49 protein-coding genes and 2 pseudogenes (2 of these 51 only partly in view) are annotated in these 57,257 nt (G+C 71.2%); 21 read left to right on the top strand and 30 right to left on the bottom strand.

What is annotated here, in order from left to right; translation table 11 throughout:
• On the bottom strand, positions 1 to 168 hold the 5' portion of the coding sequence (locus QM779_RS13615; RefSeq protein ID WP_428536103.1) for a SigE family RNA polymerase sigma factor. Its footprint begins 378 nt before the window's first position; only the first 168 of its 546 coding nucleotides appear in the window; the start codon lies at positions 166 to 168; its stop codon lies beyond the left edge, outside the window.
• Positions 169 to 208: 40 nt separating this feature from the next.
• Positions 209 to 1,249 (bottom strand): Gfo/Idh/MocA family protein, encoded by a 1,041-nt coding sequence (locus QM779_RS13610; protein ID WP_428536101.1) that lies wholly within the window; start codon positions 1,247 to 1,249, stop codon positions 209 to 211.
• Positions 1,250 to 1,466: 217 nt separating this feature from the next.
• On the opposite strand from QM779_RS13610, the gene QM779_RS13605 reads away from it, so the two are divergent.
• Entirely contained in the window at positions 1,467 to 2,381 is a 915-nt protein-coding gene (locus QM779_RS13605) for a hypothetical protein (RefSeq protein ID WP_428536099.1), read from the top strand.
• Between the two features lie 184 nt (positions 2,382 to 2,565).
• On the opposite strand, the gene argF is transcribed toward QM779_RS13605, so the two are convergent.
• Positions 2,566 to 3,561, bottom strand: coding sequence for an ornithine carbamoyltransferase (gene argF, locus QM779_RS13600; protein WP_428536097.1), 996 nt, complete (start codon positions 3,559 to 3,561; stop codon positions 2,566 to 2,568).
• A gap of 66 nt (positions 3,562 to 3,627) precedes the next feature.
• On the opposite strand from argF, the gene QM779_RS13595 reads away from it, so the two are divergent.
• The 4 genes and pseudogenes from QM779_RS13595 to QM779_RS13580 all read left to right on the top strand — a co-directional run bounded on the left by QM779_RS13595 (position 3,628) and on the right by QM779_RS13580 (position 6,693).
• A complete protein-coding gene (locus QM779_RS13595; protein ID WP_428536095.1) occupies positions 3,628 to 4,005 on the top strand; it encodes a phage holin family protein in 378 nt (125 codons plus the stop codon).
• Positions 4,002 to 4,478: a low molecular weight protein-tyrosine-phosphatase gene (locus QM779_RS13590; protein WP_428536093.1), complete on the top strand. Its 477-nt coding sequence runs from the start codon at positions 4,002 to 4,004 to the stop codon at positions 4,476 to 4,478. Before QM779_RS13595 ends, QM779_RS13590 begins: the two co-directional genes overlap by 4 nt.
• Positions 4,479 to 4,551: 73 nt before the next feature.
• Positions 4,552 to 5,242: pseudogene (locus tag QM779_RS13585) on the top strand (response regulator transcription factor).
• Entirely contained in the window at positions 5,239 to 6,693 is a 1,455-nt protein-coding gene (locus tag QM779_RS13580) for a sensor histidine kinase (RefSeq protein ID WP_428536091.1), read from the top strand. Before QM779_RS13585 ends, QM779_RS13580 begins: the two are co-directional and overlap by 4 nt.
• A gap of 385 nt (positions 6,694 to 7,078) precedes the next feature.
• Here the strand turns inward: QM779_RS13580 and QM779_RS13575 are convergent, their stop codons facing one another.
• The 3 genes from QM779_RS13575 to QM779_RS13565 all read right to left on the bottom strand — a co-directional run bounded on the left by QM779_RS13575 (position 7,079) and on the right by QM779_RS13565 (position 12,438).
• The gene (locus tag QM779_RS13575; protein ID WP_428536089.1) at positions 7,079 to 7,714 is read right to left on the bottom strand and encodes a cysteine hydrolase; all 636 of its coding nucleotides are present in this window, start codon (positions 7,712 to 7,714) and stop codon (positions 7,079 to 7,081) included.
• Between the two features lie 117 nt (positions 7,715 to 7,831).
• Entirely contained in the window at positions 7,832 to 10,669 is a 2,838-nt protein-coding gene (locus tag QM779_RS13570; protein WP_428536087.1) for an FAD-binding and (Fe-S)-binding domain-containing protein, read from the bottom strand.
• Between the two features lie 5 nt (positions 10,670 to 10,674).
• Positions 10,675 to 12,438: an L-lactate permease gene (locus QM779_RS13565; RefSeq protein WP_428536085.1), complete on the bottom strand. Its 1,764-nt coding sequence runs from the start codon at positions 12,436 to 12,438 to the stop codon at positions 10,675 to 10,677.
• A gap of 126 nt (positions 12,439 to 12,564) precedes the next feature.
• Here QM779_RS13565 and QM779_RS13560 point away from each other — a divergent pair, with 126 nt between their 5' ends.
• Positions 12,565 to 13,263 (top strand): GntR family transcriptional regulator, encoded by a 699-nt coding sequence (locus tag QM779_RS13560; RefSeq protein WP_428536083.1) that lies wholly within the window; start codon positions 12,565 to 12,567, stop codon positions 13,261 to 13,263.
• Between the two features lie 580 nt (positions 13,264 to 13,843).
• On the opposite strand, the gene QM779_RS13555 is transcribed toward QM779_RS13560, so the two are convergent.
• The 5 genes from QM779_RS13555 to rpsF all read right to left on the bottom strand — a co-directional run bounded on the left by QM779_RS13555 (position 13,844) and on the right by rpsF (position 16,546).
• Positions 13,844 to 14,680: a DUF3152 domain-containing protein gene (locus QM779_RS13555; protein ID WP_428536081.1), complete on the bottom strand. Its 837-nt coding sequence runs from the start codon at positions 14,678 to 14,680 to the stop codon at positions 13,844 to 13,846.
• 181 nt (positions 14,681 to 14,861) lie between these two features.
• Positions 14,862 to 15,308 carry a 50S ribosomal protein L9 gene (gene rplI / locus QM779_RS13550; protein WP_428536079.1) on the bottom strand — a complete coding sequence of 149 codons (447 nt, stop codon included), beginning with the start codon at positions 15,306 to 15,308 and terminating at the stop codon, positions 14,862 to 14,864.
• Positions 15,309 to 15,322: 14 nt separating this feature from the next.
• On the bottom strand, positions 15,323 to 15,559 hold the full coding sequence (gene rpsR, locus QM779_RS13545) for a 30S ribosomal protein S18 (protein WP_415153983.1): 237 nt from the start codon (positions 15,557 to 15,559) through the stop codon (positions 15,323 to 15,325).
• Positions 15,560 to 15,668: 109 nt separating this feature from the next.
• Positions 15,669 to 16,172, bottom strand: coding sequence for a single-stranded DNA-binding protein (locus QM779_RS13540; protein WP_428536077.1), 504 nt, complete (start codon positions 16,170 to 16,172; stop codon positions 15,669 to 15,671).
• 83 nt (positions 16,173 to 16,255) lie between these two features.
• Positions 16,256 to 16,546, bottom strand: coding sequence for a 30S ribosomal protein S6 (gene rpsF, locus QM779_RS13535; protein ID WP_428536075.1), 291 nt, complete (start codon positions 16,544 to 16,546; stop codon positions 16,256 to 16,258).
• Positions 16,547 to 16,844: 298 nt separating this feature from the next.
• Between rpsF and QM779_RS13530 the strand changes: the two genes are divergently transcribed.
• Positions 16,845 to 18,338 carry a hypothetical protein gene (locus tag QM779_RS13530; protein WP_428536073.1) on the top strand — a complete coding sequence of 498 codons (1,494 nt, stop codon included), beginning with the start codon at positions 16,845 to 16,847 and terminating at the stop codon, positions 18,336 to 18,338.
• 464 nt (positions 18,339 to 18,802) lie between these two features.
• Here the strand turns inward: QM779_RS13530 and QM779_RS13525 are convergent, their stop codons facing one another.
• The 4 genes and pseudogenes from QM779_RS13525 to QM779_RS13510 form a co-directional block, all read right to left on the bottom strand.
• Complete coding sequence (locus QM779_RS13525) at positions 18,803 to 20,395, bottom strand: hypothetical protein (protein ID WP_428536071.1); 1,593 nt, start codon at positions 20,393 to 20,395, stop codon at positions 18,803 to 18,805.
• Between the two features lie 36 nt (positions 20,396 to 20,431).
• Positions 20,432 to 20,692, bottom strand: coding sequence for a helix-turn-helix domain-containing protein (locus QM779_RS13520; protein WP_428536069.1), 261 nt, complete (start codon positions 20,690 to 20,692; stop codon positions 20,432 to 20,434).
• A gap of 292 nt (positions 20,693 to 20,984) precedes the next feature.
• On the bottom strand, positions 20,985 to 22,607 hold the full coding sequence (locus QM779_RS13515; protein ID WP_428536067.1) for an FAD-dependent oxidoreductase: 1,623 nt from the start codon (positions 22,605 to 22,607) through the stop codon (positions 20,985 to 20,987).
• A gap of 33 nt (positions 22,608 to 22,640) precedes the next feature.
• A pseudogene (locus QM779_RS13510) lies at positions 22,641 to 24,420 on the bottom strand (AMP-dependent synthetase/ligase).
• Positions 24,421 to 24,513: 93 nt separating this feature from the next.
• Between QM779_RS13510 and QM779_RS13505 the strand changes: the two are divergent.
• From QM779_RS13505 to QM779_RS13495, 3 genes are all read left to right on the top strand, one after another.
• On the top strand, positions 24,514 to 25,308 hold the full coding sequence (locus QM779_RS13505; protein WP_428536065.1) for a deoxyribonuclease IV: 795 nt from the start codon (positions 24,514 to 24,516) through the stop codon (positions 25,306 to 25,308).
• Between the two features lie 102 nt (positions 25,309 to 25,410).
• The gene (gene pta / locus QM779_RS13500; protein WP_428536063.1) at positions 25,411 to 27,498 is read left to right on the top strand and encodes a phosphate acetyltransferase; all 2,088 of its coding nucleotides are present in this window, start codon (positions 25,411 to 25,413) and stop codon (positions 27,496 to 27,498) included.
• A gap of 52 nt (positions 27,499 to 27,550) precedes the next feature.
• Positions 27,551 to 28,735 carry an acetate/propionate family kinase gene (locus QM779_RS13495; RefSeq protein WP_428536061.1) on the top strand — a complete coding sequence of 395 codons (1,185 nt, stop codon included), beginning with the start codon at positions 27,551 to 27,553 and terminating at the stop codon, positions 28,733 to 28,735.
• Positions 28,736 to 28,888: 153 nt separating this feature from the next.
• On the opposite strand, the gene QM779_RS13490 is transcribed toward QM779_RS13495, so the two are convergent.
• Entirely contained in the window at positions 28,889 to 30,262 is a 1,374-nt protein-coding gene (locus QM779_RS13490; protein WP_428536059.1) for an NAD(P)/FAD-dependent oxidoreductase, read from the bottom strand.
• Positions 30,263 to 30,461: 199 nt separating this feature from the next.
• Entirely contained in the window at positions 30,462 to 31,517 is a 1,056-nt protein-coding gene (locus QM779_RS13485; protein ID WP_428536057.1) for a LacI family DNA-binding transcriptional regulator, read from the bottom strand.
• A gap of 141 nt (positions 31,518 to 31,658) precedes the next feature.
• Here QM779_RS13485 and QM779_RS13480 point away from each other — a divergent pair, with 141 nt between their 5' ends.
• The gene (locus tag QM779_RS13480; RefSeq protein WP_428536055.1) at positions 31,659 to 32,147 is read left to right on the top strand and encodes a glutathione peroxidase; all 489 of its coding nucleotides are present in this window, start codon (positions 31,659 to 31,661) and stop codon (positions 32,145 to 32,147) included.
• Positions 32,148 to 32,426: a DUF2316 family protein gene (locus tag QM779_RS13475; RefSeq protein ID WP_428536053.1), complete on the top strand. Its 279-nt coding sequence runs from the start codon at positions 32,148 to 32,150 to the stop codon at positions 32,424 to 32,426. It begins immediately after the preceding gene.
• Between the two features lie 14 nt (positions 32,427 to 32,440).
• On the opposite strand, the gene QM779_RS13470 is transcribed toward QM779_RS13475, so the two are convergent.
• Complete coding sequence (locus QM779_RS13470) at positions 32,441 to 34,507, bottom strand: glucose PTS transporter subunit IIA (protein ID WP_428536051.1); 2,067 nt, start codon at positions 34,505 to 34,507, stop codon at positions 32,441 to 32,443.
• A 212-nt stretch (positions 34,508 to 34,719) separates the two neighbouring features.
• Positions 34,720 to 35,310, bottom strand: coding sequence for an STM3941 family protein (locus QM779_RS13465; protein ID WP_428536049.1), 591 nt, complete (start codon positions 35,308 to 35,310; stop codon positions 34,720 to 34,722).
• A 714-nt stretch (positions 35,311 to 36,024) separates the two neighbouring features.
• Here QM779_RS13465 and QM779_RS13460 point away from each other — a divergent pair.
• The 7 genes from QM779_RS13460 to QM779_RS13430 all read left to right on the top strand — a co-directional run bounded on the left by QM779_RS13460 (position 36,025) and on the right by QM779_RS13430 (position 45,091).
• Complete coding sequence (locus tag QM779_RS13460; protein WP_428536047.1) at positions 36,025 to 37,641, top strand: ABC-F family ATP-binding cassette domain-containing protein; 1,617 nt, start codon at positions 36,025 to 36,027, stop codon at positions 37,639 to 37,641.
• An 888-nt stretch (positions 37,642 to 38,529) separates the two neighbouring features.
• The gene (locus tag QM779_RS13455) at positions 38,530 to 40,122 is read left to right on the top strand and encodes a S8/S53 family peptidase (RefSeq protein WP_428536045.1); all 1,593 of its coding nucleotides are present in this window, start codon (positions 38,530 to 38,532) and stop codon (positions 40,120 to 40,122) included.
• The gene (locus tag QM779_RS13450; RefSeq protein WP_428536043.1) at positions 40,119 to 40,688 is read left to right on the top strand and encodes an RNA polymerase sigma factor; all 570 of its coding nucleotides are present in this window, start codon (positions 40,119 to 40,121) and stop codon (positions 40,686 to 40,688) included. Before QM779_RS13455 ends, QM779_RS13450 begins: the two co-directional genes overlap by 4 nt.
• Before the next feature lies 1 nt (position 40,689).
• The gene (locus tag QM779_RS13445; RefSeq protein WP_428536041.1) at positions 40,690 to 41,157 is read left to right on the top strand and encodes a carboxypeptidase-like regulatory domain-containing protein; all 468 of its coding nucleotides are present in this window, start codon (positions 40,690 to 40,692) and stop codon (positions 41,155 to 41,157) included.
• Positions 41,158 to 41,171: 14 nt separating this feature from the next.
• On the top strand, positions 41,172 to 43,658 hold the full coding sequence (locus tag QM779_RS13440) for a CHAT domain-containing protein (protein ID WP_428536039.1): 2,487 nt from the start codon (positions 41,172 to 41,174) through the stop codon (positions 43,656 to 43,658).
• A 169-nt stretch (positions 43,659 to 43,827) separates the two neighbouring features.
• Complete coding sequence (locus tag QM779_RS13435; RefSeq protein ID WP_428536037.1) at positions 43,828 to 43,989, top strand: DUF6290 family protein; 162 nt, start codon at positions 43,828 to 43,830, stop codon at positions 43,987 to 43,989.
• Positions 43,990 to 44,068: 79 nt separating this feature from the next.
• Positions 44,069 to 45,091, top strand: coding sequence for a ketopantoate reductase family protein (locus QM779_RS13430; protein WP_428536035.1), 1,023 nt, complete (start codon positions 44,069 to 44,071; stop codon positions 45,089 to 45,091).
• Between the two features lie 592 nt (positions 45,092 to 45,683).
• Here QM779_RS13430 and QM779_RS13425 read toward each other — a convergent pair.
• The 5 genes from QM779_RS13425 to QM779_RS13405 form a co-directional block, all read right to left on the bottom strand.
• Complete coding sequence (locus QM779_RS13425) at positions 45,684 to 46,286, bottom strand: hypothetical protein (RefSeq protein WP_428536033.1); 603 nt, start codon at positions 46,284 to 46,286, stop codon at positions 45,684 to 45,686.
• Positions 46,287 to 46,322: 36 nt separating this feature from the next.
• Entirely contained in the window at positions 46,323 to 47,570 is a 1,248-nt protein-coding gene (locus tag QM779_RS13420; RefSeq protein WP_428536031.1) for a multidrug effflux MFS transporter, read from the bottom strand.
• Between the two features lie 135 nt (positions 47,571 to 47,705).
• On the bottom strand, positions 47,706 to 48,494 hold the full coding sequence (locus QM779_RS13415) for an LppU/SCO3897 family protein (protein ID WP_428536029.1): 789 nt from the start codon (positions 48,492 to 48,494) through the stop codon (positions 47,706 to 47,708).
• A 71-nt stretch (positions 48,495 to 48,565) separates the two neighbouring features.
• On the bottom strand, positions 48,566 to 49,228 hold the full coding sequence (locus QM779_RS13410) for a response regulator (protein WP_428536027.1): 663 nt from the start codon (positions 49,226 to 49,228) through the stop codon (positions 48,566 to 48,568).
• The gene (locus QM779_RS13405; protein ID WP_428536025.1) at positions 49,225 to 50,484 is read right to left on the bottom strand and encodes a sensor histidine kinase; all 1,260 of its coding nucleotides are present in this window, start codon (positions 50,482 to 50,484) and stop codon (positions 49,225 to 49,227) included. The genes QM779_RS13410 and QM779_RS13405 overlap by 4 nt, the downstream gene beginning before the upstream one ends.
• A 96-nt stretch (positions 50,485 to 50,580) precedes the next feature.
• Between QM779_RS13405 and QM779_RS13400 the strand changes: the two genes are divergently transcribed.
• The gene (locus tag QM779_RS13400) at positions 50,581 to 51,417 is read left to right on the top strand and encodes a septum formation family protein (RefSeq protein ID WP_428536023.1); all 837 of its coding nucleotides are present in this window, start codon (positions 50,581 to 50,583) and stop codon (positions 51,415 to 51,417) included.
• A 69-nt stretch (positions 51,418 to 51,486) separates the two neighbouring features.
• Here QM779_RS13400 and QM779_RS13395 read toward each other — a convergent pair whose 3' ends face one another.
• Both QM779_RS13395 and QM779_RS13390 read right to left on the bottom strand, forming a co-directional pair.
• Positions 51,487 to 52,083, bottom strand: coding sequence for a CE1759 family FMN reductase (locus QM779_RS13395; RefSeq protein WP_428536021.1), 597 nt, complete (start codon positions 52,081 to 52,083; stop codon positions 51,487 to 51,489).
• Positions 52,080 to 53,273 carry an LLM class flavin-dependent oxidoreductase gene (locus QM779_RS13390; RefSeq protein ID WP_428536019.1) on the bottom strand — a complete coding sequence of 398 codons (1,194 nt, stop codon included), beginning with the start codon at positions 53,271 to 53,273 and terminating at the stop codon, positions 52,080 to 52,082. The genes QM779_RS13395 and QM779_RS13390 overlap by 4 nt, the downstream gene beginning before the upstream one ends.
• Before the next feature lie 92 nt (positions 53,274 to 53,365).
• Here QM779_RS13390 and QM779_RS13385 point away from each other — a divergent pair, with 92 nt between their 5' ends.
• Positions 53,366 to 54,241, top strand: coding sequence for a mechanosensitive ion channel family protein (locus QM779_RS13385; RefSeq protein WP_428536017.1), 876 nt, complete (start codon positions 53,366 to 53,368; stop codon positions 54,239 to 54,241).
• Positions 54,242 to 54,749: 508 nt separating this feature from the next.
• On the opposite strand, the gene QM779_RS13380 is transcribed toward QM779_RS13385, so the two are convergent.
• The 4 genes in view from QM779_RS13380 to QM779_RS13365 are tightly spaced (at most 60 nt apart) and all read right to left on the bottom strand, a layout consistent with a single transcriptional unit that may run on beyond the window.
• On the bottom strand, positions 54,750 to 55,634 hold the full coding sequence (locus QM779_RS13380; RefSeq protein ID WP_428536015.1) for an EamA family transporter: 885 nt from the start codon (positions 55,632 to 55,634) through the stop codon (positions 54,750 to 54,752).
• Complete coding sequence (locus QM779_RS13375) at positions 55,631 to 56,206, bottom strand: DNA-3-methyladenine glycosylase I (RefSeq protein ID WP_428536013.1); 576 nt, start codon at positions 56,204 to 56,206, stop codon at positions 55,631 to 55,633. Before QM779_RS13375 ends, QM779_RS13380 begins: the two co-directional genes overlap by 4 nt.
• 60 nt (positions 56,207 to 56,266) lie before the next feature.
• On the bottom strand, positions 56,267 to 57,238 hold the full coding sequence (locus QM779_RS13370) for an META domain-containing protein (RefSeq protein WP_428536011.1): 972 nt from the start codon (positions 57,236 to 57,238) through the stop codon (positions 56,267 to 56,269).
• Positions 57,235 to 57,257: the 3' end of an RNA polymerase sigma factor gene (locus tag QM779_RS13365; protein WP_428536009.1), read on the bottom strand. Its footprint extends 511 nt past the window's final position; 23 of the gene's 534 nt are visible here — the last part of the coding sequence; its start codon lies off the right edge, out of view; it ends in the stop codon at positions 57,235 to 57,237. The genes QM779_RS13370 and QM779_RS13365 overlap by 4 nt, the downstream gene beginning before the upstream one ends.

The raw sequence follows: 57,257 nt of genomic DNA, 5'->3' as shown, positions 1-57,257 counted from the left end.
GAGCGCCTCCTGGACGGCGTCGAGCGCGTCCTCGCGGTTGCGGGTGACGAGGTAGGCGAACCGTTGCAGCGCCGCGGAACGGGTGAGGACGTAGTCGTCGAAGGACGTGGCGGTGCCGGCGGCAGCTGCCGTCGGCTCGCTCACCAGCACCCCCTGCCAGACCGTCACGTCCCACCCACGCGTGGGGGGACGGGTTCGTTGCAGCCGCCTACTCCCCGGGGTAGACGACGCCGACCTGGCCGCGGATCCGGTCGAGCACGTCCATGATCGCGACGGTCTCGTCCAGCGGCAGCAGGGGCGACTCGGTGCGTCCGTCGGCCACCAGCTGGGCGAAGTGGGCGCCCTCGAAGGCGAGCGCGTGATGGCTGTGCAGCTCCGGCTCCGCGCTGGTGATCCGCTCGCCGCCCGCAGTGACCACCCGGACGCTGCCGGGCGCGTAGAACTCGCCGTCGAGCTCGATCCGGGCCTCCGACCCGGTCACGACGGCCGTCGTCGGCGTCTTCGCGCCCATCGTGCAGCTGACCTGCGCGTGGACGCCGGGGTGCCCGGCGAAGTCGCCGAAGACGGACGCCACCTGGCGGTCGACGCCGGCGGCGGTGAGGGTGCCGGACGCGGTGATCGCACCGGGGATCCCCAGGACGAAGCAGGCGAACGAGACCGGGTAGATGCCCAGGTCCAGCAGGGCGCCGCCGGCCAGCGCCGGGTCCTGCATCCGCGGCACGTGGGAGATCGGCTGGCCGTGGTCGGCCGCCAAGAACTCGAGCTCGCCCAGCGCGCCGTCGGCCAGCAACTGGCGGACGATGTCGTGGCGTGGCAGGAACCGCGTCCACATCGCCTCCATCAGCGCGACGCCCCGCGCGCGGGCCGCGTCCACCACGGTGCGCGCCTCTGCCGCGTTGCGGGTGAACGGCTTCTCGACCAGGACGTGCTTGCCCGCCTCGATCGCGAGCAGCGCCAGCTCGGCGTGCTGGCTGTGCGGGGACGCGACGTAGACGGCGTCGACCTGCGGGTCCTCGACGAGCGAGCGGTAACCCTCGTGCACGTTCGGGATGCCGAACCGGGACGCAAACTCCTCCGCGCGCGACCGCGTCCGGGAGCCGACCGCGACCAGCTCCTGCCGGGTGTACGACCGCAGCGCGGACGCGAAGCCGCCGGCGATCCAGCCCGGCGCGAGGATGCCCCAGCGCAGCGGCGGCGCCGCGGTCAGTTCGGGGACGCGGGACGTGGGCAGAACCTGTGGGAAAGCCATGCGCTCAACCTAGGGCTCCCCGTCCCCGCGATCCAGCCACCCGCCCCACCGACGCCCTGCGACCCAGGACGATCCGGTCCCACGGTTCGCACGCTCCGACGCCGAGTGGTGGCCCTCGCTGAGGTGGCGCGAAAAGAGAACCGTCCCCGGTTTCGCGCCCGTGGCTCTCGGCGCTGCCCACCGGCCTAGGCTCGGGAGGCAGAGGAAGGAGAGGGCGATGGCCGTGGTACGGGCGAGCGCGTGGCGCGCCGCCGCCGACCCCGACGACCTGCGCGAGTACGACAGATTCGGGCCGTGGCTGGACCGGGTGCACCAGCAGAGAGACCTGCCGCGCCGGTTCCGTCCCTGGTACCCCGAGCTCGCCGGGGCGACCCACCTGGTCAAGGTTCCCCGCGACCTCGACCGGGCCCAGGTCCGTCCGGGCATGGACCTGTACCGGAGCGTCCTCGCGGTCTTCGCCGACCATGTCGTGGTGCTGAACGCAGAGGTTCCGGACGCTCCCGGCGTCGCCAGGGCCGACATCGCCCTCGCCGACGTCGTCGCCACCCGGGTGTACGGCAACCTGCTGGCAGGGTGCTGGACGCTGCTGCTCGCCGACGGCTCCGGGTTCGACGTCCCCTTCAACAGCGTCAGCGAACGGGAGATCGCGGAACTCGACCGTTACGTACTCCGCAGCCCCGCCACCGACGTCCGTCCGGCGTCCCGCGAGCCGGCGGTGACGATCAGCGACCACTTCTTCCGCAGCCGGCTCGGCGACATCTCCGCCGCCACCGACGACCCCGTCCGGCCCGTGCACGTGGAGGAGCCCCTGCGTCCCTGCCGTGACGATCGCGGGCGGCGGCGCGTCTCCAGCGGCGTGCTCGTCCTGGAGACCCCCACGGCGCTCGTGGTCGTCGACCGCGACAGCCCGGTCCGGTCGCGCTTCCGGCGCACGAACTACGCCACCAACACGACCACGATCCCGTTCGCGCGGATCACGTCCTTCGCGGTCGTCGATCCGCCCGCCGACCAGCCGGGACGCTTCGGCCACCTCGTCCTGCGGTGTGGCCGGCAGGTGATCGCCCAGCCCGTCCTGACCCGTCCGGACGCCGCCGTCGCCGCCCTGGAGGCGCACGGCGTCCGCGCCGAGTGACACTCGCCACCGTCATCGACCACACACACGCCAGCGCTGACACGGAGATCCCGGGTCAAGCCCGGGATGACAACAACGGCCGGTCGCGAGGCAGCCGGACTGCCGCGCTCCCGGCTCAACGGTCCCTGAGGAGATTCGGGAGCGCAGCGAGCGAACCGTCACGAAGGGCCGCCGCCACCGACGCTCAGGACAGCGTGGCGACCAGGACAGCCTTGATCGAGTGCATGCGGTTCTCGGCCTGGTCGAAGACGATGGACGCGTCCGACTCGAACACCTCGTCGGTGACCTCGAGTTCCTCCAGGCCGAAGCGGGAGTAGATCGCCTCCCCGACCGTCGTCTCGCGGTTGTGGTAGGCGGGCAGGCAGTGCATGAACTTCACGTCCGACACCCCGGTGCGCTCCAGCAGCGCGGTGTTCACCTGGTAGTCCCGCAGCAGCAGGATGCGCTCGGTCCAGACGCTCTCCGGCTCACCCATCGACACCCAGATGTCGGTGTGGATGAACTGGCAGCCCCGGACGGCGTCGATGTCCTCGGTGAGCGTGATCCGGGCCCCGGTCTGCTCTGCGAGCTCCCGCGCGGTGCGCACCACCGACTCCGGCGGCAGCAGCTTGGTCGGCGCGACCAACCGGACGTCCATGCCCAACAGTGCCCCGCCGAGCAGCAGCGAGCAGCCGACGTTGAACCGCGCGTCCCCCACGTAGGCGTAGGTGATGTCGTGGTCGTCCCGCCCGGACGCCTCGCGCATGGTGAACATGTCGCACAGGCTCTGGGTGGGGTGCCACTCGTCGGTCAGCCCGTTCCAGACCGGGACGGAGGAGTACGCGGCGATCTTCTCCACCGTCGACTGGTGCGTACCGCGGTACTCGATGCCGTCGAAGAGCCGCGACAGCACGCGCGCGGTGTCCGCCGGCGACTCCTTGTGGCCGAGCTGGGAGGAGTTCCCGTCCATCTGGGTCACGTGGGCGCCCTGGTCGTGCGCGGCGACCTCGAAGGCCGACCGGGTGCGGGTCGACGTCTTCTCGAAGATCAGCGCAAGGTTCGCACCGCTCAGGTGCTGGACCTCGGTGCCCGCTCGCCGGGCCGCCTTCAGGTCGGCGGTGAGGTCGAGCAGGTGACGCCACTCGTCCGGGGTGAAGTCCTGTTCCTTCAGGAAGTGCCTGCCCTTCAGGTCCATCGCCACGTCCCCACTGCCTCTCCTGGATCTCAACCGATGGGAGAACTTTGCCATTCGTGACAGCATGGGGCCATGCTCGTCCGCTTCCTCGCCAGTGCCGCAGCGCTCGCCGTGGCCACCTGGCTGGTGCCGGGAATCACCCTGACCAACGGCGACGATTGGAACCGCGCGGGCACCATGCTGCTCGTGGCCGCGATCTTCGGCGTCGTGAACAGCCTGATCAAACCGATGTTCAAGTTCGTGGCCGCGCCGCTGATCTTCCTCAGCCTCGGGCTGTTCCTCCTCGTGATCAACGCGCTGCTGCTGGAGCTGGTGTCGTGGGCGTCCGGCGAGTTCGGCCTGGGCTGGCACGTCGACGACTGGAGTTCCGCGTTCTGGGGAGCGCTGATCGTCTCGATCGTGAGCTTCCTGCTGAACGCCCCCTTCAAGAAGGGTGAGGAGCACCGGTGAGCGATCCCGTGGTGCTGTTCGTCTGCTGGGGCAACATCTGCCGCTCACCGATGGCCAAGGTCGTCGCGGACGCGTACGCGAAGCGCGAGGACGTGACCGGCGTCACGTTCACCAGCGCGGGCGTGAGCGCGGAGGAGAGCGGACACGGGATGGACCCGCGCGCGATCGCGACCCTGCAGGCCGCCGGCTTCGAGCCCGGCCCGTTCAGTGCGCACCGGATGACCCCCGACGAGATCCGCTCCGCCTCGATGGTGATCGGCATGCAGACCATCCACCTGCGCAAGATCCGCGAGATGGTGCCGGACGCGCATCCGCTCTACCTGCTCAGCGACTTCAACCCGGACGCGGTCCCCGGCTCGGCCATCGAGGACCCCTGGTACGGCGACGACAGCGACTTCACCACGACCCTGGAGCAGATCGAGGCGGCCATGCCCGAGCTGATCCGGAGGGCGAAGGAGCTCCTCACCCCCTGATCGGGGACGCGGTGAGGCGTCCCCCGCGGTCCGCCTCGGCCCGGCGACGCCCGGGACATGGCAGGCTGGTGCCATGCACATCCTCGTTGTCGATGACGACCAGGCGGTTCGTGACTCGCTCGCCCGGTCGCTGCACTACTCCGGCTGGGAGGTGACCACCGCCGGCGACGGGGTCGAGGCGCTCGCCCGCCTTTCGGCCATGCGCCCGGACGCCGTCATCATGGACGTGATGATGCCCCGCCTCGACGGCCTGGAGACCACCCGGTCGCTGCGGGCGTCCGGCAACGACGTGCCGATCCTCGTGCTGACCGCCAGGGACGCGGTCGGCGACCGCGTCGACGGCCTCGACGCCGGCGCCGACGACTACATGGCCAAGCCGTTCTCGTTCGAGGAACTGCAGGCGCGGCTGCGCGCGCTGACCCGGCGGCGTCCGGCCGGTCGGGGACGAGGTGGGCGCGGAGGTGCTCAGCTTCGCCGACCTGAGCCTGGACCTGCAGACCCGCGAGGTGACCAGGGGCGGGCGCCGGATCAGCCTGACCCGGACCGAGTTCGCCCTGCTCCAGACGTTCCTGGAGAACCCCCGCAGGGTGCTCGAGCGCAGCTGGCTGCTGAACGAGGTGTGGGGGTTCGACTTCCCCACGACCGCGAACTCGCTGGAGGTCTACATCGGCTACCTGCGCCGCAAGACCGAGGGCGAGGGTGAGGCCCGACTGATCCACACCGTGCGCGGCATCGGCTACGTGCTGCGCGAGACCCCGCCGTGATCCGCTGGCTCCGCTCGGTTCTCTCGGTCAACAACCGGCCGCTCCACGACCGGCTCGCGGCGCTCGTGGCCGCGGCGGTCGCCGGCGCGGTGGCGATCACCGGCGTGGCCGCGTACATCATCACGACCGTCGCGGTGTACAACCAGCTGGACGGTGAGCTGCTCGACATCGCGGGGCTGACCGCCGACTGGATCCGAGGGGACGCCGAGGCGATGGGCGGGCTGAACAACGACGCCCTGCAGACCGCGAACGTGACCATGATGCTGGTGCGCGCCGACAACCAGGAGATCTTTCCTCCGGGCCCCGGCTCCCACCTCGTGCCGAGCGCGGACGAGCGCGCGATCGCCCGCACCCAGATCGGCACGTCCGCCCGGACCGGCGTCGACACGGAGGGGACGGCCTACCGGATCGTCGCGATCCCGCTGGAGGACGGCAACCAGCAGTACGCGCTGCTCCTGGGGCGTCCGCTCGGACCGACCGACCAGATCCTGCGGATCCTCGCCTTCTCGCTGCTGACCTTCGGCCTGCTGGCCGTCCTCGTCGCGGGCGCCATCGGCTGGGTGATCGCCCGGTCGGGCCTGCAGCCGATCCAGCGCCTCACCGACGCGGTGATCCGGGTGACCGAGACCGACCAGCTGAAGCCGATCGAGCTGGGCGGCATGGACGAGCTGACCGACCTCACCCGGTCGTTCAACACGATGCTGGGGACGCTCGCGTCCTCGCGCGACCGGCAGAGCCGGCTGATCGCGGACGCGGGCCACGAGTTGCGGACGCCGCTCACGTCGCTGCGCACGAACGTGGAACTGCTCACCGCCGACGACCGGCAGGGCATGCTCCCGCCGGGCGCGCGTGGCGAGATCCTGCGCGACATCGCCGCCCAGCTCGGCGAGTTCACGCAGCTGATCGGCGACCTCGTCCACCTGTCCCGGGAGGACAAGGTGGAGGCCCACCCCGAGCCGATCGACCTGCGCGACGTCGTGAACAGCTCGGTGACGCGGGCCCGGCGGCGCGGCCCGGGCCTGGTCTTCGACGTGGAGCTCGACCCGCTGTTCCTCGTCGGTGAGCCGGACAGCCTGGAGCGCGCGATCACCAACCTGCTCGACAACGCCGTGAAGTTCTCCCCGCCCGGGGGGACGGTGACCGTCCGGCTGGTCGGGGACCGGCTGCGGATCAGCGACGAGGGGCCGGGGATCGCCGAGTCGGACCTGCCGCACGTCTTCGACCGCTTCTACCGCTCCGACAAGGCCCGCAACACCCCCGGCTCGGGCCTGGGGCTGTCCATCGTCGCCCAGACGATCAAGGCGCACGGCGGCTGGGTGAAGGCGGGACGCAGCGCGTCCGGCGGCGCGGAGTTCACGATCCGTCTCCCCGGTTCGAGCACCCCTCCCGAGGAGGACGCCGAGGTCACCGACAGCGAGGGCACCGTCCTGCTGCCCCGGATCAGCGGCTGAGCCACCGACCCGACCCCGGCCCGACCGCCGTCCCCGACCAGCCGACCCCTCCTGACTTCGCCCGTCCGTCCGCCACAAACGCTCCCGAAACACGCAGACGCTCCCGAAATTTCGGTGGCTTCTGCGAGTTTCGGGAGCGTCTGCAGCGAGAGGGACGAGTGGGACGGCGGCAGGCTCGCGCGACGGTGCCGGGCGATGGCGGCCGGGAGGGGTTTTCGGCCGCCACCGCGCTCAGGGCACCTGGACGTCCGCCGGGGGACGGACAACGGTGGCTGGTTGAATACTGGCACCTCCCGCCGCCCGGTCTCAGGAGCCGCGCGGGAGATCCGCCCGAGTCCGCGCCACCCCGGGTGGGTGGGGACGGCGCGAGCCCGGACCGTCGGGCTCAGTAGCCGCGCGACGTGTCGGCGCCCGCCTCCTCGCCGGCCAGCTGGGCCGCGAACTCCGCGGTCGTGATCGGCTTGGAGAACATCGGGTAGTCGAACCTGATCGCGTTCGCGTGCTCCTCGGGGGAGGTCGCGCCGACCGCGTCGGTCAGGGTGTAGACCTCGAAGCCCTTCTCGTACGCCGAGCGCATCGTCGACTCAACGCAGCAGTTGGTCAAGAAGCCGGCCAGCACCACGGTCTGGATGCCCTTGCTGCGCAGGATGAAGTCGAGGTTCGTCGAGCCGAACGCGTCCAGGCCACGCTTGCCCTCCAGGACGATGTCCTCGCCGGACGGTGCCATCTCGCCGACGATCTCGCAGCCCCACGTGCCCTTCACGAACGAGTTGCTGCTGACCACGCCGGCGAGGATGCCGTACGGGTGGGCGCTGATCTCGTAGTAGCCGGGCGCGAACGAGATCGGGCTGTGGATGACTGTCGCGCCGGCGGCGTGCGCGGCGTCCAGCGCCTCCTTCGCGTGCGGCAGGGTGCCGGTCGCGTCCATCACTTCGGAGACCGCCCCGTGGAGCGTGCCACCCTCGCTGGTGAAGTCGTTCTGGAACTCGATCAGCACCAGAGCAGTGGTCTTCGGGTCCATCCCTCATCCTTCCTCTATCGCTGGCCCGGACGGACGCCCGGGCTGGGTTCAGCGCCTCTTTCAGGGGGGTGGGTGCGCCCGGCCCCGCCGCGGTCGCCCGTGGCGGGGCCGGTTCGCCTAGCTCGAATGCTCCTCCTCCAACGCCTGCTCCGCGAGCAGTTCGAGAACATGGCGGTACTGCTTCCCCGTCGCCCGCGTCATGCCGAGCTCGCAGGTCCGGTTGCAGCTGGCGTGGGCGGACGCGTCGAGCCGCTCGACCTCGGCCGCCTCGGGCCGGGTCGCCGCGTAGGTGAGCTCGGGATGCAGCATCCCCCGGTCGCCGGCGAACGCGCAGCAGCCGGTGTTGACGGGGACGTTCACGACCTCCGCGACGGCCTTCGACACGGCGACCAGGTCGGGGTTGAGCCCCATCTGGGTCGAGGAGCAGGTCGGGTGGATGGTCAGCGAGTCCAGCTTGCGGTACTCGCCGAGCACCGGCAGGACGTGCTTCGCGACGAACGCGACCGCGTCCACCATCTCCACGTGCAGGTCGGGCTCGGTCTCCAGCATGTGCCGGAAGCCCTCCGTGCAGCTGGACGCGTCACACACCACGGTCAGCCGCCCGTTGTCGGAGGCCGCCCTGATCACAGGCAGCACTTTCGCGCGCATGGCCTCGTAGCCGTCCGGGATCCCCTTGCTCGACCACGGCGTGCCGCAGCACAGCGAGCTGATCTCCTCCGGCACGTACAGCGTCAGCCCCGCCTTCGCGCACAGCGCCTCGAAGCTGAGCTGGACGCCCTGGCCCCCGTCCGCCGGCCCGAACATGACGTTCACGCACGCCGGCAGGTACACGGCGTCCACCGTGTCCTTCGCGACGGCGGGCCGGGCCCGGGACGCGCCCCCGCCGGGCAGCTCGCGCGACCACAGCGGGATGTTGTCGTCCCCGAGGATCGCCCTGCCGACCCTGTTGACCCCGATCAGCGCGCTCTCCAGCGGCCCGGGAAGGGCGTCGGTGATCCCCATCACCGTCGAGAAGGTGGCGGTGGTGCCCGTCCAGTGCTTCGCCAGGGTCGTCCACACCGCCTTCGTCGCGGCCGGGGTGGTCTGCTCGCGGCGCAGCTTCTTCACGAACAGGCCGGTGTTGATCAGCACGGGGCAGGCGGTGACGCACATCCCGTCCACCGCGCACGTGTGGACGCCCGCGTACTCGTAGCCCTTCGCCAGGCGGTCGGCGAGCGCCTCGTCCCCGGCGAGTTCGGCGTTGCGGATCTCCCTGCGCAGGGCGATCCGCTGCCGCGGCGTGAGCGTGAGGTCGCGGGACGGGCAGACCGGCTCGCAGTAGCCGCACTCGACGCAGCGGTCGATCTCGCTGTCGATCGACGGCGGCAGCTTGATGTGCTTGAGGTGCAGTTCGGGGTCGTCGGTGATGATCGTGCCGACGTTGAGCAGCCGGGTCGGGTCGAACAGGTCTTTGATCGCGACCATCACCTCGTACAGCTCGTCGCCGTACTGGCGACGGACGTAGGGCGACATGACGCGCCCGGTGCCGTGCTCGGCCTTCAGCGAGCCGTCGTTGGCCAGGACCAGCGCCACCATCTCCTCGGTGAAGCCGATGTAGCGGCGCATCTGCTGCTCGTCCTCGAACCGGTCGGTCAGCATGAAGTGGATGTTGCCGTCCTTGGCGTGGCCGAAGATCACCGAGTCGCGGTAGGCGTACCGGTCGAACAGGCCGGCCAGGTCGCGGCAGGTGTCCGCGAGCTTCGCGACGGGGACCACCACGTCCTCGAGCAGGGCGGTGGTGCCGGACGTCCGGGCGCCCGCCACCGAGGTGTACAGGCCCTTGCGCAGCTTCCAGAGCTTGCCGCGCAGCACGGGGTCGGACGTGAGCTGGACGGGCTCGCGCACGGGCAACTGTCGCAGCGTCGGCTGGGCGCCCTGCGCGAGGTGCTCCAGCTCCGCGGCCGTGGTGGCCTGGTACTCCACCAGCAGGGCCGCCTGCTCCGTGACGTCCAGTTCCTTGATCATCGCGGGGGTGTCGGGGAACGCCTGGCCCACCCGCAGCGACGTCGCGTCCATCAGTTCCAGTGTGGCCGCACCGGTGGCGACCAGTCCCGGCAGGGCGGCGTTGGCGTCGTAGAGGTTGTCGAAGACGACCAGTGCCGAGGTGACCTCGTTGCGCACCTCGATCGTCCGGAAGGTCGCGGACGCGACGAACGCCAGCGTCCCCTCGCTGCCCACGATCAGGTGGGTGAGGATCGCGGGGACGGTGTCGAAGTCGACCAGGGCGTTGATCCCGTAGCCCATGGTGTTCTTCATCGAGAACTGCTGGGCGATCTTCGCCACCGAGGCCGGGTTGGCCAGCACCCGGGCGCGCAGCTTCAGCAGGCCCTCGTGGAGGGCCGGCTCGAGAGCGCGGAGCTTCTCGTCCGCGTCCGCCGCGCCGGTGTCGATCACGGTGCCGGACGGCAGTACGGCGACCACCGACTCCAGCGTCCGGTAGCTGTTCTCGACCGTGCCGCAGGCCATGCCGGAGGAGTTGTTGGCGACGACGCCGCCGATCGTGCAGGCGGCCTCGCTGGCCGGGTCGGGCCCGAACTTGCGTCCGTAGGGGGCGAGGTAGGCGTTCAACTGCTTGACCGTCACGCCCGGCTGCACCCGCACCCTGGCGCCGTCGTCGAGGATCTCGACGCCCTTGAAGTGCTTGCGCACGTCGGCCAGGACCCCGTCGGTGGCGGCCTGGCCGGACAGGCTCGTCCCACCCGAACGGAACGTGAGCGGGATCCGCGCTGCCGCGGTGGCCCGGAGCAACCGGGCCACCTCCTCGGCGTCGCGGGGGGCGACGATCGCCGAGGGCAGCAGCAGGAAGTGGGACGCGTCGTGCGCGAGCGCCCGGCGGTCCAGCTCTCCGGTGCGGATCTGGGACGCGTCCGCGACGCACCCGGCCAGCAGGCCGGCCAGGGCGCCCTCGGACTTCACAGCCGTCACGGTACCGGGACCATCCCGATCAGGATGGTGGACTGCAGCACCACGATGACGGCGAACACCGCCAGCAGGACGAGCGACCAGCCCACGACCTTGCGGAAGATCTCGCCCTCCTGGTTGAGCATGCCGGTGGCTGCGGCAGCCACGGACAGGCTCTGCGGGGAGATCATCTTGCCCATCACGCCACCGGTCGAGTTCGAGGTGGCCATCAGGATCTCGTGCGGCAGGGAGCCCGGCCACACGCCCTGCGCCGCGGCAACCTGCATGCCGCCGAACAGCGCGTTCGCCGAGGTGTCGGAGCCGGTGATCGCCACGCCCAGCCAGCCGAGCACCGGCGACATCACGGCGAAGGCCGCACCCGCGGCGGCCAGGGCCGAACCGAGGGAGATCGTCATGCCGGAGCCGTTCATGATGTAGGCGATGGCCAGCACGGACGCAACCGTGATGATCGTGAACGCGAGGCTCTTCACGGTCTTGCCGAAGACGCCGGCCGCCTCCTTGACGCTCATCCGGTACACCAGCGCGGTGATCACGCCGGACAGGAACAGCAGGGTGCCGGTGGACAGCACCGAGTACAGGTTCACCTGGCCGAGGGTGCAGCTCGCGACCGTCCCGGCCTTGGCCTGGGAGGCGGTGACGATGCCGCAGAAGTCCAGCGGCTGCGGGACGACCTTTCCGTCCGCCTTCGGGAAGTTGGCGCCCTGCAGGCCGGGCCAGTTGAAGATGTAGCCGAGCGTGGTCGACAACCACGTCTTGATCACGGGGATCTGGCTGATCGCGAACACGCCGACGACGATCACGTAGGGGGCGATGGCGCCCCAGACCCGCGCCCCACCGGTCGCCTTGGCCGCGACGAGGTTCTCGTCGACGGTGACCTTGGTGGCCGCGTGCTCCTCGGAGGGCTCGCTGCTCTTCACGAACCGCAGCACCACGATGATGACCACGATGGTGACCACGGACGCGATCACGTCGGTGACCTCGTACGCGATGAAGTTGGACGCGACGAACTGGCAGACGGCGAACACCGCGCCGGCGGTCAGGGCGACGCCCCAGGTCTGCTTGAGACCGCGGACACCGTCCACCAGCCAGACCAGGAAAAGCGGGATGAACAGGGCCATGATCGGCGACTGGCGGCCGGCCATGTGGCCGAAGGTGACCGAGGCGGCGTACGCGTTGGCGAAGTGGCCCTGGGTCAGGATCGGGAAGGCGGAGTTGCCGAGGGCGGTGATCGGGGCGCCCATGGCGCCGAACGCGACCGGGGCGGTGTTCGCGACCATGCAGACGACGGCGGCCTTGATCGGCTTCATGCCGGCGGCGACGAGCATCGCCGCGGTGATGGCGACCGGGGCGCCGAAGCCGGCGAGGGCCTCGAGCAGGGCGCCGAAGCAGAACGCGATCAGGATCGCCAGGATGCGCATGTCGCTGGAGATCGACTGGACGAGTTCGCCGAGCACCTTGTCCCAGCCGTGCTTCACGGACAGGTTGTAGAGCCAGATCGCGCTGACCAGGATCCACATGATCTGGAAGATGCCGAAGAAGATGCCCTCGGCCGTGGCGGTGGCCGCGGTGGCAGCAGGCATGCCCCACACCGCCACGGCCAGGATGACCGCGGTGACGACGGCGACAAGGGCCGACTTCCACGCGGGGATCTTGAAGACGCCGAGCATCACGAACAGGACGAGCAGCGGAAGGGCTGCGACCAGGGCCGAGAGGGCCAGACTGCCCCCGACCGGTGACGGCGGCTGGATGAACAGGGAAAGCACCGGGGTATCTCCTCACTGAGATTGACCAACAGGTAGGATTGTCGGACAAGTGCACTGGCTATGCAAGGGGTTCCGGAGTAATTGCTGGACTAAGATCGGTCTGCTGAGCGGTTCGGGGGTGAAGAGGTGGTCCGGAGCATCGTGGTCACGTCCGTCATCGACGCCGTGGTCGATGACCTGAAGTCGCAGGTGCTGGCCGCGGAACTCGGCCCGGGGACGGCGCTCACCGAGGCCGATGTGGCCGCCCGCTACGACATCGCCCGCTCGACAGCGAAGGCTGCGATCGAGCGGCTGGTCGCGGAGAAGGTGCTCGTCCGCAAGAACCACAAGACGGCGAGGGTCGTCCAGCTCGGGCCGGACGACGTCCGCGACATCTACCGGACGCGCGCCTACCTGGAGTCGGAGGTGCTGCGGCGGCTCGCCGAGCGCCGCACGGTGCCGGTGGAGGCGCGGGTGGCGAACGCCGAGATCGACGCGCTGTGGCAGCAGGGCGAGTGGGACATCGTCGACCCCGACATGCGCTTCCACACCGCCCTGATCGACTCCCTCGGCAGTGCCCGCACCAGCTCGGTGTACGGCTCGCTGGCCTTCGAGGTGAAGCTGTGCATGGCCCAGCTCCAGGGCAGCCAGCGGCTCAGCCCCGACATCATCATCGCCGAGCACGCGCGCCTGGCCGACCTGATCGAGGCGGGGGACGCCACCGGCGCCGCCACCCTCCTCGACGAGCACCTCAGCCGTGCCCGCGAGCTCCTCGCCGGAGCCCTCGGCGGCGAACCCGGTCCCGAGGCGTACCGCCCGTCCTCAGCCCTGTCCGCCGCCCACTGACCGTCCTGACGAGGTTCGCGAGCGCAGCGAACCGACACGAAGAGCCGCCGACACCCCCTGTCCCCGTCATGCCGGGCTTGACCCGGCATCTCACCCCCGCGAGGACCCGAGATCCCGGATCAAGTCCGGGATGACAGAGATGGGGGCCGCCTGGTGCGGCCAGCACCGCCACCCCACCACGACCACCTGACGCAACCCCGTCATGCCGGGCTCGACCCGGCATCCCACCCCCGCGACACGCCAGATCCCGCACCAAGCCCGACCGTCCCCCACCCCGTCATGCCGGGCTCGACCCGGCATCCCACCCCCGCGAAACGCCAGATCCCGCACCAAGCCCGACCGTCCCCCACCCCGTCATGCCGGGCTCGACCCGGCATCTCACCCCCGCGACACGCCAGATCCCGGGTCAAGCCCGGGATGACAGGAGTTGGGCCGTCTTCCCGGCACCACACCCACCGGCGCTCGCCACTGACGGGGCGGACGCGTCCCCACGGTCCCTGAGGAGGTTCGCGAGCGCAGCGAACGAGCCGTCACGAAGGGCCGCCGACGCACTCCGTCCCACAGCCCGGGAAGTCCGCCGTTACGGGAAGGGCCAGGGGTTCGGGGTGCAGCCGTCGAGGTCGCCCTCCTGGGGCATCATCGCCGGAGCCGCCTTGCCCTTCTTCGCGCAGCCCTCGTGCTTCTCGCCGAGCAGGTGTCCAACGGCGTGGTTCACCAGGTAGGCCTGCCACTGGCTCTTGCTGGGGTACTCGGGCGGCTGCCCACCGAGCCAGTAGGACGCGTCGATGACGAGGTCGCCGCCGTCCACACAGGTGCTGGGCTCGGGCGCGCACGACTTCTTCGCCGTGGCCGGCGCCGCGATCGAGATCGTGAAGTCCGCCTTGCCGGGGTCGCCGACGAGGGCGAACCGGACGTTGCCGCTGCCCGCCCAGCTCCGTGGGTCGTTGAGGACGCCGGCGATCTGCGTCCCCACCTTGTCGGCGTCGAGTGCGGTGGTGGTCTCCACCCTCACGCTGAAGCGCCGCAGTTCGCCGGAGGAGTTGGCGGCCGCCACGTTCACCCCGGCCGTGTCGAACTTCCCGGACGCCTTCACCTTCGGCAGCGTCGAGCTCGGTGTCGGCGCGGGCGTGGCGCTCTCCGTCCCGCCCGACGTCGGCGTCGGCGTCAGGGTGGGCGTCGGGGTCGCGGTCGTCGGCGCGGGGATCGGGGTCACCGAGGCGGTCGGCCTCCCCTCCCGCTCCACCGGCGCGGTGAGAGCGTTCACCCAGACCGCCAGCGCAAGGACGAGCACCACCCCGATCACGATCGACGCCACGACCAGCGGGTTGAAGCGAGACCCGAGGGACTTGCCGGCGTCCCGACCCTGCCGCCGCGCGCGGAAGGCCGACCAGCGGCTCGGCGGGGTGGGCTCTGTCACCTGCCCAGCCTAGACGGAGCTGCGCGGGGCGGCCGTGACGTCGCCGCGGAGGTGGCGCGAAAGGAGAACCGTCCCCGATTGTGCGCCGGGACGTCCGGGGCGGCGAGGACCGCTGGGGCCCGGGACGCAGAAGCGCCGGCCGCCCGAGGGGCGACCGGCGCTTCGTGCTGTGCGCTGCAGATCAGGCGGAAACGACGTCCACCGGGATGTGCGCGACCACACCGGCGGTCAGCTTGATCCCGACGGTGTGCTTGCCCACGTCCTTGATCGGCTTGGCGATCTCGACGGAACGCTTGTCGATGGCGGGACCGCCGGCCTTCTTCACCGCGAGGGCGATGTCGGCGGGGGTCACGGCACCGAACAGCTTGCCGGAATCACCAGCGCGAGCGGGCAGGACGACCGCGAGGGCCTCCAGCTGCTCGCGCACCTGGGTGGCGTGCTCGACGCCACGGATCTCACGGGCGTCACGCGCCCGCTTGATGCCGTCGATCTGCTTCTCGGCGCCCCGCGTCCACTTGATCGCGAAGCTGCGCGGCAGCAGGTAGTTGCGGCCGTAGCCGTCCTTGACCTCGACGACGTCACCGGGGACGCCCAGGTGCTCGACGGGGGCGGTGAGGATGAGCTTCATCTTTCCCTCCCTGGTCAGCGAGCGGTCGAGGCGTAGGGCAGCAGCGCCAGTTCGCGGGCGTTCTTCACCGCGATGGCGACCTTGCGCTGCTCCTGCACCGAGAGTCCGGTGACACGACGAGCGCGGATCTTGCCCCGCTCGGAGATGAACTTCCGCAGCGTGGCGGTGTCCTTGTAGTCGATGTGGCCGATGCGAATGCTCTTCGCCGGCGCCACCTTCTTTGACTTCAGCGGCTTGCGCTGTTGGGCCATTGTGGTGCTCTCCTTGGTTGAAAGCCCGGCTCTCGCCGGAATGACGTGGTCTGTTGGTTACGGTTCGCCGCCCGGAGGTGACAGGCACCCGAGGGACGGCGGAGCGCGATCAGAACGGGGGTTCCTCGCTCTGGGCGGACGCCCAGGGGTCGGAACCGGCGGACCGGTCGCTCTGGCCGCCCGAGTTGCCCCAGCCACCGCTGGAGCCGCCGGACGAGCCACCGCCGGAGTAGCTCCCGCCGCCGCCACCCGAGGAACGGGTGACCTTCGCGGTCGCGTACTTCAGCGCGGGACCGATCTCCTCGACGTCCACCTCGAAGACGGTGCGCTTCTCACCTTCCCGGGTCTCGTACGTGCGCGAGCGCAGCCGGCCCTGAACGATGACCCGCATCCCCTTGGTGAGGGATTCGGCCACGTTCTCGGCCGCCTGGCGCCAGACCGCGCAGTTGAGGAACATGGCATCTCCGTCCTTCCACTCATTGGTGGCACGGTCGAAGTTGCGAGGCGTCGAGGCGACGGTGAAGTTCGCCACAGGAGCCCCCGAAGGGGTGAAGCGCAGTTCCGGGTCGGCGGTCAGGTTGCCGACCAGGGTGATGAGGGTCTCGCCAGCCATGTTGGTGTCTTTCGGAGTCGGACTTTGCTCGGTCCCCCACAGCCTGTCAGCCGGGGCTGACATTCCGCGAGGGGTGGAAGCGATCAGTGCAGGTCGGGGCGGATGACCTTCGTCCGCATGATCTGCTCGTTCAGGGTGAACTGGCGGTCCAGCTCCTTCACCACGGCCGGCTCAGCGGTCACGTTGATGACGGCGTAGATGCCCTCGGACTTCTTCTTGATGTCGTAGGCGAGGCGACGACGGCCCCACACATCAATGTTGTCCACGGTGCCGCCGGCCTTCGTCAGTCCGGACAGGGGCTTGTCGAGCAGACCGCTCACCTGGCGGTCGTCGACGTCGGGATCGATGATCACCACGACTTCGTACTTGCGCATACGCGAACTCCACCTCCTCTGGTCTCGAGCGGCCACGGGCAGTTCCCGTGGCAGGAGGGCGTAGCAGGTCGCCGCAGGGGACGACCGAGGAGCAAGCCTACCGGGCGCACCCCGTCCGCAGCGAATCGGTGGGTGTTCCGGGGGACGCTGACGCGATCCTGCCGCTCGAGCGGTCCCCGCCGTCCCTCCCGTCCCGGAGGGGCCAACGCGTGGACGGATCACGTCAGCCGAGATCCTCCGCGCGCCGGGCCCCCTGCCGTTACCCTTCCCCAAAGCCCGGGGGACGAAGGAGTGACCCATGCGCCGACGACTGGCCGCCACCATCGCCGCGATCACCGCCGTCTCCCTGCTGTGGGCGACGCCCGCCCCTGCGGACGCGAAGAACCCGCCACCGCCGAAGTCGCTGGCCACGAACACCATCGACGCCCACCTCGGCTACATGCCGCAGTCCACCTGCTCGCCAGCGGCCAAGCCGGGCACCACCGCGCTGCTCAAGGCCCTGATCGCCACCTGGGGCGGCGGCTCCTCGGGCATCTCGCGGGCCTGCAGCGTCGGCACCACGTCCGAGCACAAGGAGGGCCGCGCGCTCGACTGGCACATGGACGTGAAGAGCGCGAGCCAGCGCAAGCGGGTCGCGCAGGCACTGGACTGGCTGACGGCGAACAACGGCGAGGTCGCTTACCGGCTGGGCGTGATGTACATCATCTGGAACCAGCACATCTGGTCGCTGTACTACCCCGAACTCGGCTGGCGGAAGATGGCGGACCGCGGCTCGTACACGGCCAACCACAAGAACCACGTGCACATCTCGCTGTCGTGGGACGGCGCGATGAAGCAGACCTCGTGGTGGACGGGCGTGCCGATCACCACCCCGCTGAACAGCAAGTGCGGCGTGAACGGGGCCCGCGCGTGCCTCCCGACGATCGCCCGGACGTCCCTCGCCTGGCCGTACCAGACCACCGTGGTGCCGGAGAGCTTCCTGCCCGCGCCGTGGAAGGTCCCCGGCATCGGCGGCGATCCCCAGGTCGACCGGACGCTGACCGCCGTCCCCGGCACCTGGGTCCCGGACGGCGCACAGCTCGCCTACCAGTGGACGGCTGACGGCAAGGACATCGCCGGCGCGACCGCGTCCACCTTCGTCGTCACCCCGGACCAGCTCGGCAAGGGGATCCGCGTCCGGGTCACGGCCGACGGCACCACGACCAGGACCTCGGACGTCATGACCGACGTGCTCAAGGCGCGGTTCGGCACCACGCCGAAGCCCGTCATCGGTGGCACGGCGGCCACCGGCCAGACCGTGGTGGTCGACCCCGGGACGTGGACAGCGACGCCCGACAGCCTCACGATCACCTGGCAGCGCAACGGCAAGGCCATCAAGGGTGCGAGCGGGGTGGGCGCGACCAGCTACACGCTGACCGCGTCCGACACCGGGAAGAAGCTGAGCGTCACCGTGACGGCCCGCAGGTCCGGCTACGTCACCGTCTCCCGCACGTCGGCCACGGTGAAGGTCGCGAAGGGGACGTTCACCACCGCTCCGGTGCCGACCGTCAGCGGGGACGCGGTCGCCGGCGGCGTCCTCACCGCCGACCCCGGCACGTGGGACCCGACGCCGACGAAGTTCTCCTACCAGTGGTACGTCGCAGGCAAGGCGATCAAGAAGGCCACCAAGGCCACGTTCACGGTCGCAAGCAGCCAGGCCGGCAAGGAGATCGTCGTGCGCGTGAAGGCGACCAGGAGCGGCTTCACCACGACCTACGTCCGCTCGGAACCAGTGGCGATCGCCCCAGCCTGAGCGGGACGCCCACCTCCGGTGCGGTCAGCCGTCTGCCGGAGATCCCGGGTCAAGCCCGGGATGTCAAAGGGACCCCGCCCAACTCACCGCGACGTTCACGCCCAACGCCCTCCCTGTCATCCCGGCCGGAGATCCCGGGTCAAGCCCGGGATGACAAGAACCCATACGACCAACCCCCTCCCTGTCATCCCGGCGAAAGCCGGGATCTCGACGACCACTGCCGTCAGCCTTCTCCCGGAGATCCCGGGTCAAGCCCGGGATGACAAGAAACGGCGGCGACCAACCCTCCCTGTCATCCCGACGACCACTGCCGTCAGCCTTCTCCCGGAGATCCCGGGTCAAGCCCTGGATGACAAGAACCCCAGACGACCAACCCTCCCTGTCATCCCGACGACCAGTGCCGACGGCCTTCTCCCGGAGATCCCGGGTCAGGCCCGGGACGACACCAAAGCGGCGTCGCCCGGTCAGGGGGTCTGGGCCAGCAGGAGGAGGATTCCGACGACGACGGCGAGGACGGCGGCGAGGGAGCCGAGGACGGCCGCGGCGATCATCCAGCGGCGGCGTTGCTCGCGCTCGGCGCGGGCGGTGTCAGCGAGCGCAGCGAAGTGGGCGTCCGCTGCAGCCACGAACTCGCGCTCCGCGTCGGTGAGGAGTTGCTTGCGGCTGGCCCGCCCCAGCCAGTCCGTGAACAGTTCCAGGTCCTTGACCGGGATCAGCGCCGCGTCCCGGCGGCCGGACGCCTCCCACAGGCCGGCGGCGCCGCGGAGCCGCTCCATCACGACCAGGTCGTCCCTGTGCTCGGCCAGCCAGGCGCCGAGCCGCCGCCAGTGGACGAGCAGCGCCTGGTGGCTGATCCGCACCTCCTGGTCGACGGTGGTGAGCATCCGGGCGGCGACGAACGCGTCCATCGCGACCCGGGTGTTCGCGTCCACCTCAGCCAGCGGCAGCGTCTCCCGCACGGGGACGTCGCCCGTGACCCGGACGAGACGCAGGAACATCCGTTCGGCCGCCGCCTTCTGCGCGGGCTCCAGGGAGAGGTACACCTGCTCGGCGAGCCGCTCGACCGCGCTCGCGATGCCACCGGCGGCGTGGTAATCGGCCAGCGTGAGCCGCCGCCCGTTGCTCACCGCCCAGATCAGGAGCAGCGCATTCGACAGCAGCGGCAGCGCGCCGGGGGCGATCCGGTCGCCGGGGGTCGGCGCCAGCTCCTCCAGCAGCACCCGGACCAGGTCGTCCTCGACCGCAACGTCGAGCACCTCGGCCGGACGAACGATGACCTCAGCAAGCTCCTCCGTCGTCATCGCGGGGAGCAGGATCGGGCTCGCCATCGCCTCGTCCAGCACGGGTTCGGACGCAGCGGACGCGAAGGCCTCGGACCGCACCCCGAGGACCACCACCGCACGCGTCGCCAGCGCTGCGACCGCGTCGAGGAACCGTCCGCGCGGCTCCGGCGGCAGCGCCAGCGCGTCCTCGACCTGGTCGATCACCACCAGCCGTCGTCCCTGCTCCCCGCCGAGCGCCGGCTCGGGCTCGGCCAGGAGGCGGATCACCTCGACGGACGTGCCGCTCCAGCCCGCCAGCAGGCCGCCGTCCAGCTCCCGGCCGAGCAGGCCGGCGGCGAGCAGGGACGACTTGCCGCTCCCGGACGCCCCGACCAGCGCGACCATCCCCGCGCCGGCGCCCTCGCCGAGGTCGCGCACCGCCGTCGCCAGGCGTGAGGTCGGACCGGACCGGCCGAAGAACAGGTCCCTGTCACCGGCCCGGTACGCCCGCAGGCCCAGGTAGGGGGAGGTCCCCGACTTCAGCGGGACGAGCCCGTCCCACGAGTCGTCCCAGAGGTCCGGGGGCACGGCGTGGGTGAGTCCCAGGTGCTCCAGCAGCTTGAGGTAGTTGCCCCGCAGGGCCGGGGTGGGGAAGTGCTTGCCGTTGAGCCAGCCCTGCGCGGTGGTCGCCGGCACCTCCGCGATCCGTGCGACCGCGCGGATGGACAGGTGCTGCCGGCACCTGGCCTCGTTGACCAGCCCGGCGAACTCCTGTCTGCTCGCTGCGGAGGGCATGCTGCGATTCTGTCAGTGCGCCCCGCCCGTGAGTGCCTATTCAGCCTTCCTGGTCTCGATGGTCTCCTCGAACCACAACGCGGGGTGGACGTGGTCGCTGAGCCCGAGGGCGTCGACGAGCAGCAGGAACTTGGGCCGCAGGGCCGGTGTCGGGAAGTGTCGGCCGGCGAGCCAGCCCTGCGCGGTGGCCGGAGGGACCCCCGCGATCCGGGCCGCCGTGCGGATCGAGATGTGACGGTCGAGGCGGGCCTGGTTGACCAGCTCTGCCAGCTCCGCACGGGTCGGCTGGAATTGCACAGTGCTCCTGTCGGGGGTGTGGCCGGACCGGGGTCACCGGACCGGCGGACAGACAACGTGCAGGGCGCACCGGGTCGGCGGCCGATCGCGCCGGCCGCACGGAAGCATCGCTGCGACCACCGCCATGGCCGCGGTCCCCCTCCGCGTGCGGTTCGACGTCACATCGGCTCCCCAGCCCAGATGCCCGAACCTGCAGGTCCAGTGAAGCGCTCCCCTGCGGCGTAACCCCGTCCGGCCCGCCGATCTCGTACAGAGTCATACACCCCGCGAGGAATTCCGGCAGCGCGGAGGCTCACACCCGTGCCCAGGTGCGGTAGCCCCCGTCGAGGTTGCGCACCCGCCTGCCCTCCTGGGCCAGGATCCGGGCGGCGACATACCCGCGCAGCCCCACCTGGCAGTGCACGATCACGTCCTGGGGCACCTCGTCGAGCCGGCTGCGGAGCTCGTCCAGCGGGACGTTGACCGCGCCGTCGACGGTTCCTCGTGTGTACTCCGTTGAACTACGCACGTCGACGAGCCCGCTGCCGCGTTCGACCGCTCCCGCGACCTCGTGCCACTGGACGGTCTCGGCCAGTCCGTCCCTCAGGTTCTCCGCGATGAAGCCCAGCATGTTCACCGGGTCCTTCGCCGATCCGAACGGGGGCGCGTAGCTGAGCTCGAGGTCGGCCAGCCCGGACGCGGTGACGCCGCCCGCCATGGCGGTGGCGATCACGTCGATCCGCTTGTCGACGCCCGCACCGCCGACGCCCTGCGCGCCGAGGATCGCGTCGGTCTCCGCGTCCACGACGAGCTTCAGGCTCATCGACTCCGCGCCCGGGTAGTAGCCGGCGTGGTTGGCCGGATGCGTGTGGATGAGCCGGACGCTGCGGCCCGCGGCCCGTGCGCGCTTCTCCGTCCACCCTGTCGCGGCGGCGACGAGGCCGAACACCCCCACGATCGCCGTGCCCTGCACGGGGTGGGCGGCGACGGAGCGACCGGCGATCACGTCCGCGACCAGCCTGCCGTGGCGGTTGGCCGGCCCGGCCAGCGGAACCAGCGCCTGGCCGCCGGTGAGGGCGTCCCGCTTCACCGCCGCGTCTCCCACGGCGAAGATCGCCGGGTCGGACGTCCGCTGGTGGTCGTCGACGAGGATGCCGCCCCGCTCGCCGAGCGCCAGTCCCGCAGCCGCGGCGAGGCCGGTCTCGGGCCGGACGCCGATCGCAGCCACCACCAGACCGGCGGGCAGGCGCCGACCGTCGGAGAGGACCACGTGGTCATCGCAGACCGACGCCACCGAGACCCCCGTGAGCACCGCCACGCCGTGCACCGCCAGGTGCTTCTCGACCCGCGCGGCCAGCTCGACGTCGAGAGGGGCGAGGACCTGGTCGGCCAGTTCGACGATCGTGACCGCGAGGCCGCGTCCGGTCAGGTTCTCGGCCAGCTCCAGGCCGATGAAGCCACCGCCCATGATCACCGCGGTCGGCTCGGGACGGTCCAGCTCCACGGCGACGGCGGCAGCCAGTCGGTCGGTGTCGGCCATGTCGCGCAGCGTGAGCGCCCGCTCGACCCCGGGCACCGGCGGCACGAAGGGCGCGGCGCCGGGAGCGAGGACGAGGAAGTCGTAGGCCTCGGTGTAGCGCGCGCCGCTCCGCAGGTCCGTGACATCGACCGTCTTCGCCGCACGATCGATCGCGGTCACCTCCTGGCCGACCCGGACGTCGATCCGGAAGCGCGCCGCCAGGCTGGCCGGCGTCTGCAGGAGCAGCGCATCGCGCTCTGCGATCACCCCGCCCACGTAGTACGGCAACCCGCAATTCGCGAACGAGACGTGGCCGGAGCGTTCCAGCACCACGATCTCCGCGGCCTCGTCCAGCCGTCGCAGCCTCGTCGCCGCCGACATGCCGCCCGCAACCCCACCCACAATGACCGTCCTCATGCGGTCACTGTATACCCCCAGGGGTATCTGGCGTTACTTCCGCTCCTTGCCCGCCCGCGCGTACATGTCGTCGACGAGCTGGGCGAAGCGGCGCTCGACCTCCTTGCGCTTCACCTTCAGCGTCGGGGTGAGCAGGCCGTTCTCCTGGGTGAACTCCTCGACGAGGAGGCGCAGGTCGCGGATCTGCTCGTGCTTGGCGAGCTTCGCCGTGAGCTCCCCCGCGCGGCGGCGCAGTTCCTCGAGGATCGCCGGGTGGGAGAGCAACTCGTCCCGGTGCTCCCAGGTGAGCTGGAGCTGGCGTCCGATGTCCTCGAGGTTCGGCATCGACGGGGCGACCAGCAGGGTGAGGTAGGGACGGTTGTCGCCCAGGATCAGCGTGTACTCGAAGAGCGGGTCGGCGGCCAGCAGCGCCTCGATGGACGACGGCGCGACGTTCTTGCCGTTGCTGGTGACGATCAGGTCCTTGATCCGGTCGGTGATCATCAGGAAGCCGTCCGCGTCGAGGTGCCCGACGTCGCCCGTGCGCAGCCAGCCGTCCTCGAGCACGGCGGCGGTGTCGTCCGGACGCCCCCAGTAGCCGAGCATGACGTTGGGGCCGCGGTAGCAGAATCTCGCCCTCGGCCCCGATCCGCACCTCACCGCCGTCCACGACGCGTCCGACCGTGCCCGAGCGGTAGGCCGCGGCGGAGGGGAAGCTGACCAGCGGCGACGCCTCGGTGAGGCCGTAGCCGGACAGCAGCAGCAGGCCGCACGCCGTGAAGAAGTCCTGGATCTCCGGACGCAGGGGCGCGCCGCCGCACGCCAGCACCTTCTTGGGTCCGCCGACGGCTTCACGGACGCTGGACAGCACCAGCTTGTCGGCGAGCTTGAACCGCACGATCAGCGACCGGCTGCGCGGGCGTCCCTCGAGTACGGCGGCGTGGAACTCCCCGCCCACCCGGAGCGCCCAGGCCATCAGCCGCTGCTTGAGCGGGGAGTCCGCGACCTTGTCCTTCGCCGCGAGGAAGACCTTCTCGTACAGCCGCGGCACGCTCACCATGAGGTTGGGCCGGGCGTCCACCATCGCCTCGGCCACGGTCCGTGGGTCGGGCACGTAGGTGTTCAGGGCGCCGGTGCTGAGCACGACGTACGTCCAGGCCCGCTCAAGGGCGTGGCTGAGCGGGAGGAAGCACAGCGAGGAGTCGGTGTCGGCGAGCGGGAAGTAGTCGCTCAGCACGTCGACCTGGAACGAGAAGCCGCGATGGCTGAGCATGACGCCCTTGGGCTCACCGGTCGTGCCGGAGGTGTAGATGATCGTGGCCAGGTCGTCGGCGGACGCAGCGGCCAGGCGGGCGTCCACCTCGGACCGCGCTTCGGGCGCGGCGTCGAGTTCCTCCGCCAGCGTCGGGGTGTCGGGGACGGGGTCGAACGTGACCACCCGCTCCAGCGTCGGGATCCGGTCCCTCGCCTCGGCGACCTTGTGCAGCTCCTCCGAGCCGCCGACGAACGCCACCCGGCAGCCCGAATCCGCCATGATGTGCGCGACCTGGTCGGGGGTGCTGGTCGAGTACAGCGGGACCGACACCAGGCCGGCCGTCGCGCAGGCGAGGTCGACCAGCGTCCACTCGGGGCGGTTGACGGCGAAGAGGGCCACCCGGTCCCCTGCGGCCAGGCCGAGGTCGACGAGGCGGGCCGCCAGCCGGCGGACGTCCTCGTGCAGTTCCGCGTAGGTCCGCACGTCCCAGCCGTCGCCGTTCGCGATCCTCGTCGCGGGGCGGCCGGCGTGGGCGGACGCCGAGTCGGCGAACCTGACGGCCAGGTGTCCGGCGTCCATCGGCGCTCCTTCGCAGCGGTGTGGGACAGAACTTACTCCAGCGTAGGTTGCGGGAGAAACGCCGTGTCCGTGCGGCTGCCTAGACTGCTGCGCATGGTGTTGATGGGTGGTCACGTCGACCAGGAGGACCCGATCGCGGAAGCCCGCGCACGGGGAGCGGGACTGAGCCAGTTCTTCCTCGGCGATCCGCAGGCGTGGAAGGGGCCGAAGGTCGCCTACCCCGGTGGCGCGGCCGCGCTCAGGGCGGACGCGGAGGCCGCCGGCGTCGCGCTCTACGTGCACGCGCCGTACGTGCTGAACCTCGCATCGACGAACAACCGGATCCGGATCCCCAGTCGCCAGCACCTGCAGAAGCAACTCACCGCCGCGGCGGAGATCGGCGCGGCCGGCGTGATCGTCCACGGCGGCCACGTGCTCGCCTCCGACGACCCCGAGGTCGGGTTCGAGAACTGGCGCAAGGCGATCGACGGGCTCACGATCGACGTACCGCTGCTGATCGAGAACACCGCGGGTGGGGCGAACGCGATGGCGCGCCACCTCGACCGGATCGCGCAGCTGTGGGACGCGATCTCCGGGTCCCCGAACGCCGACCGGGTCGGCTTCTGCCTGGACACCTGCCACGCCCACGCGGGCGGCAACGAGTTGCTCGGGCTGGTCGGGCGCATCCTGGCGATCACCGGCCGGATCGACCTCGTCCACGCCAACGACTCCCGCGACGCCTTCGACTCCGGGGCCGACCGGCACACCACGCTCGGTGAGGGGCTGTGCGACCCGGCCGGCATCGCGGAGGTTGTCGGGCAGGCGGGAGCCCCGGTCGTGGTCGAAACCCCCGGCGGCGTCGAGGGCCAGAGCGCCGACCTAGAGTGGCTGCGCGAGCGGGTCGGCTGAGCCATTCGAATTACGGGACGCGTGATGCGCATCCTGCGCGTGAAACGTTCCAAACCAGTCGCTCTGGTCAGACCAACCGGCGGGCGACGATAGCCTGACCCCGTGAGCAACAGCATCTACGTGGCCGCACCGGAGGGGCTGACAGGCAAGTCCATGGTGGCGGTGGGCATGATCGAGGCCCTGACCAGGACGGTCGGCTCGGTCGGAGTGTTCCGTCCGGTGGTGCGCAGCGGCGCCGACGACGACATCCTGCACACGCTGCTCGAGCAGCCCGGCGTCGAGCAGACCTACGACGAGGCGGTCGGCGTCACCTACGAGGACGTCCATGCCGATGCGGACGCCGCTCTGCACGCGCTGGTGGAGAAGTACGCCGGCATCAGGGAGAAGTTCGAGTCCGTGGTGATCCTCGGCTCGGACTACACCGAGACCACCTCCCCGACCGAGCTCACCTTCAACGCCCGCGTGGCCGCGAACCTGAACGTGCCGGTCGTGCTGGTCGTCTCCGGCAGACACCGCACGCCGGAGGAGGTGCGCTCGGCGGCCGAGGGCGGACTCGCGGAGTTCGCCGCCCACCACGCGAAGGTGATCGCCGTGATCGCCAACCGCGTCGCGTCCGCCGACCGCGCGGCCAGCGACGAGGTCGACCCTGCCGACCTGGCGGCGGTCAAGGCCGAGCTGGACAAGCTCCCCGGCGTCGTCACCGCCGCGCTGCCCGCTGACCGGATGCTCGCCGCGCCGGTGCTCAGCGCCCAGTTCGAGGCGATCGGCGCGAACCTCGTCCTCGGCAACCCCGAACTGCTCGACCGCGAGGCGCAGGACGTCCTCGTCGCCGCGATGACCCTGCCCAACGTGCTGCGTCGGCTCACCACCGAGTCGACCGTGATCATGCCGGGCGACCGCTCCGACCTGCTGCCGGGGCTGCTGCTCGCGCACTCGTCCGGCTCGTTCCCGCCCCTGGCCGGCATCATCCTGCTGGGCGGCTACGAGATCCCCGACACGATCGCGCGCCTGATCTCCAGCATCCACAACGAGTTGCCGATCGGGATGAGCCCGCTGGGCACCTACACCGCGGCAGAGCGGCTGTTCGGCCTGGAGGGCGCGATGACGTCCTCGCCCCGCAAGGTCGAGGTGGCCCGACGCCTCTTCTCCGAGCACGTGGACGTGCCCGCCCTCCTGAAGGCGCTACAGGTGCACCGCTCGGACGTCATCACGCCGCTGATGTTCGAGCACCAGCTGCAGGACATCGCCCGCTCCGACCGGCGGACCATCGTGATGCCGGAGTCGACCGACGACCGGATCCTCACGTCCGCCGACATCCTGCTGCGCCGCGGCGTGGCGAACCTCGTGCTGCTCGGCGACGCGCAGGACATCAAGCTGCGGGCCACCCAGCTCGGGCTCAGCCTGGCCGGGGTGCAGGTGGTCGACCCGACCGACGCCGAGCTCGTCGAGCGGTTCGCCGCCGAGTACGCGCGGCTGCGCGAGAAGAAGGGCGTCACCCTCGAACAGGCGCGCGAGAAGCTGAAGGACCTGAGCTACTTCGGCACGATGATGGTCCACCTCGGCATGGCGGACGGCATGGTGTCGGGGGCGATCAACACCACGGCGAACACGATCCGTCCCAGCCTGGAGTTCATCAAGACCAAGCCCGGTGTGACCGTGGTGTCCGGGTCGTTCCTGATGTGCATGCCCGACCGGGTGGTCGTGTACGCCGACTGCGCGGTGAACCCCGACCCGTCGGCCGAGCAGCTGGCCGACATCGCGATCAGCTCCGCGGAGACGGCGGTGGCGTTCGGGATCGAGCCGCGGGTGGCGATGTTGAGCTACTCGACCGGCACGTCCGGCAGCGGTGCGGACGTGGACAAGGTGCGGGCGGCGACCGAGCTGGTCCGCGAGCGGCGTCCCGACCTCGCACTGGAGGGACCGATCCAGTTCGACGCGGCCGTCGACCCGGTCGTGGCCCGGACGAAGCTGCCTGACTCCCCCGTCGCCGGGCGTGCGACGGTGTTCATCTTCCCGGACCTGAACACCGGCAACAACACCTACAAGGCCGTGCAGCGCAGCTCGGGAGCCGTCGCGATCGGCCCCGTCCTGCAGGGCCTGAACAAGGCCGTCAACGACCTGTCGCGCGGCGCGCTGGTCGAGGACATCGTGAACACCGTGGCCATCACCGCCATCCAGGCGCAGGCGTGATCGTCACCCACCACCCCGGACCGAAGAACGTCGTCACTCGAGGAGAACGCTCGTGAGTACCCCCGTCCTGTTGTTGAACTGTGGTTCGAGTTCGATCAAGTACAAGGTGATCGACGCCGATTCCGAGGCGGTGATCGCGTCCGGGATCATCCAGCGGATCGGCGAGGAGTCCGGGACGCTGGACCACAAGCTGGACGGGGAGACCGTGCACGTCGACCGCGGCTTCCCCAACCACGCCAGGGCGCTGAACTACCTCGTCCGGGTGTTCAACGCGCACGGCCCGGACCTGGACACGATCCGCGCGGTCGGGCACCGCACCGTCCACGGCGGCGAGGCGTTCCGGTCGACGGTCGTGATCGACGACGCGGTGCTGGAGAAGCTGAAGGAGCTCAGCCCGCTCGCGCCGCTGCACAACCCGCCGGGCATCGCCGGCATCGAGGCCGCGCGGGAGGCGCTGCCGGACGTGCCGCACGTGGCGATCTTCGACACCGCGTTCTTCGCGACCCTGCCGCCGGAGGCGTACACCTACGCGGTGCCGACCGACCTGGCGAAGGCGCACGGCATCCGCAAGTACGGGTTCCACGGCACCTCGCACAGCTTCGTGTCGAAGAAGGCGGCCGAGTTCCTGGGCCGTGACTACGGCGACCTGAAGCAGATCGTGTGCCACCTGGGCAACGGCGCGTCCATCTCCGCGATCGAGAACGGCGTCGCGGTGGAGACCTCCATGGGCCTCACCCCGCTGGCCGGCCTCGTGATGGGCACCCGCTCCGGGGACGTGGACCCGGGGCTGCACGCGTTCCTCGGCCGCGAGCTCGGCATGGACCTGCAGGAGGTCGACAACCTGCTGAACAAGAAGTCCGGCATGCTCGGCCTGGCCGGGGTGACCGACTTCCGTGACCTCAACGAGCTGATCGAGGAGGGCGACCAGGCCGCCGCGCTGGCGCTGGACGTGTACTGCCACCGGCTGATCAGCTTCATCGGCGCCTACATCGCCGTCCTCGGCGGGGTCGACGTGATCAGCTTCACCGCCGGCGTGGGCGAGAACGACGCCCTCGTCCGCGCCAAGGTCATCGGCCGCCTCGCCGGCATCGGCGCGATCCTCGACGAGCAGGCCAACCAGGCCAGGGCCAGGGACGCCCGCGTGATCTCCACCCCCGAGTCGCCGATCACCGTCCTCGTCGTCCCCACCAACGAGGAACTCGCCATGGCCCGCGAGACGAAGGCCGCCATCAGCTGACGGCCCTCCGCACCGCTCTCGCCGCAGACGCTCCCGAAACGCGCAAACGCTCCCGAAATTTCGGGAGCGTTTGCGTGTTTCGGGAGCGTCTGTGGGGGGCGGTTCCCACGCGGCGTCGACGGAGCCGTGGACGCGGACTAGCTCTCGGGGGCGTCAGCGGCCGGAGATCAGGTCGGCGAGCCGGGCGACGGGGGCCGTGGACGAGCGGCCGTCCTGCTCCTGTCGGTCGGCCGTGCGGTAGGCGGCGTAGATGGCCTGGACGGCGAGCCAGCGCAGCGGCTCGGGTTCCCAGCGGCGCACCCGGCGTCCCACCCACGGCAGGCCGGTCAGCTCGGTGTCGCGGTCGAGAATGAGGTCCGCGAGCGTGCGGCCGGCGAGGTTGGTGGTGGCGACACCTGTGCCGACGTACCCGCCGGCCCAGCCGAGCCCCGTGGCCCGGTCGAAGCCGACGGTGGCCGTCCAGTCCCTGGGGACGCCGAGGACGCCCGCCCACGCGTGGGCGATCAGCACGTCTGTCGCGGCGGGGAAGAAGTCCCGCAGCAGCGCGGTCAGGTTCTCGACCGTGCGGGCCTGGGTCACGCCGTCCTGGTCGACCCGCGACCCGTAGCGGTACGGGACGCCGCGTCCGCCGAACGCGATCCGGTCGTCGGCCGTGCGCTGCGCGTACATGTACACGTGCGCCTCGTCGCCGAGCACCTCGCCGCCGCGCCAGCCGATCGCGTCCCACAGGTCGGCGGGGATCGGCTCGGTCGCGATCATCGAGGAGTTCATCGGCAGCCAGGTGCGGTGCTCGCCGCGCAGGTCGGCGGTGAACCCCTCCGTGGCGCGCACGATCGCGGGCGCCCGCACGACGCCCCGAGGGGTGCGGGCCTCGCCCGCGACGATCTCCTCGACCCGGGTGTCCTCGTACAGCAGGACGCCGAGGCGCTCGACCGCGTCCGCCAACCCGCGGACGAGCCGCGCCGGGTGGACGCGCGCGCAGTGCGGGTGCCACGTCGCGCCCAGCACGCCGTTGACCGCGACGCGCTCGCGGGCCGCGTCGGCGGCCAGGAACTCGATGTCGGTGACCGGCCATTCGGACTCGCTGTCGTACCAGTCCCGCAGCCGGGCCAACTGGGCGGGGGTGCGGGCGATGGTGAGCTCGCCGCCCTTCACGATCCCGGCGTCGATGCCCTCGGCGCCCGCGACCCGGATCACCTCGTCCACGGTGTCGTTCATGGCGCGCTGGAACCGGATCGCCGCGTCCCGCCCGTGGCTGTCGGCGTAGCGTTCGCGGCTGCCGGTGATCGAGTTCGTGCACCAGCCGCCGTTTCGTCCGGACGCCCCGAAGCCCGCGAAGCGCTGCTCGAGGACGACGATGCGCGCGTCGGGGGCAGTCTGCTTCAGGTAGTACGCGGTCCACAGCCCGGTGAAGCCGCCGCCGACGATGCACACGTCCGCGTCCATCGAGCCGGGAAGTGCCGGGCGCGGTGCCGGCTGCCCGACCTGGCTCCACCAGAACGACACCCGGCCGTTCGTGACGCTCATCCGTCCCCGCCCTCCCCGCGGCCGGACGCCCGGCGCGTGCCCAGTCTTGCGCGCTGCAACGACACTCGCCCGCCGGTCTCGGCGTGGGCACCGGACCCGGGTTGTCCACAGGAGTTGTCCACAGTGGGGATAACTACACGCGTGTGATTCGGAGACTCGTCCCCCAGCGTCGGCTTCTCAGGGAGCGTTCCGCGCACCCTCAGTGCGGCGCCGGGCCCGAACTGGCCCGCACGACCAGCTCGATCGGGAGCGTGATCCGGCGCTCGACGAGTTCGGGGTCGAAGGCGAGCCGGCCCGCGAGCCGGCCCTTCTCCCGGATCGGCTGGCGGACGGTCGAGATCCCGAGGAACCCCGCGTCGGGGATGTCATCGAAGCCAACGACCGAGACGTCCCGGCCCGGCGTCAGCCCGCGCTCGCGCACCGCGTCCCACACGCCGAGGGCCAGCACGTCACTCAGCGCGACGATCGCGGTCGGACGGTCCTGGACGTCGAGCGCGTAGCCGGCGGCCTCGCGTCCGGACTCCCGACTGTGGAAGGGGGCGGCGACCACCCGGATCCGCGCGTCCGGCACCTTCTCGGACAGTCCGCGCATCCGCTCGTCCTCGAACGTGCCGGGACGCAGCCCCGCGCCGGTGCGCCCCGGGCGGTAGTCGAACTCCTGCAGCGGGTCGTGGGACGCCGACGACGTGACCACGACCACGTCCCTGTGCCCGAGCCGCGCGAGGTGCTTGCCGACGAGCCGTCCGGCCTTGGTGTCGTTGATCGCCACCCAGTCGCCCTCGTCCGTCCGCTGCGTCCCGACCACCCGGACGCCGCGTCCCCGCAGCAGCTCGACCCCGCGCCGCTGCGCCGAGGGGGAACTCACGACGAGCGCGTCGATCGCTGCCCTCTGCAACCGGGTGGCCTCGTCCTCGGGATCCCCCGCCCCGCGCAGGAGCAGCACGGACGCGCCGAACTCCTCGACCGCCTCGCTGAGCCCGGCGAGGAACAGCACCGCGTACGGGTCGGAGAACGCGTGCGACAACTCCCCGCCGAACAGGAACCCGCAGACGTCGTTCTTCCCCGACCGCAGTGCCCTGCCCGCGGCGCTCGGTCCGCAGTAGCCGAGCTCGCCGGCCTTGCTCAGGATCTGCTCGCGCAGCGCCGAGGAGAGCCGGTCCGGCTTGCTGTACGCGTTGGAGACGGTCGTGACCGAGACGCCCAGCGCCTCGGCGACGGTCTTCATCGTGACCGTGCTGCCACCCGTCCCGCCCATGACCAAACTCCCTCGTTGATCGATGCACCGAACCGTACCCCAGCCGGTCAACGGGAACGACGAACAGGCCCGTCCGCCGGAACCGGCACGGGAATACCCGGCCCGGCCCCATGCTTGTGGAAGAGGAAGGATGGAGGACGAATGACGAACCTGGGCAGCTTCGAGGCGAAGACGATCACCGGGCAGGACCAGCGGCTGGCGGAGTACCTCGGCAAGGTGGTGCTGGTGGTGAACACCGCGTCGAAGTGCGGCTTCACCCCGCAGTTCGGCGGTCTGGAGAAGCTCTACGACAACCTGAAGGACAAAGGCCTCGTCGTGCTCGGGTTCCCGTGCGACCAGTTCGCGAACCAGGAGTTCGACAACGACGCGGAGACCGCGGACTTCTGCCAGCTCAACTACGGCGTGAGCTTCCCGATGTTCGCCAAGATCGACGTCAACGGCAGGGACGCGCACCCGCTCTACGCGTGGCTGCGCACCGAGAAGGGCGGCGTGCTCGGCGACGCGATCAAGTGGAACTTCACCAAGTTCCTCGTCGACCGCGAGGGCAACGTCGTGAAGCGCTACCCGCCGACCACCGCTCCCGAGGCGATCGAGGACGACATCAAGGCGCTGCTCGAACAGGGCCGCTGAGTGTCGCTCGACAGGGCCCAGGTCGCCCGCACGGCTGCCGAACTGCAGGCGAACTTCGAGCGCTCGGGCCTGTCCAGCGCCGACCTGCGCGGGCTCACCGGCTGGACGCAGGCCCGCCTCACCGCCACGCTCACGGTGAACGGGGCCGACCCCGTGGATGTCTGGCGCCTGCGCGACCTGCTGACCCAGGAGGTCGTCGACGCCGGCCGCGAGCCGGTCCCGTTCTCCGTCCTCACCGAGCGGGCGCGAGCTTCCGCGTCCGCCTGGTTCGGGATCTGACTGTTCGATCCTGACTACGGTGTGACGTCAATCACCGGGTCCCCGGCAGCCACCGTGCCCGCGGGGTGCGGGGTGACCGAGGCCAGCGTCGCCGTGTTGATCACGACGACGATCGTCGTGGTGTCGTAGCCGGCGGCCTTCACGCTGTCGAGGTCGACCGTGGCCAGTTCGTCCCCGACCTCGACCCGCTCGTCGGCAGCGACCTTGACGGAGAACCCCTTGCCCTCGAGCTGGACGGTGTCGATGCCCACGTGGACGAGGACCTCCACCCCGTCGTCGGTCCGGATCCCGAACGCGTGGCCACTGTCGGGGACGGTGATCAGGACGCCGCTGACCGGGGCGATCACGTGGCCGTCCGACGGCACAATCCCGACCCCGTCACCGAGCGCCTTGGACGCGAACACCTTGTCGTTCACCTCCGCCAGTGCGACGACGGTGCCGGCGATCGGGGCGAGCACCTCGTCGGTCCGCACGAGGGTGGCGACCCCGCCACCGGTGGCAGCGGTGTCGGCAGCAGCACCTTCCGCGGCGACCACGCCCGCGGCGGCAGCGGGAGCCGCGGCCTTCCGCGTCCGCTCGAGGGCCAGGTCGGCCTCGTTCTCGGCCTGCGTCGCCTCCCACTCGGCCTTCTGCTCTGCCGTGCGGTAGTCGGAGGCGATCACCAGGAGCATCGAGACGACGAACGCGGCGGCGATCGCGATCACGTAGATCCAGGTCGGGGCGAACACGGGGATGGTGAGCAGCGAGGTGAACGCGAAGGCGCTGGTCTTCACCGTCCCGAAGATCCAGCCCAGGATGCCGATCGTCAGGCCGCCGGTCGCACAGCCGACCAGCATGCGCGGGTAGATCCGCTTGTAGCGCAGGTGGATGCCGTACAGGGACGGCTCGGAGATGCCGCCCAGCAGGCCGGCGGCGAGCGCGCCGATCGCGGTCTGGCGCACCTCGTTGTCACGGGCCCTGCTGGAGACCACCAGGACGCCGGCCGTGGCGCCGAAGCAGGCGAAGTTCCACGTGCCCATCGGGCCCTGGATGAAGTCGTAGCCCAGGGTGCTGATGTTGGCCAGCATCAGCGCGTTCAGCGGCCAGTGCAGGCCCAGGGGCACCAGGAAGGGGTAGATCATCGGGATCAGGACGGCGAACAGCAGCGGCACCGTGTTGTTCAGCCAGGCCAGGCCGGCGCCGAGGCCGCTGCCCAGCCAGATGCTGATCGGGCCGATGATGAAGCCGGTGATCGGGATCATGATCAGCAGGCAGAAGAACGGCACGAAGACCATCTGCAGGTTCTCGGGGAAGATCCGTTTCAGCAGCTTGTAGAGCTGGGCGAGCAGGGCGACCATGATCAGCGGCACGAACACCTGGCCGCCGTAGTCGTTCAGCTGCATCGGGAGGCCGGCGATCTGGGCCACGCACTGCGTGCCGAGGTCGTTCGTCGTGCAGACGGTGTCGGCGGCGCCGCTCAGCGACAGGTAGTTCGGCGTGAACATCGCGGCCATGATCGCCGCGCCGATCCACGGGTCGACGTTCAGCTTCTTGGCCGCGTTGTACGCGACCATGATCGGCAGGAAGTACAGCACCGAGCGCCACATCGCGTCCCAGAACACCCAGGTGGCGCCGGCGTCCTTCAGCCGGTCGACGCCCTGGAACGGGACGATGTGGAAGGCGTCGAGGATGGCGGCGATCGCGATGATCAGCGAGGAACCGAGCAGGACGCCCAGCAGCGGACGGAACGAGTCCGAGAGGTACTCGAAGAACGCGTCCAGCCAGGCGAACTTGCCGCGCACCTTCGCCCGTTCCCGCGCCTTGATGTCGGCGTCCGAGAGGGTCTTGCCGCCGCCGGCCATCGAGGGCAGGTTCATGATCTCGTTGAACGTGGTCGCCACGGCTCCGCCGATGACCACCTGGTAGCGGTCCCCGGACTGGGGTACCGCGCCCATCACGCCGGGGATCTTCTCCACCGCCGCCTGGTCGATGCCCGACGCGTCGTGCAACTCGAACCGCAGCCGCGTTGCGCAGTGGGTGAGGCTGACGATGTTGTCCGGTCCGCCTACCGCGTCCACGATCTGTTCTGCTGTCGACCCCATTGCCTTTCCCTTCCTGGTTCGGAAAACAAAAGACCCGAGGCGCACGCGCGTGTACGCGCCCCTCAGGTCCTGCCCCGCGATGGGAAACAAACTGGTTGAGCCTAGCTCGGAAATGACACTAGCACCGCGTAATCGGGATGGGCAGACCCCATTTCCGGTTCGGCCGCGGAGCGGTCGGCCGGTGGTTCGCAGGCAGGTTCGGGGCTGGTGGCTCAGGCGTTGGTGGGACGCGGCGCGGCCTGGCCGTGGAGCACCCAGCCGCGCCGGTACACGTCGATCAGGGCGGCGAGGTCGTCGGCGGGCGGGAGCCCGTTGGCGCTGATCCACACCGGTGATCCGAACATCCGCAGGTTCGTCCTGGCCGCGATCCGGCGGACCGGGTCGAGGCCAGCGATGAAGGCATCCGGGTCGTCGAGGTAGATCCCGACCAGGCGGCTGCCCGAGATCTCGGTCGTGCCGACGCCCGACACCCGTTGCCACGGGACGAAGCCGACCGCGGACATGGACGATCCGTCGGTCAGCCCCTCCGGCGCCAGCCGCAGCGCGACGTGCGGCTGGACGGCGCGGACGACCGCGTAGGTGGTCGCAGGGATGAAGAACGCCAGCCCCACCCAGCCGAGTACGGCGAGGATGTTGATACCGGCCAGCGGCACGGCGGGCAGCAGGAAGAGCGCGGTCGACGCGGCGACCATGGCCATCCCGAAGAACGCCAGCCGTACTCGTGGCGCCCGGTCGGGCGTGAACTCTACGAGTTCGGGAAAGTGCGCGAGCGTACGCGCATCCGTGAAGCGTGATCCAGCCATCTTTCGTCCCCCCCAGGATCGAACAGCCGCACCATTCCGGACGCCCCCACGTCCGCTCCGGACGACTGATGAGGACAATCCTGCCAGTCGGACGCGATTCTGCCGAGACCCCGCGGGGAAATTCATCGAAGACACAGGCACCGACGACGTTCTGTCGGTCGTGAAGGGCCTGCGCTCCGCCACCCCCTGTCATCCCGGCGAAAGCCGGGATCTCGCAGACGAGCCAGTCGGCACCGAAACGGAGATCCCGGGTCAAGCCCGGGATGACAGGACGGCAGCACCCCAGAAACGGTCCCTGAGGAGTCGCGGGGCGAGGAACGAGACCCGCGACGTCACGAAGGGCCGCCGTCACCCCAGACCCCGGGTCAAGCCCGGGACGACAACCACGCACGCACGCCGGACCCACCCCCCCTGTCATCCCGGCGGAAGCCGGGATCTCGCAGACGAGCCCGACGGCACGGACGCGGAGATCCCGGGTCAAGCCCGGGATGACAAGACGGCACGCGTGCCGGCCCCACCCCCACCCCTGTCATCCCGGCGAAAGCCGGGATCTCGCAGACGAGCCCGACGGCACCACCCCGGATCCCGGGTCAGGCCCGGGATGACAACCAGCTCGGGCGCGGCGCGGTTTGACGGGGCGCCCACGCGTCCCGCACTCTGAAGGCATGTGGATCTGACCTCTCGCCCTGCTCCTTCCAGCGATCGAGGTCTTCCGTGTCCGCCACCCTCTTCCTTTCCGGCGTTGCCGCGTCCTTCGGCGCCCATGCCCTCTTCGACGGCCTGGACGCGACCGTCGCCGCCGGTGACGTCACCGCGCTCGTCGGCCCGAACGGCTCGGGCAAGACGACGCTGCTGCGGATCGTCGCCGGCGAGTACGCCGCCGACGCGGGGACGGTGCGATTGGCGCCGCCTGACGCCACGATCGGCTACCTGCCCCAGGCGGCTCCCTCGCCGGACGAGTCGCTGCTCGCCTACGCCCGCCGTCGCACGGGCGTCGCCCGCGCGGAGGCCGAGTTCGAGGCCGCGACGGGTGCGCTCGCGTCCGGTACGCCGGGGGCGGACGACCGCTACGCCCACGCCCTCGACCGCTGGCTGGTGCTCGGCGGCGCCGACCTCGAGGTCCGCCTGGCCGATGTGCTCGCCCGGCTGGACCTGCAGGTGGACCTGGAGCGTCCGCTCGGCACCCTGTCGGGCGGTCAGGCCGCGCGGGCTGCGCTGGCGTCCATCCTGATCAGCCAGTACGACGTCCTGCTGCTGGACGAGCCGACGAACAACCTGGACGCGGACGGGCTCGCGGCGCTGACGTTCTTCGTGCGGGAGGTCCGCTCGCCGGTGCTGGTCGCGTCCCATGACCGCGCGTTCCTCGACGAGGTGGCCACGTCCGTGCTCGAACTCGACCTGCCGCAGCAGGCGGTCCACCACTACGCCGGCGGCTGGACGGAGTACAGGGCGGCGAAGGCCCTGGCCCGCGCGCAGGCGGACGAGGCGTACGAGACCTACGCCCAGCGCCGCGACGACCTGGCCGAGCAGGCCCGGCGCAGGACCGAGTGGGCGCGGCAGGGGCGGGCGAAGGCGTCCCGGCTGCCACCCGGCAGCGCGCTGGAGAAGAAGTACCGGGAGGACCGCGCCCGCCGGATGGACCAGCGCGCGGCCCGCGTCCGCGACGCCGCCGAGCGGCTGGAGGAGGTCGAGCAGCCACGCAAGGAGTGGGAGTTGCGGTTCTCCATCGCGGAGGCGCCGCCGTCCGCCGACGTGGTCCTGACCCTGGACGCCGTGGTGGCGCGGGCCGGCGACTTCAGAGTGGGCCCGGTCTCCGCCCAGGTTGCCCGTGGCGACCGGGTGGCGCTGGTCGGGCCGAACGGCTCGGGCAAGACCACCCTGCTACGGGCGCTGCTGGGCAGTGGCGAAGTCGCGTCCGGCCGGGTGTCGTGGGGGACGCGGACCGTCCTCGGCACGCTCGACCAGGCCAGGGATGCGATCGGCGGCGCCGTAAGTCTGCGGGACGCCGTGCAGGTGGCTGTCGGCGAGCCCGACCCAGCCGCCGTGCGGACGCTGCTGGCCAAGTTCGGCCTCGGGCCCGAGCACGTCGGGCGTCCGTGCGACAGCCTCTCGCTGGGCGAGCGGACGCGGGCGGCGCTCGCCGTCCTTCAGGCGCGGGCCGTGAACGTCCTCGTCCTCGACGAGCCGACCAACCACCTCGACGCCGCCGCGATCGACCAACTCCAGGCCGCGCTCGTCGCCTTCGGCGGCACCCTGCTGGTCGTCACCCACGACCGCGCGCTCCTCGACGCGCTGGCGCCAACCCGGGTCTGGGACGTGACCGCCCTCTGAGGGTGGCCGCCCCGCGGACCCGGGGCTCCACGACACAGCACCCGGCACCAACGCGGAGATCCCGGGTCAAGCCCGGGATGACAACAACGCCGGCGAGGCAGAACGGCCCCTGAGGAGGTTCGTGAGCGCAGCGAGCGAACCGTCACGAAGGGCCGCCGTCACGCCACCACCGCCACCGTCCACGTTGTGGTGGACTCAAACGCCGTGAACTCACGACAAACCGTCCATCTTGATGATGGACGATGACCCACCCACCCTGTCATCCCGGCGAAAGCCGGGATCTCGACGACGCAGCGGCCAGCACCGACGCGGAGATCCCGGGTCAAGCCCGGGATGACAACAACGCAGGCGGACGTGCGCACCCACCCGTCACAACCGCCACCGTCCACGTTGTGGTGGACGCAAACGCCGTGAACTCACGACAAACCGTCCACTTTGACCGGGACAGCTCCGCGCCCACCACAAGGTGGACCAGACTGCGGCGAACTCACGACAAACCGTCCACCTTGATGAGGACGGACGCGATTCGACAACCGTCGACGCCCGCCGCCACCGCAGTCGTGGCGGCGGCGGGGCTTCACGCACGGCGTCGGGCGGGCCTGCGGCGGTCCCCCCGAACCCCGCAGGCGATCGTCCCGCGGCGGGTCCCCTCACCCCGCGGGTGCCCGACGCCGTGCACGAACCTCGGTCGGCGGCTCACCCGCGTCCCTCCTCGCGGGTGCCGGCCTGCCGACCGGACGCCCCATCGGAGCGTCCCTCCGACGCCCTGATACATCCCGATCCAACGGACTTTTCACCGCCCGCAGGTATCAGAGTGCGTAGCCGCCGCTCTACCGGTGGAAGAGGCGGCTGCCTAGGCTTGACACCGCCGGTCCCCAGGAGGTCCCCGTGATCCGAGTACTCGACCCCACCACCGCCGTCGTCCGCCCCGGACAGGAGGTGGGCGCGACCGCCTACGTCTCCGACCGGCTGCTCGTGCGGAACTCCGAGCTCTGGGAGCGTGACCCGCGCGTCGACAAGGCGCTGGCCGAGCTCGGCTGGGGGCTCCACGTCCCCGAGAAGTACGGCGAGAAGGGCGTCCCGAGGCGCGAGCCCCGCAGTTCCGGCTTCGACAGGGAATCGACCCAGGTGGCGGGCCTCGATCTCAGGATCATCACGGACGCCCCGACGCTCGCCCCGGACGCCTGGACCGCCCTCCAGCAGATCCGGACGGCCGCGCCCGAGGCTGCCGTGTCCTACGAACTCGTGCACGTCATGGTCGCCGCCGACACGTGGTCGGGCGTGGGCAAGGGCGGTACCTACATCCCGGGCATCGGCAAGGGCGGAACCTACATCCCGGGCATCGGCAAGGGCGGAACCTACATCCCGGGCATCGGGCTGGGTCCCGACGAGTTCGGCATGCCCGGCTACGGCGGTAAGGCCCCGGTCGCGCTGATCGTGGCCGATCCCTCGAAGACAGCCCCGCGACTCACCCGTCCGCCGGTCGTCGTGATGCCCGACACCGGGATCGGCCGGCACCCGTGGTTCCCGGACGAGGCCAAGGTCGGGATCAATCCGGCGCAGCCTGGGTCGCTGGGGGTTCGAGTGTTCGGTGACCCGGTCGCTGATCGCGAGCCCGGCATCACCGCGCGGCTGACCGGGCAGTTCGACCGACTCGCCGGCCACGGCACCTTCATCGCAGGCATCGTGCGTCAGGCCTGCCCGGCAGCACGCCTCACGTCCTACGCCGTGATGTCGTCGGAGGGCCTCGTCGCAGAGGACGACGCCCTCGACGTGCTGCAGGACGTCCTCGACCAACAGGTCGCCGCGCTCGCGGGTGGCCATGCGGACGCGATCGTCGACGTCGTCACCCTCTCCTTCGGCTACTACCACGAGGACCTGCCTGACGAGGACAGCGACCCGTCGACCCTGCCGCCCACCAGCCTCGGCACCTTGCTGCGGGATCTCGGTCGAGCCGGCATCCTGGTGGTCGCCGGAGCGGGCAACGACGGCACCAGCCGTCCGTTCCTCCCGGCGGCCCTCGCCGGGGACACCGGCACCGGCTCGGGCGACCTGCCGCTGGTCAGCGTCGGTTCGCTCAACCCGAACCGCAGCACGGTCTCCCTGTTCTCCAACGGAGGCACCTGGGTCACCACGTACCGCCACGGCGCGGCGATCGTCTCCACCCTGCCCCGACTCCAGAACGCCAGCTCCCAGTCGTCCTCGGACGTGGCGGGCGTCGACACGCTCACCGGCGCCGCGAAGCAGGCTGTCGAAGCGGGCAAGGCGGCCGCGCCCGCGGACCGGTCCACGATCGACATGGACGACTTCTCCGGCGGCTTCGGCGTGTGGAGCGGGACGTCCTTCTCCGCGCCGCTGCTGGCTGGCCAGCTCGCCCAGGCCCTGGTCGGTGAGGGCACGGACGCCGTCGACCTCGACTCGCTGCGCACGCGCGGCTGGTCGGCGCTGGCCACCATCCTTCGACCGCTGAGGCGATTGTGAACACCACCGCGCCGCTCGGTGCGCAGGCAGCGAGCGCCTTCGTCGCCTACCGGGAGGGCGACCGCGACCAGTTGCGCGTCCTCGTCGGGCTGCTCACGCCTCTCCTGTGGCACACCGCCCGCGCCCAGCGCGCACCCCAGCACATCGCCGAGGAGGCCATCCAGACCGCGTGGCTACGCCTGGTGGACGGGGCGGCGACGATCGCCGACCCACGCGGCGTCGTGTCGTGGCTCGTCGTGACGGTGAAGCGGGAGACCTGGCGGCTGCTGCGACTCGCCGGACGCGAGGTCGCCCCGGAGGCGGGCGTCCCCGACGTGGCCGACGAGGTCACGCCTGAGTCGCTCAGCATCGCCACCGAGCAGCAGCGCGTCCTGTGGCGCCACGTCGAGGACCTGCCCGAACGCTGCCGGGCGTTGCTGCGGGTGATCGCCTTCGCCGCGACGCCCGACTACGCCGGCGTCGCCGCCAGCCTGGGCATGCCGATCGGCAGCATCGGCCCCACCCGCGGGCGTTGTCTCGCGAAACTGCGCACCGCACTCCTTTCCGATCCGAGCTGGGAGGCCTGACATGGCTGACGACACCTACCCCGGCGCCGACGACCTGCTCGACGCCACCGACGACCGCATCCTCGCGGGCCTGGCCACGCTGTACGAGACCATCGACCCCGTGCCAGCCGATCTGGCCGAACGGATCGACTTCACCCTCGCCGTCGCCGAGCTCGAGGCCGACATCGCCGAGCTCACCCGCGGTGAACTGGTCGGCGTCCGCGGCGAGGAGACCGACTCGGTCACCTTCACCAGCGGCTCACTGAGCCTGATGGTGACCACCGTGGTCGCCGCCCACCACGTCCGGATCGACGGCTGGGTGACCAGTCCCGGCGCAACGGTGGACGCGGTGGCGGAGGGCGTCACCCGCAGCTCTGTCACCGACGATTCCGGCCGGTTCGCCCTCGACGACCTTCCCCGCGGCCGGGTCCACTTCGTGGTGCGCAGGGACGGCTACCGGCCGGTGATCACGCCGTCGATGGAGCTCTGACGGCGGATTCGACAGTGGGCGAGGACGCGATCGCCCGAGCCCGCGAGTTGCGGCTCGCGGGCCTTGCCCACAACACGGCCGGACGCCATGCCCGGGCCGCCCGCTCCCTGCACGCCGCACTGAAGCTCCTTCCAGAGCCGGCGTCGAGCCGCGACGCCGACGCTGTAAGGGTGGCGTGCCTCCTCACGCTGGCCATGGCAGAGCTGACGACCGCCGGACTCGACGCCGCGCTGGCCAGGATCGGCGAAGCGGGCGGCCTGGTCGGCGGTGACCCCGAGCTCACTGCCCGATGGCGTTGCCAGCGGGGAAATGTGCTCCTGCGCGCCGGCGACTTTGCGGCTGCAGCTCCTGACCTGGCCGTTGTCAGAGCCGAGCCGCAGTGGTTCTCATCAGCCGAAAGGGCGGCGATCGGTCTCAGCCTCGGCAGCATCGCCTTCGAACTGGGCCGACCCGCCGAGGCGTTGACCGTCTGGTCGGATGCGTCCCGGCTGGCCAGCGAAATCGGCGACGACAGGCTGCTCTTCATGGCGGAACACAACTTGGGATACGCCCGCTATCTCAACGGGGACCTGCCGGGCGCGCTCGCCGCAATATCGGCTGCGGACGCACTTCCCGCCGACGTGTTCCGGGGGCCGTCCCTGTTCTCACTGGGCCGAGTGCTCGGCGAAGCCGGGCTGCTCGACCGGGCGATCGAGGTGCTGGACCGGGCGCGGGAGGTTTCCCGACCGGACCGGATGCTGCGCGCGGAGATCGAACGTGAGCGCGCCGTGGTGCTGCGGCTGACCGGCGACTACGACGAGGCAGCGGCTGCCGCTCGCTCCGCGAGGAACCGCTTCGCCCGGCTCGGGGCGACCGGCCCTGCCTCGACCGCTGCACTCATCGTGCTGGACTGCGACCTCAGTCGCGGGCGTCGGCTGCGGGCCGTGCTGGACGGGTCGCTCCTGCTCGACGAGGTGGCCCGCGAACTCGGTGACACCGATCTGGCCGCCCGAAGCGTGGCCGTCGCGGCGGAGGCCGCCGCCCGGCTCGGCCGACCGGACGTGGCGCGCGCGGCGCTGCGGCGCTACCCCGCCGGGTCGCACGGCCTGGTGATCCAGTTGCGACGCGTCTACGCCGCCGCCGTCACCGACCTCGCGTCCGGACGGTCGCCTCGGCACCGGCTCGCCGCCGCCGCCCGCGACCTCGCCGCCAGCCAGGCGGTGAGCGCGTCGCTGGACTCGCGGGCCGCGCGGAAGGTGCTCAGCCTGCGGCTGGCCGACCTCGACGTGGGGCTCGCCGTCGGCCGCGGGCCCACCGACGTCCTGCGCACGCTGGAGCGCTGGAGCAGCCTGGGGCTGCCGGTCGTCCGTCCGCCGGAGGACCCGCGGCAGGCTGACCTCACCCAGCGGCTGCGGTCGTTGTCCCAGGCCGTCCGCGACGAGCCGGGTGGGCCGGCGACCGCGGCGCGGAGGGCGGAGATGGCGTCGCTGCAACAGGAGCTCACCGACATCGGACTCGCACAGCGGCAGGACGCCTCCTCCGCCGCTCCCCTGCCCGGCCTCGCCGAGGCGCTGCCCGCGCTCACGACGACCGATCGGGACCTGCTGTGGCTCTTCCCGCACGACGGTGGCCTGTGGGGGGTCGGGGTGGCGGCCGGACGCCGGCGTCTGGCCCGGCTGGCCGACCTCGACCGCTGTCTGGAGACCACCCGGCGGCTGCAGGCCGACCTGCGGGCGCTCGCCTACCAGCCGTCGGGGCCGCTGCGGGACGCGATCGGCGCGTCCCTGCGCTCGGGGCTGGCCTGGCTGGACGAGGTGGTGGTGCGACCGTGGCGACGCCGCTCCGCGGGGCTGGTGGTGGTCGGCACCCACGCCGTCGCGTCCGTGCCGTGGGGGATGCTGCCGTCGCTGGCCGGCGTCCCCGTGACCGTCGCGCGCTCGGTCACCGAGTGGGCGGGACGTCGGCTCGAGGTCGTCCGGCCGCCGGTCGAGGTGGTGGTCGGGCCCGGGCTGCGGTTCGCGTCCGCCGAGGCGGCCGAGGTCGCGTCCGCCTGGGCGGACGCGCGGGTGCACCCGGACGCGCGGGCCGCCGATCTGGTCTCCGCGCTGGCCAGCCCCGGCGTCGTGCACGTCGCAGCGCACGGCCAGCACCAACCGGCCAGCCCGCTGTTCTCGTCGCTGCGGATGGCCGACGGCGACGTGTTCGCCCACGAACTGCCCACCGGCGACGTCCGGGCCGGCCACGTCGTGCTGTCGGCCTGCGACGTGGGCACCGCGCAGGTGCGTCCGGGCGACGAACCATTGGGCCTCGCGCACACGCTGCTCTCGCTGGGTGTGGGCTCGGTCGTCGCCGCGGTCGCCCCCGTCCCCGACGACGAGACCGCGTCCGTCATGGCCGCCTACCACGCCGGCCTCGCCCGCGGGCTGCCGAGCGACGAGGCGCTCGCCGCCACGCCCCCGTCCGCGTTCGTCGCCCTCGGCGCGCCCTGGCGCGCGAACCCCCGACCCCACCCCGCACCCTGACCCGCCCTGACCCCGGAGCCCCGCTCCGTTCGCGCCGAGCTCGCCCCGTCCCCACACAAACGCTCCCGAAACACGCAGAAGCTCCCGAAATTTCGGGAGCGCGGACGAATTTCGGGAGCGTTTGCGCGGAAGCGGACGAACGCCGGCGTCCGGTATTACCCTGTACTACATGGCTTCACCGCAGCGTCGCACCCTCGTCTACTCCGTCCGGCTCAGCCCGGCCGAGAGCAACGCCATCCAGAAGATCGCGGACGCCCGGCACCTGCCGGCGTCCACCCTCGTCCGCTCATGGATCCTCGACCGGCTCGAGCAGGAGCAGTCGGCGTCCTGAGCCCACCGTGTCCCGGCAGGGTCGATGTCGACGCTGCGGGGACACTCTGCGAGCGAAGGAGCCAGGGAAGGACTGCGTCATGCGGTTGTTGTTCATCGGTGCGGGCGCGATCGGCACCTACGTCGGCGGGTCGCTGGCGGTCGCCGGGCACGAGGTCGCCTACAGCGAGCAGCCGGACGCGGCCGCGGCGATCGCGGGGACGGGCCTGCGGCTGACCCGCGACGGCCGCACCACACCCGTCCGCACCTTCGCGATCCACGCCTCGGCCGCCGAAGCGCTCGCCGCGGGGCCCTACGACGCCTGCGTGTTCGCCCTGAAGTCGTTCGACACCGCCGCCGCCCTCGACGGCCTGCTCGCGACCGGCCTGCCGGTCCCGCCCGTCCTCTCCCTGCAGAACGGCGTCGACAACGAGCCGCTGATCGCCGACCGGCTTGGCGCCGACCGGGTGATCACCGGCACGGTCACCACCGCGGTCGGCAAGCCGGGCACCGGGCAGGTGATCGAGGAGAAGCGCCGCGGCATCGGCATCGGCACCGACCATCCGCTGGGCGAGAGGCTCATCGCCGCGCTGAACGACGCCCGCCTGCACGGCCGCGGTTACCGGCGTCCCGGCCCGATGAAGTGGTCGAAGCTGCTGACCAACCTGCAGGGCAACGCCACCTCCGCGATCCTGGACGAGTCGGTGGCCCGCCTGTTTGGCGATCGCCGGCTGTACGACGTCGAGATCGCCGTGCTGCGCGAGTGCCTGGCCGTGATGGACGCCCTCGGCTACCAGCCCGTCGACCTCCCCGGCACCCCCGTCCGCGCGCTCGCGCTCGCGGCGACGCGGATCCCCCGGTTCGTCGGCCAGCCGATCCTGACGCGGTTGCTCGGCGGCGGACGCGGGGCGAAGATGCCGTCCTTCCACATCGACCTGTACTCCGGACGCGGCCGCACGGAGGTGCGCTACCTCAACGGCGCCGTGGTCCGCCACGGCGAGGAACTCGGCGTCCCGACGCCGGTGAACCGCGTCCTCACCGAGACCCTGGAGTCGCTCAGCGACGGCACCGTCCCGCTGGACACCTATCGGCACAACCCCGAGGCGTTGCTCGCGCTCCTCTGAACGCCCTGTCCGGGCACGGACGGCAACGGACACCGCTGACCTGCGGCGCTCCGTGGGGGTGACGTCGGGCCGGGAGCGCCTCTCGGCGCGTGGCCGCTCGTAGCGGAGAAAGTTGGAGCCCGGGGCTACCGCGGCCCGACGACTGATGAAGGATAGGCCGCGCCGGCCAAGGATCCAAGCCCGACTCCCCGAGCGGTGGGACGCCACCACCCGGACGAACTACGCCCCGTCATCCCACCCACTTCCCTGTCATCCCGGCGAAAGCCGGGATCTCGACGACAACCAGCCGCCAGCACGCCGACAACACAGACCCCGGGTCAAGCCCGGGATGACGGTTGCGTGGCGCCCGCCACAGATCCCGGGTCAAGCCCGGGATGACAAGAACCGGGGAGCCCAACCCCACTGTCATCCCGGCGAAAGCCGGGATCTCGACGACAACCAGCCGCCAGCAGGCCGACACCACAGATCCCGGGTCAAGCCCGGGATGACAGGGTTGGGGTGTGCCACAGATCCGGGGGCAAGCCCGGGATGACGGGGTCGGAGCCGGAGATCCTCGGCTGGCGGCGACGGGCGAGCAGCGCGGACCGCGGTCCTACTTCAGCTTCCCCGCTCGCCAGAGGGCGGCGGACGAGGTCAGGTCGCCGGCCATGTCCTGCAGGCGGAGCGCCTGGAAGACCGCGCGGGTGCCCACCGTGACGTCGGCCCGGCCGGACGCGACAACGTGGCAGAACGCCGCGGCCCGCTCCAGCGCGACAGCGAAGTCGCCGGAGAACGCGCCGCGCAGGATCTCGTCCGCCACCCTGCGCACCTCGTCCGGCCCCGGCGGCTCGACGCCGGCGACCGCGTGGTTGGGCTCGGTGAACCGGATCCCCGCCGCATACTCGCGCGCGGCGCCGTGCGGGTCGGTCGAGACCCATTCGCGCAGCAGGTACAGCCTCCACAGCACGCCGGGCAGCGTCCGCGCCGGACGGGACGCCCACAGGTCGGCGAGGGTGTCGAGCCCGATCTCGTCCGACAGCGCGACCAGCCGCGCCGTCACCGCCGGGTCCTCGGCAGCGCGTCCGGTCCGGAGCAGCACGGCCGCGGTCTCGTGCGCGGCGTGCAACTCGGCGATCGGGTCGGACGGCTGGCCCAGCGCCTCGAGCGCGGCCGGGTCCTGGAAGCTCGGCCTCCGGGGCCTGCGCTGCTCGTCCATCCGGCAAGGGTAGCCGCGACCGTCCGCCGCGCCGGGTCAGCCCTGCGACACGGTTCCCGGACGCAGCGCGGGGCGCGCCAGCCCGAAGTAGCACGAGAAGGACGCGACCACGCCGAAGGCCATCATCAGCACCATCGGCACCGCCGTCGTGCCGCCTCCGGAGCTGGCCAGCGGCGCGCCGATCGCCATCGCGACCGAGTTCGCGACCCCCTGGACGGCGGATGCCGCCCCGGCCAGGTGCAGCGTCCGCGATACCGCCAGCGCGCCGGCGTTGCCCATGATGAACGCCTGCGACCCGACCAGCAGGACGAAGCCCACCAGCGTGGTCACCAGCGGGGTGCCGAAGAAGAAGACCCCGATGCCCAGCACCAGCACGCCGGTGGCCGAGGAGACCATGCCGCCCAGCATCAGGTTCTCCGGCCGGAACCGGCCGACGATCCGGGCGTTGACCAGTGACAACAGGATGTTCAGCAGCGCGTTCCCGCTGAAGAACAGCGCGTACTGCATGGCGCTCAGGCCCTTGATCTCCTGCAGGACGAACGACGAGCCCGCGATGTAGCCGAGCATCGAGAACGTGCCGAGCGCCGCGGTGAGCATGAAGCCGAGGAACGAGCGGATCCGCAGCACCTCGCCGATCCCCGCCACCGAGTGGCGAAGCCCACCCGCGTGCCGGGCCTCCGGCGGCAGCGTCTCGGGAACGAACAGGGACGCGGTGAGCACCATCACCACCCCGAACCCCGCGAGCACCCAGAACACCGTCCGCCAGGTGCCGACCAGCAGCACGCCCGCGCCGAGCACCGGCGCCAGCATCGGGGCGAGCCCGCCGATCGCGACCATCACCGACATCCATCGCGCGAGCGTGTCGCCCTTGGCGACATCGATCAGCACCGCGCGTCCGGACACCGACGCGACACCGCCGCCGATCCCCTGGAGCAGTCGCGCCGCGATCAGCACCCCGACCGAGGGGGCGAGCGCGCAGGCGATGCCCCCGAGGGTGCAGATCACTCCTCCGACCAGCATGGGGACGCGGCGTCCGCGCTGGTCGGAGAGTGGCCCGCCGACCAGCTGGCCGGCGCCGAAGCCGAGGAAGAACGTGGTGAGGGTCAGCCCGACCAGTGCGGCCGACGCGCCGAGGTCGGTCGCCACGTCGGGAAACGCCGGGCTGTACATGTCCGTGGCGAACGGAGGCACGGCGTTCTGGACGGCCAGCGCGGCGAGCAGCCCCGCGGTGATCGGGACGATCCGGCGTGACGGCTCGGGGCGCGCATCGACGGCATCGGCCACGACGACCTCCCTTCCCGCCCTCACCCTGCCCCACGATCCTGTGGGACGCCCGTGCCGGACACGGGCTGGACGCGCTACCGCGGCACGACAGGAACCGTCCCCGTCGTGCCACCCGACCTGCGGCGGACGGGCGGGTCAGAGCTCCTTCAGGCAGAGCAGGGTGCCGCTGCTGCCCTCGCGTCCCTCCCAGTAGTAGCTGGTCGCGTCGCTGAAGTCCTCGCACGGGTTCGACAGGCCGCGGATGGGCTGGTTGGTGTCCGGAATGACCCCCACCACCTGGTAGTCGGCGTCCGCCGAGTCGCACTGGACCGACTTCACGCTGTCGGTGCCGTCCTGGGCGAGGCAGTCGCCCACCTTCGTGGCACTCACGTTGAAGGACAGCAGGCCGGCGATGACCGCACCGATCACGACGACGGCCACGATGCCCAGCACGATCCAGGTCCGGGCCTTGGACGGCTTCGCCGGCGCGGGTCCGGGCACCGGCTGGCCCGGATACGGCTGGCCGGGGTACGGCTGCCCCGCGTAGGGCTGGCCGGGTTGGCCCGCCCCCGGGTAGCCGCCCTGGACCGGCTGACCGGGATACTGCTGACCGGACGGTTGGCCCTGCGGCACTTGGCCCGCCTGACCGTAGGCGCCCTGCGCCGGGGGCACCTGACCGTACGCGCCCTGTGGCACCTGACCCTGCGGCGCCTGGCCCTGCGGGTACTGCCCTGCTGCGGACGGCCCGGGGTAGGGCGGCGCCGGCTGGGCACCCTGGGTCGGGTACGCAGCGGGCTGCTGGTTGTCGCCCTGGTACCCCTCGGCGGGCTGCCCGAACGACTGCCCGGGATAGCCCTGCGGCGGCGGGTTCGACGACTGCGTCCCTTCCGTGCCCTGGTGGTCAGCGCCCCGGTTGGTGTCCTCGGGGTTCTCGGGTGTGGTCATGGCTATCCCTCCTGAGCGATCGACCCTAACGGAGCCCTCGTACCCACGACCAGCCCCGCGTCCCACGCCGATCAGGCGCGTCGGACGAGGCCCGTCTCGTAGGCGAACAGCACCAGCCCCACCCTGTCCCTGATCTGCAGCTTGGCCAGCAGTCTGGTGATGTGGGTCTTCACCGTCCCCTCGGCCATGTACAGCGTGCGGGCGATCTCGGCGTTGGTGGCGCCGGCGGCGATCTCGACCAGCACCTCCTGCTCGCGGTCGGTGAGCACGGCCAGCCGGGGGTCGACCCCCTCGGGGCTGGTCGGGAGCGTGGGGACGACGTGGTCGAGCAGCCGCCGGGTCGCGGAGGGGGCCATCACGGCCTCGCCGGCGGCCACCGTCCGGATCGCGTTCAGCAGGTCGTCGGGACGCGCGTCCTTCAGCATGAAGCCGCTCGCGCCCGCCTTCAGCGCGCTGAACACGTACTCGTCGAGGTCGAAGGTGGTCAGGACGAGCACGCGGGTCGGCACGCCGGACGCGACGATCCGCCGGGTGGCCTCGACCCCGTCCATCACCGGCATCCGGATGTCCATCAGCACGACGTCGGTGGCGACCGACAGCACGCCGGCCACCGTCTGCGCGCCGTCCGCCGCCTCGCCGACGACCTGGAGGTCCTCCTCGGCCTCGATCAGCATCCGGAAACCGCTGCGCACCAGCTCCTGGTCGTCCGCCAGGAACACCCGGATCGGGCTCATCGCACTTCCTCTCCCTGCCCGCCGGCCGCCGGCCGGATCGGCAGCACGGCCGTCACCTGGAACCCGCCGCTCGGACGAGCCCTGGTCAGCAGCCGTCCCCCCATGGACGCGACCCGCTCGTGCATCCCACGCAGGCCGTGGCCCGGGTTCTGCGGCACCACGGACGGGCTCGCCAGCCCATTGTCCAGCACGTCGATCGCGATCTCCCGCATCCCGTACGTGATCGTCACCATCGCCGTCGCCTGCGGACCCGCGTGCTTGAGGAAGTTCGTCAGCGCCTCCTGCACGACCCGGTACACGGTCAGCTCCAGCGCGGGAGTCACCTTCGGCGGCTGGCCGTGGATGGCCAGCTGGACGCGGTCGCTGGTGCGGGCGACGAGGTCGGGGATGTCGGTCAGCCGCGGCGCGGGCGCGAAGTCGGCCTGCCGGCCGGGCTCGGGACCCTCGCGCAGGACGCCGAGGATGCGGCGCATCTCGCTGAGCGCCTCGCGTCCGGTCTCGGCGATCGTGGTCAGCGCCTGGGTCGCTGCCTCCGGCTTCTTCGCCGCCATCGCCTTGCCGCCCTCGGCCTGCACGATCATCACCGACAGCGAGTGGGCGACGATGTCGTGCAGCTCGCGGGCGATCTGCGTCCGCGCCCTCGACTCGGCCAGCCTGGTCTCCTGGTCGCGCTCGAGCAGCATCGTCCGGTAGCGCTCCTCTGCCACCGCGACCCGGTCCTGGTGCGCCTCGCTCGACTCGCGGACGCGGCGTCCGATCGCGTAGGGGGTGATCACCAGGCCCGTGCAGACGAACCACGCCAGTGCCAGCCAGATGATCTGGCGCAGGCTCGGGTTGGACGGGTCGTCGATGATCCAGCGGATCGGTCCCAGCAGCGAGCCGATCGCCCCGACGACCAGCACGATCCGGGCGGGCTGGCCGGGGATCCAGCGCGCGACGGTGTAGGCGACCACGGGGACGGCGACCAGTGTGGCCATCGGCTGGTCGCTGACCACCAGCTGCACGAGACCGGCGAACGTCACCCCCGCCAGGGCCAGGAACGGCGAGTGGCGCCGCAGCACCAGCGACCCGATCATGATCAGGGCACTCGCCAACGGCACCACCGCGTGCATGAGCTGGGTCGGGGTCGGGCCACTGTTGAGGGTCACCACCCCGTAGGGCGAGACCGTCAGCAGGCCGAGGCCGGCCGCGAGGGCAGCGTCCAGCACCCAGTCGTGCCGGGTCGCACCGGGCGGGAAGAGCAGGTCACGCTTCATCGCAGCCAAGCGTAGGGGGTGGACGGGCAGGCTCGGCGGCGCCCGTTACCATGGCAGGAACGCCGGAGGGACCGGCGACCGGCGCGGGGGAGTCCGATGCAGCGACGCGGGAGCCGCGTGGGCGTGGTCCACGCCCTGCTGGGCGCGCTCCTGCTGGCCGGCTGCACCGCGTCGGTCGACGCGACGAGCCCCGCCGGGTCTTCACCGTCCGCCGCCACGCCCTCGGCGTCCGCGATCTCCCACCTGGAGGTGGGCGACTGCACGGGGGAACTCGACCTCAGCGGCGCGCAGATCTCGGACGTCCCCACCGTCGCGTGCACGAGCGGCCACCACTGGGAGGTGCACGCGGTCGTGGACGTGGCCGGCGACACCTACCCGGGCGCGGACGCCCTCACCGCCCAGGCCGACACCGCGTGTGCGGCCAGCTTCGAGGCGTACGTCGGCGTCGAGCCCGCGTACAGCCGCTTCACGTCCGCCTACCTCACCGGGGACGAGAACGCGTGGGCGGCGCCGGAGAACCGGGTGATCACGTGCCTGGCCGGTTCGGAGGACAACGAGCTGACCGCCTCGGCCAAGGGCGACACCCTGGTCTTCCCCGTCAAGGGGCAGTGCACCGGCCCGCAGGACGTGGCTGCGCAGTCGGTCGAGATCATCGACTGTGCGGCCAAGCACTACTACGAGGTGTACGCGGTCAAGCAGGTCGACTCGAAGAAGGCCCCGACCGCCGAGGAGGAGCAGAAGCTGTACACCTCGGTGTGCCTGGCCGGCTTCAAGAGCTTCGTCGGCCTCGACGTCGGCGCGTCGAAGTACGAGATCGCCTACTTCCTCGCCGGCGAGGACATCTGGACGAAGGTCGCCGACCACCGCATCGTCTGCAGCGCCGGCTCCCCGACCGGTGGCGTGAAGGGCTCCCTGAAGGGCGTCAAGAAGTAGCCAAGGCCGCGCGTTTGCGCGTTTTCGGGGACGGTTCTCCTTACCCGCCAACGACACGGTGGACCGAGCTCAGCCGCCCAGCAACTCCCGGAAGTCCGTCACCTCGAAGTCGTCGTCGCTCTTGGCCGGCGTCCCCGCCAGCACGATCCGCGCGAACTCCTGGGCGGCCTTGGTGATCCGGCGCTCGAGCTTGCCGCCCTCCGTCCCCCAGTCCTTCGTGGCCGCGAACACCGGGTTCGGCGCCACGACGGCCTTAAGGTAGAAGAACAGCGGCAGCATCGCGTGGTCGATCACCAGCGAGTGCCGCGCCGACCCCCCGGTCGCGGCCAGCAGCACGGGGCGTCCCTTCATCACACCCTCGTCGAGCGCGTCGAAGAACAGCTTGAACAGGCCCGAGTACGAACCGTTGAACACCGGCGTCACCGCGATCACGCCATCGGCGCCGCAGACCGCGTCGAACGCCTCCCGCAGCCGGGCGCTCGGCACGCGCGTGGCCAGGTGGTGGGCGAGGTCGGTCGCGAGCGTCCGCAGTTCGATGTGCGTCACCTCGCCCAACGAGCCGGACGCGGCGAGCGCGGCCACGCCCGCCTCCCCCAGCCGCTCGCCAAGGAGCCGGCTGGACGAGGGGATGCTCGTGCCGGCCGTGATCACGACGATGCTGGTCATCGCGTGGCCTCGGCGTCGGCGGACTCCGGGTACGGCGAGCGGCCGGTGACGTCATCGACGGCCCTGGCGGTCGCAGACGACGCGGCGCCCACCTCGACGCCGCGTTGCGCGGCCGCGGCGGCGTCCCTCTCGGCGACGAGGCTGGCGTGCGTGGGCGCGTCCGGGATGTGCGCGGGACGGCCCTCGGCGTAGCCGGCGCGCAGGTCGGGCAGGATCTCGCCGAGCAGGTCCAGCTGCTCCAGGACGGTCTTCAGCGGCAGGCCGGCGTGGTCGATCAGGAACAGCTGGCGCTGGTAGTGGCCGACCTCGCGGGTGAAGGACAGCGTCCGCTCGAGCACCTGCTGCGGCGACCCGACCGTCAGCGGGGTCTCGGCCATGAACTCCTCCAGGCTCGGCCCGTAGCCGTAGACCGGTGCCACGTCGAAGAACGGGCGGAACTCGTTGATCGCGTCCTGGCTGTTCCGGCGCATGAAGAACTGGCCGCCGAGGCCCACGATGGCGGTGTCGGCGGGGCCGTGGCCGTGGAACTCGAAGCGGCGGCGGTAGAGGTTCACCATGCGCTTGGTGTGGGCCATGTTCCAGAAGATGTTGTTGTGGAAGAAGCCGTCGCCGTAGTACGCAGCCTGCTCGGCGATCTCGGGGCTGCGGATCGAGCCGTGCCACACGAACGGGGGCACGTCGTCGAGCGGGCGCGGCGCGAGGGTGAAGCCCTGCAGCGGCGTCCGGAACTTGCCCTCCCAGTTCACGACCTCCTCGCGCCACAGCTTGCGCAGCAGCGCATAGTTCTCGATCGCCAGGCCGATGCCGTCGCGGATGTCCTTGCCGAACCACGGGTAGACGGGGCCGGTGTTGCCGCGTCCCATCATCAGGTCGATGCGGCCGTCGGCCAGGTGCTGGAGCACCGAGTAGTCCTCCGCGATCTTCACTGGGTCGTTGGTGGTGATCAGCGTGGTGGCGGTGGACAGGATGATCCGGTCGGTCTGCGCGGCGATGTAGCCCAGCAGGGTGGTCGGCGAGGACGGGTGGAACGGCGGGTTGTGGTGCTCGCCGGTCGCGAACACGTCCAGGCCGATCTCCTCGGCCTTCTTCGCGATCGTGACGGCGGCGCGGATCCGCTCGTGCTCGGACGGGGTGCGTCCGGTGGTCGGGTCGGTGGTGACGTCGCCGACGCTGAAGAGGCCGATCTGCATGGTGTGCTCCAGATGATTGCGTATTCAAATATCTGTGGTAACCCGTTGAACCCGCAGACTATTCCGGGCGGCCAATCCGCCAGAATGGGGTCATGGACTTCGACGCGTTGACGGGCGACCTGATCGTGATCGGCATCGTGGTCGCTGTCGCGATCGTGAGCCGGTTCCTCCTGGTGCGGCTGGTCAAGACGCTCACCAAGCGCGCCCTCGACCGCGCCGAACGGCGCAGGAAGGGCACCAGTTCGCGAGCCGACCAGATCCTCGCGGCTGCCACCGGCGCGAACCAGGAGCGCTACGAGCAGCGGACAGCGACGATGGGCTCGCTGATCTCGAGCGTGATCACGGTGACCATCGGCATCATCGCGGTGCTCACGATCCTCGCCGTCCTCGACGTTCCACTGGCACCCCTGCTGACGTCCGCCGGCGTGGGCGGCATCGCCCTCGCGTTCGGGGCGCAGAGCCTGGTCAAGGACTTCCTGTCCGGCTCGTTCATGATCCTGGAGGACCAGTACGGGGTGGGCGACCTGATCGATACCGGCGAGGTGAAGGGCACCGTCGAGGAGGTCGGCCTGCGGGTGACCCGCCTTCGGGACGGCACGGGCACCGTCTGGTACGTGCGCAACGGGGAGATCCTGCGGGTCGGGAACCAGAGCCAGGGCTGGTCGACGGCGATCGTCGACGTCCCGGTCGCCTACGACGAGGACCCCGGCAGGGTGATCGCGATCCTCGAGACGGTGGCGGAGGAGATGGAGGCGGACGAGGCCTACGCCGACGTCCTGCTGGAGAAGCCGACGGTGGCGGGCGTGAACGCGGTCACGGCGACAGCGATGACGATCCGGATGACCGCGAAGACCGCGCCGAACCAGCACTGGGGCGTCCAGCGCTCGCTGCTCGAGCGGTCGCTGCAGGCCCTCGGCAGGGCCGGCGTCCGCAGCCCCGCCCCGAACCTGGGCGTGGTCGCGCAGTAGATCGGGCAGCCGGCTGGGCCCCCATCCGCGACTTTCGGCACGGATCCGGACTCGTCGCCGATCCCCCAAGGCCTTCTTGCGGCTTTCGGCACCACTGGCGTCCAGTCAGGGTCCTTCTTTCGGTGCCGAAAGCCGCAGGTGGCTCGAGTGACAGCCAGCGTGCCCGTGATTCGGTGCCGAAAATCGCGCGATCGTCGTGGCGAGCGCGGCTGACGCGATCCTGCCGCGTTGCCGGTCCCACACGTCCCTGATGTCACAGCTGGAGGACCGAGCGGCAGGATCGCGTCACGTCCTGGCCGCGGCGTGACGGCGAGTAACGGGCCCGTCCGCAGCTGCGAGGACGATCCGAGGGGCACACACGTCCGGTCGAGGCCGGGGACGATGACGCGATTTGGCCATCAGACCGCCGAGGGGTGACGGCTGCGCACGCTGGGACGAAAGGATCGGCAGGATCGCGTCGGACGGGTGCGCGCGGCGGCCGGCGAACCGGGTCGACCGGCAGGGTCGCCTACTCGTTGACGGCGGGAGCCTTCGCCAGCGTCCGCGTGGAGCCGACGGACGCCACGATCACGCACGCCATTGCGACGACCTCGACCCAACTGAGCCGCTCGCCGAGGATCAGCAGGGCAGCCAGCGCCGCGGCGGCCGGCTCGAGGCTCATCAGGATGCCGAACACCGAGGCAGGGATGCTGCGCCGCGCGACCATCTCCAGGCCGTACGGGATCACCGAACTGAGCACACCGACCAGCACGGCGAGCAGTGCGACCCGCGGCTGCCACAGGCTCGTCCCGCCGGTGAGGAGACCGGGGACGAGGAACATCAGCGCGCCGACGAGGCTGCCGACGCTCACCCCGGTGACCCCCTCCCACGCGGCTCCGGTCGGACCTGACAGCACGATGTAGGCCGCCCAGGCCGCGCCGGCCAGCAGCGCGAAGCCGATCCCGATCCAGTCCACGGTGGCGGGGAACACCCCGAGCAGCACCACGCCGATCGCGGCCAGCGCGACCCAGACCAGGTCCCGCGCGCGCCGCGAGCCCACCAACGCGACCGCCAGCGGCCCGAGGAACTCGATCGTCACCGCCAGCCCGATCGGGATCCGGGAGAACGACAGGTAGATCGACCAGTTCATCGTGGCGAGCGCGATGCCGTAGCCGATCACCACGCGCCACTCCGGCCAGGTGCGCCCCCGAAGCCGGGGTCGCGCGAACACCCAGAAGATGAGCGCGGCGGCCGCCATCCGCAGCCAGGCCACAGCGGTCGGGGCGGTCAGCGTGAACAGTGACTTGGCGAACGCGGCGCCGAACTGGACGGACACGATCGCGCCGAGCACCAGCCAGACCGGGTTCAGCCAGCCCGGCAGTCCTTTGGCTGCTGTCCGTGGGGTGACTCTCATGCCAGAGCCGCGCACCGGGCCTGTGCGGGGCACCCGAGGACGTGGTCGTTGAACAGCCCGACAGCCTGCGCGAAGGCGTAGACGATGGTCGGTCCGCAGAACCGGAAGCCCGCCTTCTTCAGCTGCTTCGCCAGCGCGTCGGTGCGCGGATCGGTCGCCGGCACCCCCGACAGGTCAGCCGGGTTCCGCTGGACGGGGCTGCCGTCCACCGCGTCCCAGATGAACGCACTGAAGCCGCCGGGGTGGTCGGCCTCGATCCGCTGCCACGCCTGCGCGTTGGTGATCGCGGCCTCGATCTTGCCGCGGTGACGGACGATGCCCGCGTCCCCGAGCAGCCGGACGACGTCCGGCTCGCCCCAGTGGGCGACCACGTCGGGGTCGAAGCCCGCGAACGCGGCCCGGAAGCTCTCGCGCTTGCGCAGGATCGTGTACCAGCTCAGCCCGGCCTGGAACCCGTCGAGGATGAGCTTCTCGTACAACGCCCGGGAGTCGCGTTCGGGCACGCCCCACTCGTCGTCGTGGTAGGCGACGTAGAGCGGATCCGTCCCGCACCACCCGCAGCGCTCGCCCATGCCGGCTCCCTTCCGCCGGCTCATGGTAGTGCCCGCCTGCGGTGATGGGCCGCCGCACGCCTACTCGAAGGTGAGTTCCAGCTGGTCGCCCTGAATCGTGAGGACGTAGGTGTACTCACCAGGACCCAACGCCTCCTCGCCGACGTAGTCGGTGGGCTGGAGGACGAACGTACGCCCGTCGGCCGGTGGGCCCCCTGCGGCGGTGACCTTCACGGAGGCGTAGCGGTAGACCGGCTCCCCTGCGTCCGCGTAGTCGGAGGAGGCCCCTGCAGCGAGCGGGCCGTACTCCACCCTCATTCCGTCGGGGAACTGCACGTCGACGGAGGTGAAGTCGATGCCGGACGCGTTCCGCACGCGCACCTCCACGGCGTCTCCGACCCGTGGCCCGAACCGCGCGACCACCTGTCCGGACGCGGACAGCAACTCCAGTTCGGTGCCCGCCCGCTGCGCGCCGACCGTCGCGAAGAGGGCGTCGAGGAAGCGCTGAGGGAGGGCGGTGTCGTCGCAGGCCTGGCCGCTGGACGCCCAGTTCGTGATCGCCAGCCGGGTGCCGTCGAGGCTGTAGCGGCCACTGCCGTTGTTGCACGAGTCGTTGCCCTCGACCAGACCGCCTTCGGCGAAGAACTTCAGGCTGGGAACGTCCACCCCCTCGGCGGTCACGGCCTGCCCGCCGAGCTCGAGCGCGTACCAGCGGCGCCCGGTGAGTTGGTCCACGGCCGTCACGGGCGTCCCGGGAGCCGACGTCACTGCGGACGACGACGCCGGGGGTGTGGCCGAGCCGGAGGGCGCGCCGGCCGGCACTGCGGGCAGGGCGTCCGGCGTCCGACCCAGCCACACGGCGGCGCCGACCCCGGCCACCAGGGCCAGGGCAGCGGCGGCACCGAGCCACCGGTGGGCCCGCCGTCGGACCGGGTGCGGCGCACCGGCCTCGGCCCGCGCCAGGACGTCGTCGACGTCGACGGGACCCAGCCCGGGTTCGCGCGCAACCGCCTCCCGCAGCCCGGCGCGGAACCGCTCCTCGATGTCGCTCATGACTCTCGTCCTTCCGTGC

The organism is Propionicimonas sp., assembly GCF_049840635.1.
GTDB lineage: Bacteria > Actinomycetota > Actinomycetes > Propionibacteriales > Propionibacteriaceae > Propionicimonas.
The sequence above is the reverse complement of the archived record's forward strand: the minus strand, read 5'-3'. Positions and strand labels throughout refer to the sequence as shown.

What these genes read in the sequence shown, in the direction of transcription:
- QM779_RS13385 (WP_428536017.1), top strand. Translation starts at nt 53,366, where the DNA reads ATGGACTTCGACGCGTTGACGGGCGACCTGATCGTGATCGGCATCGTG.
- QM779_RS13445 (WP_428536041.1), top strand. Translation starts at nt 40,690, where the DNA reads ATGGCTGACGACACCTACCCCGGCGCCGACGACCTGCTCGACGCCACC.
- QM779_RS13505 (WP_428536065.1), top strand. Translation starts at nt 24,514, where the DNA reads ATGGTGTTGATGGGTGGTCACGTCGACCAGGAGGACCCGATCGCGGAA.
- QM779_RS13470 (WP_428536051.1), bottom strand. Translation starts at nt 34,507, where the DNA reads ATGGGGTCGACAGCAGAACAGATCGTGGACGCGGTAGGCGGACCGGAC.
- QM779_RS13575 (WP_428536089.1), bottom strand. Translation starts at nt 7,714, where the DNA reads ATGGACCCGAAGACCACTGCTCTGGTGCTGATCGAGTTCCAGAACGAC.
- QM779_RS13490 (WP_428536059.1), bottom strand. Translation starts at nt 30,262, where the DNA reads ATGAGCGTCACGAACGGCCGGGTGTCGTTCTGGTGGAGCCAGGTCGGG.
- QM779_RS13405 (WP_428536025.1), bottom strand. Translation starts at nt 50,484, where the DNA reads ATGAAGCGTGACCTGCTCTTCCCGCCCGGTGCGACCCGGCACGACTGG.
- QM779_RS13435 (WP_428536037.1), top strand. Translation starts at nt 43,828, where the DNA reads ATGGCTTCACCGCAGCGTCGCACCCTCGTCTACTCCGTCCGGCTCAGC.
- QM779_RS13375 (WP_428536013.1), bottom strand. Translation starts at nt 56,206, where the DNA reads ATGGGCGAGCGCTGCGGGTGGTGCGGGACGGATCCGCTCTACGTCGCC.
- QM779_RS13515 (WP_428536067.1), bottom strand. Translation starts at nt 22,607, where the DNA reads ATGAGGACGGTCATTGTGGGTGGGGTTGCGGGCGGCATGTCGGCGGCG.
- QM779_RS13400 (WP_428536023.1), top strand. Translation starts at nt 50,581, where the DNA reads ATGCAGCGACGCGGGAGCCGCGTGGGCGTGGTCCACGCCCTGCTGGGC.
- QM779_RS13605 (WP_428536099.1), top strand. Translation starts at nt 1,467, where the DNA reads ATGGCCGTGGTACGGGCGAGCGCGTGGCGCGCCGCCGCCGACCCCGAC.
- QM779_RS13530 (WP_428536073.1), top strand. Translation starts at nt 16,845, where the DNA reads ATGCGCCGACGACTGGCCGCCACCATCGCCGCGATCACCGCCGTCTCC.
- QM779_RS13410 (WP_428536027.1), bottom strand. Translation starts at nt 49,228, where the DNA reads ATGAGCCCGATCCGGGTGTTCCTGGCGGACGACCAGGAGCTGGTGCGC.
- QM779_RS13595 (WP_428536095.1), top strand. Translation starts at nt 3,628, where the DNA reads ATGCTCGTCCGCTTCCTCGCCAGTGCCGCAGCGCTCGCCGTGGCCACC.
- QM779_RS13390 (WP_428536019.1), bottom strand. Translation starts at nt 53,273, where the DNA reads ATGCAGATCGGCCTCTTCAGCGTCGGCGACGTCACCACCGACCCGACC.
- QM779_RS13610 (WP_428536101.1), bottom strand. Translation starts at nt 1,249, where the DNA reads ATGGCTTTCCCACAGGTTCTGCCCACGTCCCGCGTCCCCGAACTGACC.
- QM779_RS13395 (WP_428536021.1), bottom strand. Translation starts at nt 52,083, where the DNA reads ATGACCAGCATCGTCGTGATCACGGCCGGCACGAGCATCCCCTCGTCC.
- QM779_RS13380 (WP_428536015.1), bottom strand. Translation starts at nt 55,634, where the DNA reads ATGAGAGTCACCCCACGGACAGCAGCCAAAGGACTGCCGGGCTGGCTG.
- QM779_RS13465 (WP_428536049.1), bottom strand. Translation starts at nt 35,310, where the DNA reads ATGGCTGGATCACGCTTCACGGATGCGCGTACGCTCGCGCACTTTCCC.
- rpsR (WP_415153983.1), bottom strand. Translation starts at nt 15,559, where the DNA reads ATGGCCCAACAGCGCAAGCCGCTGAAGTCAAAGAAGGTGGCGCCGGCG.
- QM779_RS13525 (WP_428536071.1), bottom strand. Translation starts at nt 20,395, where the DNA reads ATGCCCTCCGCAGCGAGCAGACAGGAGTTCGCCGGGCTGGTCAACGAG.
- QM779_RS13480 (WP_428536055.1), top strand. Translation starts at nt 31,659, where the DNA reads ATGACGAACCTGGGCAGCTTCGAGGCGAAGACGATCACCGGGCAGGAC.
- QM779_RS13415 (WP_428536029.1), bottom strand. Translation starts at nt 48,494, where the DNA reads ATGACCACACCCGAGAACCCCGAGGACACCAACCGGGGCGCTGACCAC.
- QM779_RS13370 (WP_428536011.1), bottom strand. Translation starts at nt 57,238, where the DNA reads ATGAGCGACATCGAGGAGCGGTTCCGCGCCGGGCTGCGGGAGGCGGTT.
- QM779_RS13485 (WP_428536057.1), bottom strand. Translation starts at nt 31,517, where the DNA reads ATGGGCGGGACGGGTGGCAGCACGGTCACGATGAAGACCGTCGCCGAG.
- QM779_RS13540 (WP_428536077.1), bottom strand. Translation starts at nt 16,172, where the DNA reads ATGGCTGGCGAGACCCTCATCACCCTGGTCGGCAACCTGACCGCCGAC.
- QM779_RS13430 (WP_428536035.1), top strand. Translation starts at nt 44,069, where the DNA reads ATGCGGTTGTTGTTCATCGGTGCGGGCGCGATCGGCACCTACGTCGGC.
- rpsF (WP_428536075.1), bottom strand. Translation starts at nt 16,546, where the DNA reads ATGCGCAAGTACGAAGTCGTGGTGATCATCGATCCCGACGTCGACGAC.
- QM779_RS13425 (WP_428536033.1), bottom strand. Translation starts at nt 46,286, where the DNA reads ATGGACGAGCAGCGCAGGCCCCGGAGGCCGAGCTTCCAGGACCCGGCC.
- rplI (WP_428536079.1), bottom strand. Translation starts at nt 15,308, where the DNA reads ATGAAGCTCATCCTCACCGCCCCCGTCGAGCACCTGGGCGTCCCCGGT.